The organism is Occultella aeris (assembly GCF_902703175.1).
Taxonomy (GTDB): Bacteria; Actinomycetota; Actinomycetes; order Actinomycetales; family Beutenbergiaceae; genus Occultella; species Occultella aeris.
Map to the genome: position 1 here is coordinate 1 of NZ_CACRYJ010000055.1, position 56,466 is coordinate 56,466.

49 protein-coding genes (1 of these 49 only partly in view) are annotated in these 56,466 nt (G+C 71.5%); 30 read left to right on the forward strand and 19 right to left on the reverse strand.

Going from position 1 to position 56,466, the window contains the following annotated elements:
* Positions 1-44: 44 nt before the first annotated feature.
* From HALOF300_RS18475 to HALOF300_RS18510, 8 genes are all read left to right on the forward strand, one after another.
* Positions 45-1,574 carry an ABC transporter substrate-binding protein gene (locus HALOF300_RS18475; protein WP_156742387.1) on the forward strand — a complete coding sequence of 510 codons (1,530 nt, stop codon included), beginning with the start codon at positions 45-47 and terminating at the stop codon, positions 1,572-1,574.
* Entirely contained in the window at positions 1,571-2,620 is a 1,050-nt protein-coding gene (locus HALOF300_RS18480; RefSeq protein ID WP_156742388.1) for an ABC transporter permease, read from the forward strand. Before HALOF300_RS18475 ends, HALOF300_RS18480 begins: the two co-directional genes overlap by 4 nt.
* On the forward strand, positions 2,617-3,486 hold the full coding sequence (locus HALOF300_RS18485) for an ABC transporter permease (RefSeq protein WP_156742389.1): 870 nt from the start codon (positions 2,617-2,619) through the stop codon (positions 3,484-3,486). The genes HALOF300_RS18480 and HALOF300_RS18485 overlap by 4 nt, the downstream gene beginning before the upstream one ends.
* Positions 3,476-4,336: an ABC transporter ATP-binding protein gene (locus HALOF300_RS18490; RefSeq protein WP_156742390.1), complete on the forward strand. Its 861-nt coding sequence runs from the start codon at positions 3,476-3,478 to the stop codon at positions 4,334-4,336. Before HALOF300_RS18485 ends, HALOF300_RS18490 begins: the two co-directional genes overlap by 11 nt.
* Entirely contained in the window at positions 4,329-5,225 is an 897-nt protein-coding gene (locus tag HALOF300_RS18495) for an ABC transporter ATP-binding protein (RefSeq protein ID WP_156742391.1), read from the forward strand. Before HALOF300_RS18490 ends, HALOF300_RS18495 begins: the two co-directional genes overlap by 8 nt.
* 81 nt (positions 5,226-5,306) lie before the next feature.
* A complete protein-coding gene (locus tag HALOF300_RS18500; RefSeq protein ID WP_156742392.1) occupies positions 5,307-6,446 on the forward strand; it encodes an LLM class flavin-dependent oxidoreductase in 1,140 nt (379 codons plus the stop codon).
* The gene (locus HALOF300_RS18505; RefSeq protein WP_156742393.1) at positions 6,443-7,207 is read left to right on the forward strand and encodes an alpha/beta hydrolase; all 765 of its coding nucleotides are present in this window, start codon (positions 6,443-6,445) and stop codon (positions 7,205-7,207) included. The genes HALOF300_RS18500 and HALOF300_RS18505 overlap by 4 nt, the downstream gene beginning before the upstream one ends.
* Before the next feature lie 50 nt (positions 7,208-7,257).
* On the forward strand, positions 7,258-8,340 hold the full coding sequence (locus HALOF300_RS18510) for an LLM class flavin-dependent oxidoreductase (protein WP_156742394.1): 1,083 nt from the start codon (positions 7,258-7,260) through the stop codon (positions 8,338-8,340).
* A 157-nt stretch (positions 8,341-8,497) separates the two neighbouring features.
* On the opposite strand, the gene HALOF300_RS18515 is transcribed toward HALOF300_RS18510, so the two are convergent.
* The 5 genes from HALOF300_RS18515 to HALOF300_RS18535 form a co-directional block, all read right to left on the reverse strand.
* On the reverse strand, positions 8,498-9,376 hold the full coding sequence (locus HALOF300_RS18515) for a LysR family transcriptional regulator (RefSeq protein ID WP_156742395.1): 879 nt from the start codon (positions 9,374-9,376) through the stop codon (positions 8,498-8,500).
* Between the two features lie 72 nt (positions 9,377-9,448).
* Positions 9,449-10,309, reverse strand: a complete 861-nt coding sequence (locus HALOF300_RS18520; RefSeq protein WP_156742396.1) for a hypothetical protein — start codon at positions 10,307-10,309, stop codon at positions 9,449-9,451.
* Positions 10,309-10,875 (reverse strand): RNA polymerase sigma factor, encoded by a 567-nt coding sequence (locus HALOF300_RS18525; protein WP_197522667.1) that lies wholly within the window; start codon positions 10,873-10,875, stop codon positions 10,309-10,311. Before HALOF300_RS18525 ends, HALOF300_RS18520 begins: the two co-directional genes overlap by 1 nt.
* Before the next feature lie 66 nt (positions 10,876-10,941).
* The gene (locus HALOF300_RS18530) at positions 10,942-12,123 is read right to left on the reverse strand and encodes a cystathionine gamma-synthase (protein ID WP_156742398.1); all 1,182 of its coding nucleotides are present in this window, start codon (positions 12,121-12,123) and stop codon (positions 10,942-10,944) included.
* Positions 12,124-12,138: 15 nt separating this feature from the next.
* Positions 12,139-13,503: a cystathionine beta-synthase gene (locus tag HALOF300_RS18535; RefSeq protein ID WP_156742399.1), complete on the reverse strand. Its 1,365-nt coding sequence runs from the start codon at positions 13,501-13,503 to the stop codon at positions 12,139-12,141.
* Positions 13,504-13,881: 378 nt separating this feature from the next.
* On the opposite strand from HALOF300_RS18535, the gene HALOF300_RS18540 reads away from it, so the two are divergent.
* On the forward strand, positions 13,882-15,060 hold the full coding sequence (locus HALOF300_RS18540; RefSeq protein ID WP_156742400.1) for a baeRF2 domain-containing protein: 1,179 nt from the start codon (positions 13,882-13,884) through the stop codon (positions 15,058-15,060).
* A gap of 40 nt (positions 15,061-15,100) precedes the next feature.
* Here HALOF300_RS18540 and HALOF300_RS18545 read toward each other — a convergent pair whose 3' ends face one another.
* The gene (locus tag HALOF300_RS18545; RefSeq protein WP_156742401.1) at positions 15,101-15,697 is read right to left on the reverse strand and encodes a TIGR03086 family metal-binding protein; all 597 of its coding nucleotides are present in this window, start codon (positions 15,695-15,697) and stop codon (positions 15,101-15,103) included.
* Between the two features lie 85 nt (positions 15,698-15,782).
* Between HALOF300_RS18545 and HALOF300_RS18550 the strand changes: the two genes are divergently transcribed.
* From HALOF300_RS18550 to HALOF300_RS18570, 5 genes are all read left to right on the forward strand, one after another.
* Complete coding sequence (locus HALOF300_RS18550; protein ID WP_154793427.1) at positions 15,783-16,091, forward strand: chorismate mutase; 309 nt, start codon at positions 15,783-15,785, stop codon at positions 16,089-16,091.
* Positions 16,092-16,257: 166 nt separating this feature from the next.
* Positions 16,258-17,640 carry an MFS transporter gene (locus HALOF300_RS18555; RefSeq protein WP_156742402.1) on the forward strand — a complete coding sequence of 461 codons (1,383 nt, stop codon included), beginning with the start codon at positions 16,258-16,260 and terminating at the stop codon, positions 17,638-17,640.
* Between the two features lie 7 nt (positions 17,641-17,647).
* Complete coding sequence (locus tag HALOF300_RS18560) at positions 17,648-19,822, forward strand: molybdopterin oxidoreductase family protein (protein WP_156742403.1); 2,175 nt, start codon at positions 17,648-17,650, stop codon at positions 19,820-19,822.
* The gene (locus tag HALOF300_RS18565) at positions 19,819-21,405 is read left to right on the forward strand and encodes an FAD-dependent oxidoreductase (protein ID WP_231955587.1); all 1,587 of its coding nucleotides are present in this window, start codon (positions 19,819-19,821) and stop codon (positions 21,403-21,405) included. Before HALOF300_RS18560 ends, HALOF300_RS18565 begins: the two co-directional genes overlap by 4 nt.
* A 341-nt stretch (positions 21,406-21,746) precedes the next feature.
* Positions 21,747-22,469 (forward strand): pentapeptide repeat-containing protein, encoded by a 723-nt coding sequence (locus tag HALOF300_RS18570; RefSeq protein ID WP_156742404.1) that lies wholly within the window; start codon positions 21,747-21,749, stop codon positions 22,467-22,469.
* Positions 22,470-22,738: 269 nt separating this feature from the next.
* Here the strand turns inward: HALOF300_RS18570 and HALOF300_RS18575 are convergent, their stop codons facing one another.
* Positions 22,739-23,089 (reverse strand): addiction module antidote protein, encoded by a 351-nt coding sequence (locus HALOF300_RS18575; protein ID WP_231955589.1) that lies wholly within the window; start codon positions 23,087-23,089, stop codon positions 22,739-22,741.
* A gap of 192 nt (positions 23,090-23,281) precedes the next feature.
* Between HALOF300_RS18575 and nirB the strand changes: the two genes are divergently transcribed.
* From nirB to HALOF300_RS18595, 4 genes are read left to right on the forward strand one after another with little or no spacing between them, the layout of a single operon-like run.
* A complete protein-coding gene (nirB, locus tag HALOF300_RS18580) occupies positions 23,282-25,954 on the forward strand; it encodes a nitrite reductase large subunit NirB (protein WP_156742405.1) in 2,673 nt (890 codons plus the stop codon).
* Positions 25,951-26,382, forward strand: coding sequence for a nitrite reductase small subunit NirD (nirD, locus tag HALOF300_RS18585; protein WP_156742406.1), 432 nt, complete (start codon positions 25,951-25,953; stop codon positions 26,380-26,382). Before nirB ends, nirD begins: the two co-directional genes overlap by 4 nt.
* On the forward strand, positions 26,379-27,254 hold the full coding sequence (cobA, locus tag HALOF300_RS18590; protein WP_231955590.1) for a uroporphyrinogen-III C-methyltransferase: 876 nt from the start codon (positions 26,379-26,381) through the stop codon (positions 27,252-27,254). The genes nirD and cobA (HALOF300_RS18590) overlap by 4 nt, the downstream gene beginning before the upstream one ends.
* A gap of 44 nt (positions 27,255-27,298) precedes the next feature.
* Positions 27,299-28,381 (forward strand): uroporphyrinogen-III synthase, encoded by a 1,083-nt coding sequence (locus HALOF300_RS18595; protein ID WP_156742463.1) that lies wholly within the window; start codon positions 27,299-27,301, stop codon positions 28,379-28,381.
* A 79-nt stretch (positions 28,382-28,460) separates the two neighbouring features.
* On the opposite strand, the gene HALOF300_RS18600 is transcribed toward HALOF300_RS18595, so the two are convergent.
* Positions 28,461-29,444: a zinc-binding dehydrogenase gene (locus tag HALOF300_RS18600; RefSeq protein ID WP_156742407.1), complete on the reverse strand. Its 984-nt coding sequence runs from the start codon at positions 29,442-29,444 to the stop codon at positions 28,461-28,463.
* A gap of 82 nt (positions 29,445-29,526) precedes the next feature.
* Positions 29,527-30,510 (reverse strand): uroporphyrinogen-III C-methyltransferase, encoded by a 984-nt coding sequence (cobA, locus tag HALOF300_RS18605; protein ID WP_156742408.1) that lies wholly within the window; start codon positions 30,508-30,510, stop codon positions 29,527-29,529.
* 81 nt (positions 30,511-30,591) lie between these two features.
* Here cobA (HALOF300_RS18605) and fgd point away from each other — a divergent pair, with 81 nt between their 5' ends.
* The 4 genes from fgd (at position 30,592) to HALOF300_RS18625 (ending at position 33,222) form a co-directional block, all read left to right on the forward strand.
* Entirely contained in the window at positions 30,592-31,614 is a 1,023-nt protein-coding gene (gene fgd, locus HALOF300_RS18610) for a glucose-6-phosphate dehydrogenase (coenzyme-F420) (RefSeq protein ID WP_156742409.1), read from the forward strand.
* Between the two features lie 63 nt (positions 31,615-31,677).
* On the forward strand, positions 31,678-31,905 hold the full coding sequence (locus HALOF300_RS18615; protein WP_156742410.1) for an AbrB/MazE/SpoVT family DNA-binding domain-containing protein: 228 nt from the start codon (positions 31,678-31,680) through the stop codon (positions 31,903-31,905).
* 10 nt (positions 31,906-31,915) lie between these two features.
* Positions 31,916-32,326 (forward strand): type II toxin-antitoxin system VapC family toxin, encoded by a 411-nt coding sequence (locus HALOF300_RS18620; protein WP_156742411.1) that lies wholly within the window; start codon positions 31,916-31,918, stop codon positions 32,324-32,326.
* A 125-nt stretch (positions 32,327-32,451) separates the two neighbouring features.
* Entirely contained in the window at positions 32,452-33,222 is a 771-nt protein-coding gene (locus HALOF300_RS18625) for a sirohydrochlorin chelatase (protein WP_156742412.1), read from the forward strand.
* Positions 33,223-33,234: 12 nt separating this feature from the next.
* Here the strand turns inward: HALOF300_RS18625 and HALOF300_RS18630 are convergent, their stop codons facing one another.
* Both HALOF300_RS18630 and HALOF300_RS18635 read right to left on the reverse strand, forming a co-directional pair.
* Entirely contained in the window at positions 33,235-33,666 is a 432-nt protein-coding gene (locus tag HALOF300_RS18630) for a PPOX class F420-dependent oxidoreductase (protein ID WP_156742413.1), read from the reverse strand.
* 28 nt (positions 33,667-33,694) lie between these two features.
* Positions 33,695-34,123 (reverse strand): 2'-5' RNA ligase family protein, encoded by a 429-nt coding sequence (locus HALOF300_RS18635; protein WP_156742414.1) that lies wholly within the window; start codon positions 34,121-34,123, stop codon positions 33,695-33,697.
* A 189-nt stretch (positions 34,124-34,312) separates the two neighbouring features.
* Between HALOF300_RS18635 and HALOF300_RS18640 the strand changes: the two genes are divergently transcribed.
* The 4 genes from HALOF300_RS18640 (at position 34,313) to HALOF300_RS18655 (ending at position 41,193) form a co-directional block, all read left to right on the forward strand.
* Positions 34,313-35,383, forward strand: a complete 1,071-nt coding sequence (locus tag HALOF300_RS18640; RefSeq protein WP_156742415.1) for an alpha/beta hydrolase — start codon at positions 34,313-34,315, stop codon at positions 35,381-35,383.
* Positions 35,373-36,119 (forward strand): esterase family protein, encoded by a 747-nt coding sequence (locus HALOF300_RS18645; protein WP_156742416.1) that lies wholly within the window; start codon positions 35,373-35,375, stop codon positions 36,117-36,119. The genes HALOF300_RS18640 and HALOF300_RS18645 overlap by 11 nt, the downstream gene beginning before the upstream one ends.
* 39 nt (positions 36,120-36,158) lie before the next feature.
* Positions 36,159-37,418, forward strand: coding sequence for an ATP-grasp domain-containing protein (locus HALOF300_RS18650; RefSeq protein ID WP_156742417.1), 1,260 nt, complete (start codon positions 36,159-36,161; stop codon positions 37,416-37,418).
* 208 nt (positions 37,419-37,626) lie between these two features.
* The gene (locus tag HALOF300_RS18655; protein ID WP_156742418.1) at positions 37,627-41,193 is read left to right on the forward strand and encodes a GH39 family glycosyl hydrolase; all 3,567 of its coding nucleotides are present in this window, start codon (positions 37,627-37,629) and stop codon (positions 41,191-41,193) included.
* Here HALOF300_RS18655 and HALOF300_RS18660 read toward each other — a convergent pair.
* A complete protein-coding gene (locus HALOF300_RS18660; protein ID WP_231955591.1) occupies positions 41,169-43,496 on the reverse strand; it encodes a glycoside hydrolase family 3 C-terminal domain-containing protein in 2,328 nt (775 codons plus the stop codon). The genes HALOF300_RS18655 and HALOF300_RS18660 overlap by 25 nt on opposite strands.
* 142 nt (positions 43,497-43,638) lie before the next feature.
* On the opposite strand from HALOF300_RS18660, the gene HALOF300_RS18665 reads away from it, so the two are divergent.
* The gene (locus HALOF300_RS18665) at positions 43,639-44,346 is read left to right on the forward strand and encodes a TetR/AcrR family transcriptional regulator (RefSeq protein ID WP_156742419.1); all 708 of its coding nucleotides are present in this window, start codon (positions 43,639-43,641) and stop codon (positions 44,344-44,346) included.
* A gap of 29 nt (positions 44,347-44,375) precedes the next feature.
* Here the strand turns inward: HALOF300_RS18665 and HALOF300_RS18670 are convergent, their stop codons facing one another.
* Positions 44,376-45,671 (reverse strand): alpha-L-fucosidase, encoded by a 1,296-nt coding sequence (locus HALOF300_RS18670; protein ID WP_156742420.1) that lies wholly within the window; start codon positions 45,669-45,671, stop codon positions 44,376-44,378.
* 193 nt (positions 45,672-45,864) lie between these two features.
* Here HALOF300_RS18670 and HALOF300_RS18675 point away from each other — a divergent pair, with 193 nt between their 5' ends.
* Positions 45,865-46,797: a serine hydrolase domain-containing protein gene (locus tag HALOF300_RS18675; protein WP_156742421.1), complete on the forward strand. Its 933-nt coding sequence runs from the start codon at positions 45,865-45,867 to the stop codon at positions 46,795-46,797.
* A gap of 146 nt (positions 46,798-46,943) precedes the next feature.
* On the opposite strand, the gene valS is transcribed toward HALOF300_RS18675, so the two are convergent.
* The 6 genes from valS to HALOF300_RS18705 all read right to left on the reverse strand — a co-directional run bounded on the left by valS (position 46,944) and on the right by HALOF300_RS18705 (position 54,488).
* Positions 46,944-49,643, reverse strand: coding sequence for a valine--tRNA ligase (gene valS, locus HALOF300_RS18680; protein ID WP_156742422.1), 2,700 nt, complete (start codon positions 49,641-49,643; stop codon positions 46,944-46,946).
* 68 nt (positions 49,644-49,711) lie between these two features.
* A complete protein-coding gene (locus HALOF300_RS18685) occupies positions 49,712-50,104 on the reverse strand; it encodes a VOC family protein (protein ID WP_156742423.1) in 393 nt (130 codons plus the stop codon).
* A gap of 60 nt (positions 50,105-50,164) precedes the next feature.
* Positions 50,165-50,980 carry a carbohydrate ABC transporter permease gene (locus HALOF300_RS18690; RefSeq protein ID WP_156742424.1) on the reverse strand — a complete coding sequence of 272 codons (816 nt, stop codon included), beginning with the start codon at positions 50,978-50,980 and terminating at the stop codon, positions 50,165-50,167.
* Positions 50,977-51,846, reverse strand: coding sequence for a carbohydrate ABC transporter permease (locus HALOF300_RS18695; protein WP_156742425.1), 870 nt, complete (start codon positions 51,844-51,846; stop codon positions 50,977-50,979). The genes HALOF300_RS18690 and HALOF300_RS18695 overlap by 4 nt, the downstream gene beginning before the upstream one ends.
* Before the next feature lie 47 nt (positions 51,847-51,893).
* Entirely contained in the window at positions 51,894-53,261 is a 1,368-nt protein-coding gene (locus HALOF300_RS18700; RefSeq protein ID WP_156742426.1) for an extracellular solute-binding protein, read from the reverse strand.
* Between the two features lie 27 nt (positions 53,262-53,288).
* Positions 53,289-54,488 carry a carbohydrate kinase family protein gene (locus tag HALOF300_RS18705; RefSeq protein ID WP_331716246.1) on the reverse strand — a complete coding sequence of 400 codons (1,200 nt, stop codon included), beginning with the start codon at positions 54,486-54,488 and terminating at the stop codon, positions 53,289-53,291.
* 19 nt (positions 54,489-54,507) lie between these two features.
* Here HALOF300_RS18705 and HALOF300_RS18710 point away from each other — a divergent pair, with 19 nt between their 5' ends.
* Together HALOF300_RS18710 and HALOF300_RS18715 are read left to right on the forward strand one after the other, a co-directional pair.
* Positions 54,508-55,854 carry a family 4 glycosyl hydrolase gene (locus tag HALOF300_RS18710; RefSeq protein ID WP_156742427.1) on the forward strand — a complete coding sequence of 449 codons (1,347 nt, stop codon included), beginning with the start codon at positions 54,508-54,510 and terminating at the stop codon, positions 55,852-55,854.
* 125 nt (positions 55,855-55,979) lie between these two features.
* Positions 55,980-56,466 carry the 5' portion of a hypothetical protein gene (locus tag HALOF300_RS18715; RefSeq protein WP_156742428.1) on the forward strand. Its footprint extends 431 nt past the window's final position, so only the first 487 of its 918 coding nucleotides appear in the window; it begins with the start codon at positions 55,980-55,982; its stop codon lies beyond the right edge, outside the window.

The window sequence follows — 56,466 nt, forward strand, 5'->3', positions numbered from 1 at the left end:
CCGTACCCCCGCACACCTCCCTCCGCACCACACAGGACGCCCCCATGACTTCACGCCGACGCCCCGTCCGCGCGCTCATCCCCCTGTTCCTGCTCGCCCTCCTGGCGGCCTGCTCCGGCGGCGCCGGCGGGAACAGCTCCTCCGACGGCACCCCGGACCCGGACGGCACGCTCATCTGGGGCTGGCACCTGCCGACCTCCTGGGACCCGGTCGCCTCGACCGCCGGCCAGGACGTGCACGCCCTCGCGCTCGCCTACGACGCGCTAGTCCAGCAGGAGAACGACGGCGACGCCCGGCCCGGACTCGCCGAGTCCTGGTCCTACAACGACACCGGTGACCAGATCACCTTCACCCTTCGGCCGGACCTGACGTTCAGCGACGGCACCCCGGTGGATGCCGAGGCGGTCAGGGCGAACATCGAGCGCGGGCAGACCCAGTCGAACTCCACGATCGCCGCGCAGCTCGCCGTGATCACGGGAGTCACCGTGGTCGACGAGCTGAACGTCACCTTCCAGCTGGACCAGCCCGACTACCAGATCCCGCTGCTGATGGCCGGCAAGACCGGCATGCTCGTGAGCCCGACGGCGTTCGCCGCCGACGTCGACGGTCTTGCGATCGCCCCGGTCGGCTCGGGCCCGTTCGTCCTCACCGAGTACGTGCCGGACTCGCGCGCCGTGTTCGAGCGCAACGCCGACTACTGGAACGCGGAGAACATCCTGCTCGGTGGGGTGGAGCTCAAGCCGCCGCCCGACCCGACGGTCGCCGTCGCGGGGCTCACCTCCGGTCAGTTCGACATCGCCGTGGTGCCGCCCGCGCAGGTAGCGGCCGCCGAGGCGGCGCAACTGACCGTCGAGGAGCAGCGCGTGTTCACCGTGCGAACCCTGGACGTGAACAACACGGTCGCACCCTACGACAACCCGCTGGTGCTCCAGGCGCTGAGTCACGCGATCGACCGCCAGGCCCTCGTGGACGTCGCGTACTTCGGCCACGGCGAGCCCAACTGGCAGCCGTTCCCGGAGGGCTACCTCGCCTACGACGAGTCCCTGGACGACCTGTACGCCTACGACCCCGACACGGCCGCCGACCTGCTGACCGAGGCCGGACACCCGGACGGCATCGACCTGACGCTGACCATCGGTAGCGCTGCGGACCAGGCGCTCGCCGAGCAGATCCAGGCGCAGGTCGCCGAGGCAGGCATCACGATCACCATCGAGGTGGCCACGCCCGGCGTGAGCAACTACATCTCCCGCCAGTACCCGCTCTTCCTGGACAGCTTCTCCGGCCGGGAGTCCCCGCTGCAGGCCCTAGAGGTGCTGTTCGGCCCGGAGGGCCTGATGAACCTCGGCCGCAACAGCCCGCCCGAGCTCGACGCCGCGATCGACGCGGCCCGCCAGGTCCCGCTGGACGACCCCGCCTACGCCGAGACGTTGCAGACGGCCGTGCACACGGCCGTGACCACGATGCCGAACACGTTCCTTTTCACCTGGCCTCGGCTGTACGTCCACGGCGACAACGTGCACGACTGGCAGCACCAGATCGGCACGGTCCGGTTCGAGGGCGTGTGGGTCGAATGACGGCGGTCGCGACCCCCGCGGTGCAGGCCCAGGCCGGGGAGGTGCTCGCCCCGCTCGACGAGGTCGCAGACCTCGCCCCGCACTCGCCGGCGCGCGGTGTCCTGATCGCGCTCGGCAAGGGCCTGGCCATCGCGGTCCCGGTGCTGTTCCTGACCACCCTGATCACGTTCGCGCTCGGCGCGTTCAGCGACCAGGACCCGGCGGCGGCGGTACTCGGCGAGGTCGCCACCCCAGCCGACGTCGAGCGGATGCGCCACGAGTTCGGGCTCGACCGGCCGTTCTACGAGCAGTACGGCAGCTGGGTCTGGAACGCGTTGCACGGCGATCTGGGCTCCTCGTGGTTCACGAACATCCCCGTCGCCGACTCGATCGTCGAGCGACTCCCGGTCAGCCTGTCCGTTGCCGGGCTCGCCCTGGCGATCGCGCTGGTCCTCGGCGCGAGCGGGGGCATCGTCGCGGCGCTGAACCGGGGCCGGTTCGTCGACCGTGCGATCACCGCCGTGTCCGCGGCCATCACCACGGTGCCGGCGTTCGTGGCCGGCATCGGCCTGATCATCGTGTTCGCGGTGCTCATCCCGGTGTTCCCGACCGGCGGCTATGTGCCGGTCTCCGCCGGCATCGGCCTCTGGGCGTCGTTCCTGGTGCTGCCGGCGTTCGCGCTCGGACTGGATGCCTCCGCGGATCTGGCCAGGCAGCTGCGCACCGGCCTGGTCGGCTCGCTCGACGAGAACTACGTGCTCGGCGCCCAGGTGCGCGGCCTGCCGTGGCGGCGGGTGGTGCTCGTGCACGCCCTGCGCAACGGTGCGGCCCCGGCGATCGCGGTCGTCGGCCTGCACATCCCACGGCTGGTCGGCGGCGCCGTCATCACCGAGGCCGTCTTCCAGATGCCCGGTATCGGGCAGCTCACCCGGGACGCGGCCCTGCGTGGGGACGTGCCGGTGATCCAAGGTGCGCTCCTGGTGGCTGTGCTGCTCGTGCTGGTCTCCTCGCTCGTGGTGAACGTGGTGCTGGCCCGGTTGCTGCCCGCGTCGGGACGTGCGGCATGATCCGCCGGGCACTGCGGGCACGAACCGCCCAGGTGGCCGTGGCCTTCCTCGGCCTGGTCCTCCTGCTCGTCGTCACCGGTGACCTGTTCGCCCCGCAGGACCCGCTGGCCCAGGACACCAGCGCCATCCTGCAGGGTTCCAGTGCCGCGCACTGGCTCGGCACCGACTACCTGGGTCGGGACGTGCTCTCCCGGCTCATCGCGGGCACCCGGGTCTCCGTGCTCGCCGCACTGACCGCCGTCGTGATCGGCGCCGTGCTCGGGATCGTGCCGGGCATGCTCAGCGCGTTCAGCGGCAAGGTGGCGACCTGGACGAGCCTGCGGGTCGCGGACGCGTTCATGGCACTGCCGTTCATCATCTTCGCGATCGCCGTCGCCGGCCTGTTCGGCAACGGACTGTTCCAGGCGATGGTGGCAGTCGGGGTACTCATCGCCCCGGTCTACTTCCGGATCATCCGGGCCGCGGCCCTCAGCCACGCCGGGGCGCAGTACGTCGAGGCGGCGACTCTGCTGGGCGCGCCCTGGTGGCACGTGCTGGCGGTGCACATCTGGCCCAAGGTGCTGCCCGCCGTCGTGGTCACCACGGCGAACCTCGCGGCAGGCGGCCTGCTCGTGGTCTCGTCGCTGACGTTCCTCGGCATCGGGATCCAGCCGCCGGAGCCCACCTGGGGTGGCATGCTCGCCAGCGACCTCGGCTACCTCACCCAGCGTCCGTTCGGTCCGGTGGCTCCGGCACTGGCGATCATGGGCACGGTCGCTGCCCTGAACCTGCTCGCCGACGCGATCCGCGACGCCAGCGGAGATGCCGGCCGCGCGGCCGAGGCCCTGCGTAACCCACTCAAGCGGGAGGTGGCCGATGTCCGCTGACGCCAACACCGGTTCGACCGTCCCCGCGACGGCGAACACCGACCTGGTCCAGGTCGAGGACCTGTGGATCGCCGCCCCGGACGGCCGCGACCTGGTCGCGGGGGTGTCGCTGCGCCTGGCCAGGGGCGGCTCCCTCGGGATCGTGGGGGAGTCCGGCTCCGGCAAGACCCTCACCACCCGGGCGCTGCTCGGGCTGCTGCCCCACGGGATCTCCGTGACCAGCGGCCGCGTCGGCTTCGACGGTCTCGACCTGCGCACCCTGCGACGCAAGGATTGGGAGCAGGTGCGGGGCTCGCGTATCGGCGCCGTGTTCCAGGACCCGGCCTCCTACCTGAACCCCTCGATCGCGGTCGGCAAACAGCTCACCGAGGTGCTTCGTGTACGCGGCGGGCTGTCCCGGTCCGCAGCCAGGGAGCGGGCCGCCGAGCTGCTCGAGTCCCTGGGCCTGCACCGGGTGGACCTGGTCCTGACCCAGTACCCGCACGAGCTCTCCGGCGGGATGCTGCAACGGGTCCTGCTCGCGATCGCGATCTGCCTCGGTCCCGAGCTGCTCATCGCGGACGAGGCCACCACGGCTCTCGACGTGACCGTCCAGGCGGACGTGCTCGACCTGTTCGACACGGTCCGGACCCGGGAGGGACTGGCCCTCGTGCTGGTCTCGCACGACCTCGCCGTGGTGGCCCGGAGCACGGAGAACCTGCTCGTGATGCGCAACGGCGAGGTCGTCGAGTCCGGGCCGACGACGCAGGTCCTAGCCAACCCCCAGCACCCTTACACCCAACTGTTGGTGGAGCACCACGACGCGTACTCGCTGGCCGGGTACCTGGAGAAGGAGACCGCCGATGTCTGAGTCCGTCGTGACCGAATCCCGGCCAGATACCGCGGCCGGCTCTGCGGACCGGGTCAGGCCCGGGCCGGTCCTGCTGACCGCAGCCGGGGTCAGGGTGCGCCTCGGACGCCGGGAGATCCTGCACGGTGTGGACCTGTCGGTGCGCTCCGGTGAGATCGTCGGCCTGATCGGGGAGACCGGATCCGGCAAGACCACCTTCGCCCGGGCGGCGCTCGGTCTGGTCCCGACCACGGACGGGTCGATCACGGTCGGCCGGGAGGCCACCCAGGTGACCGGCCTGCACGGCTCCCGGTTACGAGCATTCCGCCGCACCGGCGCCGTGCAGTACGTCTTCCAGGACCCGCTGCGCTCACTCGACCCGGACCTGACCGTTGGCCGCTCGGTCGCCCAGGGGCTGGTGCTGCGCGGCGGACTCGGCGCCGCGCAGATCGAGACGGGCGTGTCCGAGGCACTGCACGCCGTCGGACTCGAGCCCGATCTGACTGGCCGCACCCCGGGCCAGCTCTCCGGCGGCCAGCGCCAGCGGGTCGCGATCGCCCGCGCGCTCGCGGTCTCGCCGCAGGTGCTCATCTGCGACGAGCCGGTCAGCGCGCTCGATGCCGCGCACCGCAACCACGTGCTGCAGCTGCTGAACGGGCTGCGCCGGGATCGGGACCTCGGCCTGCTGCTCATCTCCCACGACCTCGGCTCGGTGGCCGCGGTCAGCGACCGGGTTGCCGTGCTGTACCGCGGCTCGATCGTGGAGGAGGGGCCGACGGCGCAGGTGCTGGCCCACCCGGAGCACCCGTACACGCGGATGCTGCTCGCGTCCGCGGCATCGCTGCACGCCGGTGACGCCGGGGCCGCGCAACGCCAGGCGCTGCGCCGGGAGGTGCTCGCCGGCATCTGAGCAGTGCCGGACCGCCTGCCCCACCCACCCGTCAGAACCACCCGACTTGACCCGACCTCATCGTCACCCAAGGAGTTCCCAATGAGCATCCAGATCCTCGGCATGGTCGCCACCCAGAACGGCTCAGAGTCCCTCGGCTGGGCCAACAGCAAGGTCGTCGACCCCGCCTTCCTGCGTGCGTTCGCCCGCGCCCACGACGCCGCCGGCTTCGACCGCACCCTGATCGGCTACAGCGCCGCCTCCCCGGACGGCTTCGCGATCGCCTCGGACATCCTCGCCACCACCGAGCGGCTCGGCGTGCTGATCGCGCACCGTCCGGGTTTCACCGAGCCGGTGCTCGTGGCCCGCAAGCTCGCCACCCTCGAGAACCTCTACGGTGAGGGCCGCGTCGCGATCCACCACATCTCCGGCGGCAGCGACACCGACCAGCAGCGCGAGGGCGACTTCTCCGACAAACCCGCCCGCTACCGCCGCACCGCGGAGTTCATCGACGTCCTGCGTCGCACCCTCACCAGTGCCGAGCCGTTCGACCACGAAGGCGAGTTCTACAAGTACGTTGGCGCGTTCAGCGCGGTCAAGCCCAACGGCCGGATCCCGATCTTCTTCGGCGGCCAGTCCGGCGACGCCGTCGCGATCGGCGCCGAGCACACGGACACGTTCATGCTGTTCGGCGAGCCGCTGGCGCCCACGGCCGAGCGGATCGCGCTGATCCGGGCCGAGGCTGCCAAGCATGGCCGCAACGTCGAGTTCTCCGTGTCGCTGCGCCCGATCGTCGCGGACACGGAGGACGCCGCGTGGGAGAAGGCCGCAGCCATCTACGACGCTGCCGCGGAGCGCCTCGGCAACCACCAGGCCGGGTGGCGTTTCGGCAAGCGGCAGGGTGACCAGACCTCCACCTCCGCGCAGCGCCTGCAGGACGCCGCCGCCGAGTCCGAGGTCCACGACGAGCGGCTCTGGACCGGCATCACCAAGCTGGTCGGCCCGGCCGGTAACTCGACGGCGCCCGTGGGCACCCCGGCGCAGGTGGCCGAGGCCATCCTGAAGTACTACGACCTCGGCGTCACCCGGGTGCTGATCCGCGGTTTCGACCCGCTGAACGACGTGCGCCGGTGGGGCGAGGAACTCGTCCCCCTGCTGCGCTCCGGCGCCGCCGCGCGCGACGCCGCCGCGTCCGACGTCTCCGGCGAGCCGGCCCTCGTCGGCGCAGGCGGGACGGCATGAGCACCCTGACCGAGAACGCGGTCGACGCCGTTCGCTGGGACCCGCCGGCGGCCGTCCGCGGCACGATCGTGCTCGTGCCCGGCCGCGGTGAGCGCCCCGGGCACTACGAGCGGTTCGGGCGCCGGATCAGCGCCGACGGGTACGCCGTCGAGGTCCTGCCGCACCTGGCCTCCGACGGGGACGAGCTCGCGCACGCCTGGGACGCCCTGGCCCTGGCCGGGCGGCTCGGGGACGCACCGCGTGTGCTCGTCGCCACCGATGTGTCCGCCGCGGCTGCCGTGCAGGCGCTCTCACCGGCCACCATCGACGCGAACGCGCTCGTGCTGGCCGGCACCACCCTCGAGGTGGCAGACGCGCCGACCGACGTCGAGGAGGCGCTCGCCGCCCGCACCGCCTGCCCGCTGCACCGCGGGCTGCTCGCCGCGGACGAGACCACGGTGACCGCGCTCGCGGACAGCACCCCCGCCGTCGGGCAGTGGCGCGCAGCGCTCGACGGCGCCGCCATCGAGGGCGGCGAGGCCTGGCAGGTCGCCGTACCCACGCTCGTCCTGCACGGCGAGGCGGACCAGCTCGCGCCCTGGGACCGCGTGCGCGACGCCGTCGGGCACTGGCCCGGCGTGGAACTGGTCACCGTGCGCGGCGGCGTCCACGACGTGCTCAACGACGCCAACCACCGCAGCGTCGCCGGTGTCATCGTGCAGTTCCTCGAGCAGCTGCGCGCCGGCGGCCAGATCCTCAACCACGGCGGCCGCCCGGCCTGAACCGGCCCACGCGCCCGACCACCACCCCCACACCCTGAAGGAGACCAGCGATGCGACTGGGCTATTGGACCCCGATCTACGGCGGATTCCTCCGCAACATCGACGACGAGCAGATGCCGGCCACGTTCGCCTACGTGCGCCGCGTGTCCGAGATCGCCGACCGGCTCGGCTATGACATCACGCTGATCCCGGAGCTGTACCTGAACGACCGCAAGGGTCCGTCGGCACCGAGCCTGGAGGCCTGGGAGCTCGCGGCGGCGGTCGCCGCGGTCACCGAGCAGGTCGAGATCATGGTCGCCGTGCGGCCGGGGTTCCACACGCCGCAGGTGCTCGCCAAGCGGGCCGCGACACTGGACGACATCAGCGGCGGCCGGCTCGCCCTGAACGTGGTCTCGGCGTGGTGGGCCGAGGAGGCCAAGCAGTACGGCGGGGTGTTCGGCGAGCACGACGAGCGGTACGTGCGCACCGAGGAGTGGATGGACGTGGTGTCCGGGCTCTGGCGGGAGACGCCGTTCAACTTCGCCGGCCAGTTCTACACCGCGGAGGGCACGATCCTGGAGCCCAAGCCACAGCGGATCCCGCCGATCTGGGCCGGCGGCGAGAGCGAGGGCGGCAAGGCGTCGATCGCGAGGTTCGCCGACTCCTACGTGATGCACGGCGGTACGGTCGAAGAGATCGGCACGAAGGTCACCGAGATGCGCCGGCGCCGTGAGGAGCTCGGCAAGGAGGGCTTTGGCGAGTTCGGCATGGCCGCGTACGTGATCGTGCGGGACACCGAAGCCGAGGCGCAGGCGGAGCTGGAGCGGATCACCGCCGCGCCGTCCGCGGACAGCCCGAGCTTCGCGTCCTACCAGGAGTTCATCTCGCACTCCCAGCTGGAGCAGCAGGTCAGCCTGCGCGACTACTCGGTCGGCACCCGTGGGCTGCGCCCGAACCTCGTGGGCACCCCGGAGCAGGTCGCGGAGAAGCTGCTCGCCTACGCCGACGCCGGCCTCGACCTCGTCCTGATCCAGTCCTCGCCGCTGCACGAGGAGCTGGAGCGGATCGCCGAGCAGGTGTTCCCGCTGGTGGGGCACCGGCTCGGCACGGGCGCCGGCGCGAGGTCCAGCCTCGCCGGGGTCGCCGCGACCTGAGCGGCGCGCCTGACTGAGCCAGAGGGTACTGGGTGAGCCAGCGTGGCAGGCCACGCTGGCTCACCTGGAACGCGCTCGGTCACGGCGTGAACGCGCGCGCCAGCGGGGCAGGGACGGCGTCCCGGTCAGACTCGGGGCAGCAGCGGAGGGCTTCGGGTCAGGTCGCCGCGGCGAACGTGCGGACGGAGGTGTCCGACTCCGAACGAAGGTGGTCGCGGATTGCCTGCGCGGCCACCCGGCCGAGGTCGATCGCGCCGACCCGGGCGCGGACGCGCAACGGGATCGGCTCCAGATCCGGCAGGTCCGGGCGGAGCACGAGGCCGGGGACGGCGTCCTGCAGCGGCAGCGCGGTGACGCCCAGGCCGGACCGGACCGCGACCAGGACACCGGACAGTGAGGTGCAGTCGACCGTCACCTCGCCCGGGCGGCCGTCCTCGGCGAGGCCACGCAGGGCCCGGTCCCGGATCCGGCAGGGGGCGTCGAAGGCGACCACCGGGATCGCGCCGTGCTCCGGGGCGCGCCAACCGGGCGCCGCGAACCAGCTCACCGGCAGGGGAGCGGCGGGCAGATCGCCGGGCGCCGCGTCGTCCGTGCCGAGCAGCAGGGCCACGTCCACGGTGCCGTGTTCGACCTCCTCCGCGAGCCGGGCGCCGCGGTCTACGCGGAACCGCACGGTGGCACCGGGGTTCGCGGTGCGCAGGGCGTCGGCGACGACGGGCAGCAGATCCTCGGCGCCGTGCTCGGTCGAGCCGACCACGATCGTGGTCGGCAGGGCCTGCAGTCGGCCGAGCGCACCGTCATGGGCGCTCAGGATCAGGCGGGCCTCGTCGAGCAGCTGGGTGCCGGCCTCGGTGAACACGCTGACCCGGCCGCGCTTGGTGACCAGGTCCCGGCCGACGGCCTTCTCGAGCTTGCGGATGTGCTGACTCACCGCGGGCTGGGTCAGGTGCAGCGCCTCGGCAGCCCGTGCGAAGCCGCCGTGGTCGGCGACCGCGACCAGGCTGCGCAGCGGGGTGATGTCGAGGGTGGCCTGCATGCCGCGAGTCTAGGAATCCGCCGGTGCGTCCATCGGGTGCACCCGATTCGTCTCACCAGATGGGAACGAGGCTCACGGGCCGTCGAGCTGGAACTCCCCGATCTGTGTGGTCCCGTCCGACTCGTAGACGGGTAGCACGATGATGGTGCCGGCGTTCTCCTCCTGCCAGGCGAGCACCTCCTCCGGGTTGGCGACGTGGGCGCCCGAGGCTTCGTCGAGCGACTCCTGGGACACGTAGCCGGTCCGTCCGTTGGTCGCGATCACGGCGATCAGGTCGGGTTCACCCTGCGGCCCTCCGGACGTGCCGAACGTCTGCCCGCTGGAGTTGACGCCCAGCCGCGTGGGGACGTGCGTGACGAACTGCACGGTGACGGTCCCGGCGAAGCCGGACGGCGCCAGGTAGAGCGCCTCGACCGAGGTGTCGAGTGGGAAGTCGTAGGACGCCGCGGGAGCGAGGTTCCGGCCGATCTCCGACGGCGACCAGGCGGCGGACGGGTTGTTGCCACCGGGGTCGGTGCCGAAGGACAGCGACCCGGCGCCGGTCGGGGACACGATGACCCGCGCGTGCGTTGCCTCGTCGGGCCGCTCGGTCAGCGGCACCACGGTGTCGCCGGCGACGATGACCGCCACGGGATCGGCGATTGCGGAGACCAGCGGCGTGCCGGGTGTCACTCCGGCCGGGGCCACGAAGGCGTCCGGCAGATCGGGCGTGGGCTCACCGTCCGGTGCGTCCGTGGCCTCGGTGACGGCGGGCGGCATCGTGTCGGTGGCAGCGAAGGCACTGGCGGTGGCGCCCGCCCCGACGAGGGCACCGGTTACCAGGAGCGCGATCGTTCGGGACGCGTGGCGCCCTCGGCCGGGATGACGCGACACGTGCTCGATGAGTGCCTGCTCGATCGCCTCGGAGCGCTCGGGTGTGAAGTCAGCAGCCATCATGACCGTCCTTCGGTGAGTGGTTGGTCGCCGATCACGGCCCGGAGCGAACTGCGTAGGCGAGACAGGCGCATCTTGGCCGCGGACTCCGAGAGCCCGAGCGCCGCGGCCGCCTCCCGGACGGTGAAGCCCTCCACTGCGGTCATCGCGAGCAGCCGTGCGTCGGTGGGACGCGCGGCAGCCATTGCCTCACGAACCGCGGCGTGCCGTTCGTCGTGTTCGTCGACCACCTCGTCGGCATGATCGCGGATCTGGGCAGGTGGCGGCAGGGTCGCCAGGAAGCGGTGATAGCGGCGACGGGCGCGCGCGGCGTTGCGGGACACGTTGTGCGCCGTGACGATCAGCCATGGCAGCAGCGAGCCATCCACGAAGCGCACCGCGTCGCGGCGCCGCCACAACTCCAGGAAGGTCGCGGCGGTCAGGTCCTCCGCGTCCGACGCCGGGGTGCCACAGGTCAGGTGATGACGGAAGACGCGATCCCGGTGGCGGCGCCAGATCGTGCCGTAGGCCGAGGCGTCGCCGGAGCGCACTCGCTGCCACACGGACTCATCGGAATCGTCGGTCACACCCAGTAGTGTCCGCGCGGCACCGGGTGGTCACAATCGTGGTGACGCTCGGGACCGTGCGACGCGTCAGCCGAGCCCGTCCAGGGCGTCGTCGAGATCTGCGATCAGGTCGGCCACGTCCTCGATGCCCACGGACAGGCGCACCACATTCTCCGGCACCGCCAGCTCGGTGCCCCGCACCGAGGCGTGCGTCATCTCCGGCGGGTACCCGATCAGCGACTCGACACCACCGAGCGACTCGGCCAGCTGGAACAGGTGCGTGCTCTCCGCGAGGGTACGGGCCGCCGTCGGGCCCGCCGCCAGGGCGAGCGAGACCATGCCCCCGAACCGGGACATCTGGGTCGAGGCGATGTCGTGCCCGGGATGGTCCGGCAGGCCCGGGTAGTAGACCCGCTCGATGGCCGGGTGGCCGGCGAGGTGCTCGGCGATCGCCTGGGCGTTCTCGCTGTGCCGCTGCATCCGTACCGAGAGGGTCTTGATGCCGCGGGTGGTGAGCCAGGCGTCCAGCGGGGCAGAGACCGCGCCGGCCGCGAACTGGATGAAACCGACCTTCTCGGCCAGTTCGTCGTCGCGCAGCAGTACGGCGCCACCGAGGACGTCGGAGTGGCCGCCGAGATACTTCGTCGTCGAGTGCACCACCACGTCCGCGCCCAGGGCGAGCGGGGTCTGCAGCGCCGGGGTGGCGAACGTGTTGTCCACGACCACGAGCAGACCCCGGTCGTGACCGAGCTGTGCCAGGCTGGCGATGTTCGTGATCTTCATCAGCGGGTTGGACGGCGTCTCCACCCAGAGGACCTTCGTGCTGGGCCGGATCGCGGCGCCGACCGCGTCGAGGTCGCCCATCTCCACGGTGGTGATCTCGATGCCCCACTCGCCGAGAATCTTCGAGATCAGTCGGTGGGTGCCGCCGTAGACGTCGTTGCCGAGCACGATGTGGTCGCCGGGGCGCATCGCGGCACGCAGCAGGGCGTCCTCGGCGGCGAGTCCGGACGCGAACGAGAACCCGTGCGCCGCGCCCTCGAGCGAGGCGAGCTGGGCCTGCAGCGCACTCCGGGTCGGGTTGGCGCTCCGGTTGTACTCGTAGCCGCCGCGCAGGCCACCGATGCCGTCCTGCACGAACGTGGAGGTCTGGTAGATCGGGGGGATGACGGCGCCAGTGGTCGGGTCGAACGCCTGACCGGCGTGGATGGCCCGAGTATCGAAGGCACCGGAGGCACCGTCGGCGCCGTCCGTGTTGCTCGCGTTCATGGTGGGTTCCTCTCCTCAGACGCCCGCGTAGGCGAGCAGGTCGTGCCGGGTCAGGACACCGACGGGCTTGCCCGCGTCGGTGACCAACAGGGCGTCCGCGTCGGCCAGGGCGGAACGGGCGGCCCGGACGGACTCGGTGGCACCGATCAGCGGCAGCGGCGGGCCGATCGCCTTCGAGACCGGGTCGGTCAGCTCGACCTCACGCGAGAACACGAGGTCGACGAGCGTGCGCTCGCTGATCGAGCCGGCCACCTCGCCCATCACCACCGGGGGCTCCGCGGACAGGATCGGCACCTGCGAGACGCCGTACTCGTTGAGGATGTCGATGGCTTCGCGCACGGTGTCGGCCGGGTGCACGTGCACGAGGTCCGGCAGGTGCCCGGTCTTGGCGCTGATCACGTCGGCGACGGTGCGCTCCTCGGAGTCGGGTGCGAAGCCGTACGAGCGCATCCAGCCGTCGTTGAAGATCTTGCCGAGGTAGCCGCGGCCGCCGTCGGGCAGGAGAACGACCATGACGGCGTCCGGCCCGAGATCCTTCGCTGCCCGCAGCGCGGCAACCACAGCCATGCCGCTGGAGCCACCCACGAGGATGCCTTCCTCCTGCGCGAGCCGCCGGGTCATCTCGAACGAGTCCGCGTCGGACACCGCGATGATCTCGTCCACCACGGACGGGTCGTAGGCGCCCGGCCAGAAGTCCTCGCCGACGCCCTCCACCAGGTACGGGCGGCCGGTCCCACCGGAGTAGACCGAACCCTCCGGGTCGGCACCGATGACGGCGACGGCGCCCTCGGAGACCTCCTTGAGGTAGCGGCCGGTGCCGCTGATCGTGCCGCCGGTGCCGACCCCGGCCACGAAGTGTGTGATGCGGGAGTCGGTGTCCCGCCAGATCTCCGGCCCGGTGCTCTCGTAGTGGGAGAGGGGGCCGTTCTGGTTCTCGTACTGGTTCGGCTTGAACGCCCCGGGGATCTCCGCGGTGAGCCGGTCGGAGACGGAGTAGTAGGACTCCGGGCTGTCCGGCGCCACGGACGTGGGCGTGACGACCACCTCGGCCCCGTAGGCGCGCAACACGGCACGCTTGTCCTCCCCGACCTTGTCCGGCACCACGAACACGCATCGGTACCCTCGCTGCTGGGCCACCAGGGCCAGCCCGACGCCGGTGTTGCCGGAGGTCGGCTCCACGATCGTGCCGCCTGGGCCGAGCTTCCCCTCGGCCTCGGCGGCCTCGATGATCTTGGTCGCGATCCGGTCCTTGCTCGACCCGCCCGGATTGAAGTACTCGACCTTGACCAGCACGGTGGCGGCGACGCCGGAGGTGACGTGGTTGAGCTTGACCAGCGGGGTGTTCCCGACGAGGTCGACGATGGTTTCTGCGTACTTCATCTCAGTGTCCTTGCGTGGGGCTAGGAGAGGTGGTGGGCCGGGAACGGTTCGTGAGCGCCGAGCGCTTGATCGGCTGAGGCGGGCCCGTCGTCGGGCCATGAGGTCGTGCGGGGTGCAGCGGCGGTCAGGGTACGAACGCGCCGCGCGGCGTGGGTCGGAGCTCGGCTCAACAACAACACAGGCGGGTGCACAGGACCATGGCTTGACTGTAGCCGACGCCGCGCCCCGCGTCGGCCCCGCCCGCTGCCGACGCCGACGTCACCGGAGCTGACCCGGTTCGGTCCGGGCCGGCGTAAGCAGTGGCGCTCACAGTGCCGTTGATGCAAGGTTGGGGGACAGTCTCACCAGCGGGATCCGAGCAACGTTGCGGAGGAGCAAATGCGCCTGAATGTCCCCGAACTGCCGGCCGGTGAGCCGGTGGTGACCGTGATCCTGGACGCCACGCGAACCAGTGAGAGCGGCGACCAGACGGTGCTCGGCCGGTGGGCCGATCTTCGCCGTCAGCTGCACAAGCAGGGCATCGACGGCGCGCTGCTCGCGGCCATCGACGACACGGTGTCCCGGCCCACCTGGCTCAGTGGCCCGCACGGAAGGGTGGTGGTCGCCGCGGGGAGTCGGGTGTACCTGGACCGGTCCCTGGCCGCGCCACCCGGTGTCGACAGGGCCGTCGTCGGGGACGCCCCGCATGCCTTCGCGCTCGCTCGCGTGGCGGACTGCGGGGTGCGCTACCTGATGGTCACGGTGGACCGGGCGGGGGCGGACCTGAGCCTGCATGACACCACCGACCTGCAGGCCACCCGCGAGCAGCACAGCGTCGAGGGCGATCACGACGAGCTCGCCAAGCCGCAGCTCGGGCCGCTCGCGCACAAGCGCATCGAGAACCGCGCCGAGGACTCCTGGGAGCGTAACGCCGAGGTGGTGGCCACCGAGATCGACCGCGTCGTGGCCGAGCGGCGTCCTGAGCTGCTGCTGCTCACCGGGGATCTGCGCGCAGTCTCCCTGGTGCGGGCGGACCTGGGTCAGTCCGCGCGGGAGATCCTCTCGGAGGTGGAGGGTGGCGCCCGGACCGAGGGTGTCAACAACCGTGCGCTCGATGCCGCCGTCGGCGCGGCTCTCGACGAGTTCCGGGACCGACGGCGCGAGGCCGCCCTCGATCACCTCCGCCAGGAGCAGGGGCGGGACGGTGCTGCCGTGTCCGGGGTCGAGGACGTGGTGGAGGTGCTGCGCCGAGGACAGGTCGCCGAACTCGTGATCACCGAGGAGGTGGCCGGGCCGCCGTCGGCGATCGCGCAGCGGCTGCTCTGGGTGGGGCCCGGCGCGCTCGAACTTGCCCTGACCCGCTCCGACCTCACCGACCTGGGGGTCACCGAGCCGACCGAGTTGCGCGCGGACCTCGCGATCGGGCGGGCGGCACTGGAACAGGGCGCGGGCATCACGGTCGCGGACGCCGAATCGGTCACTCTCGTCGACGGTGTGGGTGCGATCCTGCGCTGGAACGACGCGTCCACACCTGGGGAGACCGCGTACACACGCAGCACGGACCGCAGCCGCGCCTGAGGCCGTTCGCTCGGCTCGGCGTTTGACGCGCCCGGCCGGGTCAGGCGCGCCAGGCGGGGTCGCGGCCGAGCAGCAGCAGGAACGTGGCCAGTAGGTCCGAGTCCGGGTCCGCGATCGGGAGCCGCGGCGCGAACGCGGCGCCCGGGACGAGCCGAGCGGGACCGTCGGGCACCTGCTCGGCGATCCGCACGGCCGTCATGAGCACCTCGTCGTCGAACTCCACCTCCGTCCCGAGTGCACGGGCCACGTCCCAGCCGTGGGCCACGTAGTCGATCAGGTGGAAGCCGAGCCCGCTCTGCCCGGGGAAGTCCTGGCGCGGTGAGAACTCCGCCAGGTGCCACGTCCGCTCGGTCGCGCCCTCGGCGGCGACGGCGGCCAGCACCCGGTCCACCGAACTCGAGTAGTTGCCCGCCGGGTCCGCGGCCACGTCCCGCGGCAGGAAGTCCTCGGTGGTGGTGCTCGGTCCGTCCGCCGCGGCGGCGAACCCGTGGTTCTGGCCGGTCATGTGCGCGAGCAGCGCACCCAGGTCCCAGTCCGCGCACGGTGTGGGTGCCCCGAGCGCCTCCGGCTCCACCCGGCTCACCAGGTCACGGCCAACGGTCAGGGTCCGGTGGTGCAGCTCCAGCAGCGTCGCCATGTGAGCAAACCTAGCGCGCGGCGGCGCCGTTCGGTCCGTGGGACTGCACTCCCATGGCGCGGACGTCTGCCTAGGATGGGCGTCCATGAGCGAGGGAACAGACGTGGACCTTCCGGCCGAGCTGGTCCGGATCCGCGGCAGTATCGACAACATCGACGCCGCGCTCGTGCACATGCTGGCGGAGCGGTTCAAGTACACCCAGACGGTGGGCCGGCTGAAGGCACGCACCGGACTGCCGCCGTCGGACCCGGCACGCGAGGAACGGCAGATCAAGCGCCTGCGCGCGCTCGCGGAGGAAGCCGGGCTGGACCCGGTGTTCGCGGAGAAGTTCCTCAACTTCATCGTCGCCGAGGTGATCCGGCACCACGAGGACATCGCCGGCGCGCAGGGCTGATCGCCCGCCAGTTGACCGCTGGAGCAAGCCCGGGAGCGTTCCTCTCACAACCACCCCGGCCGGCCTGTGCGGAAATGATTACGGGCGGGTAACCGCCCGCGCGGGCCGGTGAAACACGCGCTTCCTACCGTCCTCGGTACTGACACCGAGCGCGTGAGGAGCCGCCATGTCTGCGCCTGCGACACCGTCGAGCACCACCGAGGAGACCACGGATCGAGGCGCCGCGCCCGCGGCGGCGACCACCGCCGTCGGGCACGTCACCCACCGCAGTGGGCGGTGGATCGACCGCTGGGATCCCGAGGACCCGACGTTCTGGCGTGACGGCGGCGCGAAGGTCGCCGCCCGGAACCTGCGGATCTCGATCTTCGCCGAGTTCCTCGGCTTCTCCGTGTGGGCGCTGTGGTCGATCGTGGTGCCGCAGCTGGGTGCGGCCGGGTTCGCGCTCACCGTGGACCAGCAGTTCTGGCTGATCGCGGTGCCGTCGCTGGTGGGGGCGACGCTTCGGATCCCCTACACGTTCGCGGTGCCGATCTTCGGCGGCCGGAACTGGACCGTGGTGAGCGCGCTGCTGCTCCTGCTGCCCACGACCGCCCTGGCCATCGCGGTGCAGAACCCGCAGATCCCGTTCGGGGCGCTGCTGGCGATCGCAGCGCTCGCGGGAGTCGGCGGCGGCAACTTCGCCTCCTCGATGGCGAACATCTCGTTCTTCTTCCCTGAGCGGGAGAAGGGCCGGGCCCTCGGGCTGAACGCCGCCGGCGGGAACCTCGGCACCGCGGCCGTGCAGTTCGCGGTGCCGCTCGTGATCGTCACCGGCGCGGGCATCGCCTTGGAGCGGGCCGGGCTGATGCTGATCCCGTTCATCCTGCTGGCCGGGTTCCTCGCCTGGCGCCGGATGGACAACCTGTCCACCGCGAAGGCGGACCTGCGTTCGTTCGCGGCCGCGACCCGCAACCGGCACACCTGGATCATCTCGTTCCTGTACATCGGCACGTTCGGGTCCTTCATCGGCTACTCCGGGGTGTTCCCCACCCTGCTGCGCGGGGAGTTCCCGACCGTGACGCTGTCCATCGCGTTCCTCGGGGCGCTCGTCGGCTCCGTGTCGCGGCCGCTCGGCGGCATCATCGCCGACCGGGTCGGCGGCGCGCGGGTCACCATCGCCTCGTTCGTGGTGATGGGACTCGGCGCGGCCGGTGCGATCGCGGCCCTGGACCGGGGCAGCTTCGGCCTCTTCTTCGCCTCGTTCCTCGTCCTGTTCGTGGCGACCGGTGTCGGCAACGGGTCGACGTACCGGATGATCCCGGCCGTGTTCCGGGTCGGTGGCGGTGGGCCGGCTGCGGTGAAGGCGGCCGCCGGTTGCATCGGCATCGCGGGTGCGATCGGCGCGTTCGGCGGGTTCCTCATCCCGCGCGGGTTCGCCGCGTCGAGCTCGATCGCGGGCTCGCTCGCGCCGGCGCTGTGGATCTTCATCGGGGTCTATGCGGTGATGGCCGTGGTGACCTGGGCCGTCTACGCGCGGCGCGGCTCCGCCATGGCTGCGGCCGGGATCTGAGCAGCGCATGGGCGTCGGCACGCAGTCCCACTGCCCGTACTGCGCGCTCCAGTGCGCGATGACCCTGACCCCTCCCGAGGCCGGGACCGGGCCGACGCCGGTCACGATCACGCCCCGGCAGTTCCCGACCAACCTCGGCGGCCTGTGCCAGAAGGGCTGGACGAGCGCCGAGGTGCTGACCGCCACGGACCGGATCACCACCCCGCTGCTGCGCGGCGCGGACGGAGCGCTGCACCCGGCCGGCTGGGACGAGGCGCTCACGGTGATCGCGACCCGGGTCCGCGCCATCCAGGCCGAGCACGGCCCGGAGGCGATCGCGGTGTTCGGCGGCGGCGGGCTCACGAACGAGAAGGCGTACGCGCTCGGCAAGTTCGCCCGGACCGTCCTGCGCACCCCGAACATCGACTACAACGGCCGGTTCTGCATGGCCAGCGCCGCGGCCGGGGCGAACCGAAGCCTCGGCGCGGACCGCGGGCTGCCGTTCCCGCTCGCCGACCTCGCCGGGGCCGGCGCGGTCATGCTGCTCGGGTCGAACCTCGCCGAGACGATGCCGCCGTCCGTGCAGCATCTGGCCGATGTGCGTGACCGCGGCGGTCTCGTGGTGGTGGACCCGCGTCGGAGTACGACGGCGGCCCTCACCGGTGCCGACGGCGAGAGTGGGGTGCATCTGCAGCCGGTGCCCGGCACGGACCTCGTGGTCCTGCTCGCGCTCACGCACGTGGTGCTCACCGAAGGGCTCGCCGACCAGGCCTACCTCGCCGACCGCACCACCGGCGCGACCGAGGTCCAGCGCTCCGTGGCGGCGTGGTGGCCCGAACGGGCGGAGGGCGTGTGCGGGGTGCCGGCGGCGCAGTTGCGGGCCACGGCCCGGCTCCTCGCGGCCGCCGCACCGGTGCACGGGGGACCCGGCGCCTACATCCTTACCGGCCGCGGCGTGGAGCAGTCCACCCAGGGCACCGCCACGGTCACCGCCGCCATCAACCTCGCCCTGACGCTCGGGCTGCCCGGCCGGGTCGGGTCCGGCTACGGCGCCATCACCGGGCAGGGCAACGGGCAGGGTGGACGCGAGCACGGCCAGAAGTCCGACCAGCTGCCCGGCTACCGCAAGATCGACGATCCGGCCGCCCGCGCCCACGTCGCACGGGTCTGGGGCGTGGACCCGCCCACGATCCCCGGCCCCGGCAAGCCCGCCGTGCAGCTGCTGACCTCGCTGGGCACCCCCGGCGGTCCTCGGGCGCTGTTCGTGCACGGCTCGAACGTGCTCGTCAGCGCCCCGAACGCCGACCGGGTCGCGGACCGGCTGCGTGCCCTGGACCTGCTCGTGGTGTGCGACTTCGTCCCCTCGGAGACCGCGCTGCGCGCGGACGTGGTGCTGCCCGTCACCCAGTGGGCGGAGGAGGAGGGCACCATGACGTCCCTCGAGGGTCGCGTGATCCGGCGCCGCCGCGCCCTGGCGCCCCCCGGGCAGGCCCGCTCGGAGCTGTGGATCTTCGCCGAACTGGCCCGCAGGCTCGGCTCCGGCGTCCACTTCGGGACCGACCCGGCCGCCGTCTTCGACGAGCTCGCCGCGGCCTCCGGCGGCGGGATCGCCGACTACGCGGGCCTGAGCCACGCCCGCCTCGACGCCGACGAGGCCGACGGCGGCCCCGGCCTGTTCTGGCCGGTCCCCGGCCCGGACCACCCGGGCACGCCGCGGCTGTTCCTGGACGACTTCCCCACCCCGGACGGGCGGGCCCGGATGATCGCGGTCGACCACGTCGGCCCCAGCGACGACGTCCGGCCCGACGCGCCGATCTACCTCGTCACCGGCCGGGTCCTGCAGCATTACCAGTCCGGCGCGCAGACGCACCGGGTGCCCGAACTCGAGCGCCTCAGCAGCGAACCGTTCGTGGAGCTGCATCCCATCCTCGGCTTCCGGCTCGGCATCGCCGACGGCGATCTGGTCCGGCTCACCTCCGTACGCGGCAGCATCCAGGCGCCCGCCCGCTGGACCGACCGGATCCGCCCGGACACCGTCTTCATGCCGTTCCACTGGAGCGGCGCGGGCAGCGTCAACCGGATCACCACCGACGCGACCGACCCGATCTCGCACATGCCCGAGTTCAAGGTCTGCGCCGTCTCGGTGACCCCGCTGATCCCGGCCGCCGCCGAGCCGCTGGCCGCGCAGGGAGTCGCCTCGTGACCGCACGCACGCGCATCGTCGTGGTCGGTAACGGCATGGTCGGCTCCCGGTTCGTCGCCGACCTGACCGCCGCCGACGCCGACGCGGAGTTCGACGTGACCCTGCTCGGTGAGGAGGAGTACCACTCCTACAACCGGGTGCTGCTCTCGGAGGTAGTGGCTGGAAAGGTGGACCTCTCCGCCCTGGCACTGCCCGAGCCCGACGGCGACCGGGTGCGCGTCGAGCGCGGCGCCCCGGTCATCGCGATCGACCGCGCCTCGCGGACCGTGCTCACCAGCTCCGGGTCGCACCACTACGACCGGGTGGTGCTCGCCACCGGCTCGGTCGCCCGGATCCCGGACCTTCCCGGCCTTGAGGGTGACCTGCCCGCCGGCGTGCACGCGCTGCGTACCCTCGACGATGCCCGCGAGATCGTCGCGGCGACCGCGAACGCGCGCCGCGCCGTCGTCATCGGCGCCGGGGTGCTCGGCCTGGAAGCCGCGTGCGGGCTGGCCCGACGCGGGCTCGAGGTGGCCGTGATCCACGCCGCCGACACGGTCATGGATCGCCAGCTCGACGCCGACGCCGGCCGGGTGGCGCAAGCGTCCCTTGCTGGTCTCGGCATCGCCACCTGGACCCGGGCCGCGACCCGGCGGGTGGTAGTCGAGGACGGCCGGGTCACCGGGATCGAGGTCGACGCGGGGGAGGACCCGGTCACCCTGGCCGCCGACCTGGTGGTCCTCGCCTGCGGCACCACCCCGGAGGTCGCGCTGGCCCGCTCCGCAGGCCTCGCCGTCGACCGCGGGGTACTCGTCGGCGCGGACCTGGCCAGCCCCGACGACCCCAGGATCTTCGCGATCGGGGACTGCGCCCAGCCGCGCGAGGGTGGGGCCGGCCTGATCGCCCAGGGGTGGGACCAGGCCCGCCGGCTCGCCGGCCTGCTCACCCGCCCGGGACAGGGGCCGCCCACGGCGGCACGGCCGGAACGGCCGAGCATGGCGCTGCGACTCAGCCTGATCACCGGGGTGGTGTCCCGCCCGGCCAGACCCGCGGCCGCGCCGGCCCTCGCCGCCGGGACCGACGTGGTCCGGCTCAAGGCGGCCGGCCTCGAGGTGGTCACCATGGGCGTCAGTGGCGCCCGCCGCGGTCGGGACTCCGCCCACCGCTCGGTGCGGCTGTCCGATCCGGCCGCGGGACGGCACGTCGAGGTGGTCGTCGCCGACGGGCTGCTCGTCGGCGCCACCTGCGTGGGAGCGCCCGAGGTGGCCGCGGACCTGAGCGCCGCGTACACGCGCCGCACCCCGGTCCCCGCCGACCCGGCGCAGTTGCTGATCCGGCCCCTCACGACCGCCGCGGCCCCCGCGGCCACCCCGGAGCGGATGCCGGACTCGGCCACCGTGTGCCTGTGCAACGGGGTCACCAAGGGGGACATCGTGACGGCCTGTCGCGCCGGCGCCCACACTGCCGCGGACATCGCGCGCGCCACCCGCGCCACCACCGGGTGCGGCGGCTGCAAGGAGACCGTCTGCGGACTGCTGGACTGGCTCGGCGCGGTGGGGCCACGAATCCCGGACCCTGAGCAGGCTGGTGCACGTCTGGTGTAGCCCCAACCCGTCGATGAGCTTGGTGTCGGCTGCTGGAACGGGCCCGACGTGATAACAGCGTCTGTGGGGCGCGGAGGCTGGATGTATCCGACGTTCTTTGTGCTTGTGGACCCCCCACCAAGCCGGTTACGGTCCCGTGGTCCGCGGGGCGACTCGTCGATCGATCCAAACCGCCGATCCCGGCCTGTTCCGGTACCTCACGGTGGGCCCGGACATCACGGACCTGCCGACCGGCCAGCGCTACGGGCTCACCACTCTTGGAAGTCTCCTGGCGTGCGACCGCAGTCGGGGTTACTCTGGCGTCGGTCGATCTATCTACACGGTGCCGGGGTGCTAAGAAGATGACAACTGGCGGTCTTTCGCCTGGGATAAGTGACGACAGTCTGTATGTCGAACACCAACAGCTCGATCGTCTCGACTTGAGTGCTCGTAACTTTAAGCATTTCGTTGTGGTTGACTCCCGGTTCGAGCATTGCAATTTTGATCGAACGGTTATTTCGCACGCGAACCTCGGGGCCGGGGACCCCATCTCCGAATACATCGACTGTACGTTCGACGGAGTCCGAATGCTCCACGTTTGGGTGGGTAATGCCCGCTTTGTGAGGTGCACCTTCACGAATGCTTCTATCGTTGATCTCGACGCCTCCGCGATGGAGTTTATCGACTGCATCTTCACGGGTCGAATCCAAAAGGCACTCTTCTGGGGTGTGCCGCCCAAAGAGTTCCGCACGTACCAACGGAGCAGTAACGAGTTCCACGGAAACGATTTTTCAGGCTCGCGCTTGAGAGACGTCTCGTTCCGCGGAGGGATCGATCTGCGCTCTCAGACGATGCCGTCTGGGCCTGAGTACGTCTACGTGCAGGACGCTGCTGCGGGCGTAGCCCGTGCACGCGAGATGCTCCAATCTTGGAGTGATACGCATGTGATCGAAATCGCAGAGCGGACGCTGCTCCGATTGCAGGCCCAGATCGATCTCGGTCAACAACAGTTCTTTTTCAGTATCGCGGGGTACTCGGGGGCTGAGCGTCTTGCGAAATTGTTCGACTCTTCCGACCCTACTTGAGTCTCTCGCGGGACACGCCGGACAGAGTGCGTAACGGATGATGCGGAAAGCGCCGTTCGCCTGGGGTTTCTGTACCTCCGCCCCTGAGACTCTGAGATGTCGGGCTTCTGACGTGTTTGAGCTGGGCCACCGATGAGCTCCGTGCTGCGGTGGCGGTACGTGAGGATGTCTCTCTTGCCCAGGAAGAAGTGATCTATCGAAAGTCCGTCTCGCATCGTTGGATCGATGCTGAGCGGTCCGGTGGCATGGGTCGGGATCGTGAGCGCTTCTCAGGCGATTGATTCGAAGTGGACCCGAAGGCCGAGAGCGCGCGACACCTTGACCACCGTTGCGAAGCTGGGATTGCCCTTGGCCGACAGCGCTTTGTACAGGCCTTCTCGGCTCATGCCTGCACGACGTGCGATCTCACTGAGGTTGCGGGAGCGCGCGATCGTGCCGAGCACCCCGGTGATCACCACGGGGTCGCCCTCGGCATCCTCGATCACTGCTTCCAGGTAGGCCACGACGTCGTCAAACGTGTTGAGGTAGTCCGCGGGGTCGAACGCAGAGAATGCATCGGTGGCACTCCTCCGGGTGCTCCCTCCGGTCGTACTCCCGATAGCCCGATTCGGGTCGGCCACATGTGAACTGTAGTTCACACTGCGATGGCATGAACGACCCGACCTCTCACTCGACCCTGACCACGAGTGAGAACAACGTTACGACCGGGCAACGGGCGGGGCACTGACGTGAAACCGCCGCCACATATCGTCGGCGACATCGCCCCACCACTGCCGATCGGCAGCCGGTCGACGATCACCGGAGGAGTCCTGATGAGCCAGACCGAGAACCAGCCCAAGCACCTGGTCGTCGTCGGCGGCGGCATGGTGGCCCAGCGCCTGGTCGAGGCCCTGCGCGCCCGGGACGGCGCCGGCGCCTGGCGGCTCAGCGTGTTCGCCGAGGAGGCCGCGAAGCCCTACGACCGGGTCGCCCTCACGTCCTACTTCTCCGCCCGTGACCCCGAGGAACTCACGCTCGGCGACCCGGCGTTGTGGGAGGACCCGCTCGTCACGCTGCACCGGGACTGCGCGATCACCACGATCGACCGGGACGTCCACCAGGTCACCGACCGGCTCGGGCGCACCCACCACTACGACGAGCTCGTGCTCGCGACCGGTTCCAGCGCGGCGATGCCGCCGATCCCCGGCAACGACCTGCCCGGCGTGTTCGTCTACCGCACCATCGACGACGTCGCTGCCCTGCGCGGCTGGGTCGAGGACAAGCGCGCCGCCGCCGGCAAGGGGAGGTCCACCGACTTCGAGCGCCCCGTCCGCGGCGCCGTCATCGGTGGTGGTCTGCTCGGCCTCGAGGCCGCCGGCGCGCTCAGGGCGCTCGGCGCGCAGGCCACCGTGATCCAGTTCGGCACGCACATGATGGACGCCCAGATCGACCTCGGCGGCGGGCAGGCCCTCAAGCGCCTCATCAATGACATGGGCATCGCCGTGCGCACGGACACCGCCACCGCGCAGATGCGCCCGTCCCGCCGCACCGGGCACGTCGGGCGGCTGGACTTCGTCGACGGCGGCCGGCTGGACGTCGACGTCGTGGTCGTCGCCACCGGCGTCCGTCCCCGCGACGAGCTGGCCCGCGCTGCCGGGCTGGACATCGGGGACCGCGGCGGCGCGGTGGTGGATCTCGGCTGCCGCACCCAGGACCCGCACGTCTGGGCGGTCGGTGAGGTCGCGTGCATCGAGGGCCGCTGCATCGGGCTCGTCGCCCCCGGGTACGCGATGGCCGAGGTGGTCGCGGACCGCCTCCTCGGTGGCGAGGCCACGTTCCCCGGCGCGGACACCGCCACCAAACTGAAGCTGCAGGGCGTGGACGTGGCCAGCTTCGGGGACGCGTTCGCCCGCACCGAGGGCGCCATGGAACTCGTCTGGGCGGACCCGGTGGCCGGGGTCTACAAGAAGCTGGTGCTCTCCGACGACGCCCGTACCCTGCTCGGCGGCGTGTTCGTCGGTGACGCCACCCCGTACGCGTCGCTGCGTCCCATGGTCGGCAGCGAGCTACCGGGGGATCCCGGTGCGTTCCTGCTCCCGGAGTCCACCAGTGGCGGCGCGGCGAGCCTGGAACTGCCCGACGCCGCCACCGTGTGCTCCTGCAACAATGTGACGGCCGGGACGATCCGCGCCGCGGTCACCGAGCACGAGTGCACCGACGTCGCCGGCGTGAAGGCCTGCACCAAGGCCGGCACCTCCTGCGGGTCCTGCCTGCCGCTGGTGAAGAAACTCACCACCACCGAGCTCGAACGGGCCGGTGTGGAGGTCTCCAACGCCCTCTGCGAGCACTTCGACCTGTCCCGGGCGCAACTCTTCGACGCCGTCCGGGTCGCGGACCTGCACACGTTCAGCGAGATCATCGGCCGGTTCGGCAGCGCGACGGCCGTTTCCGCGGAAGCGCCCGACGGCGTGGGGCCGGGTCGCGGCTGCGACATCTGCAAGCCGGTGGTCGCCTCGATCCTGGCCTCCCTCGGCAACGGCCACATCCTCGACGGGGAGCAGGCCACCCTGCAGGACACGAACGACCACGTGATGGCGAACCTGCAGAAGGACGGTACCTACTCGGTGGTGCCGCGGATCCCCGGCGGCGAGATCACGCCGGACGGGCTGCTTGTGATCGGGCAGGTGGCCAAGGACTTCGGTCTCTACACGAAGATCACCGGCGGGCAGCGGATCGACATGTTCGGCGCCCGGATCGAGCAGCTGCCGCAGATCTGGCGCCGGCTCGTGGAGCACGGGTTCGAGTCCGGGCACGCCTACGGCAAGTCGCTGCGGACCGTGAAGTCCTGCGTCGGCTCCACCTGGTGCCGGTACGGCGTGCAGGACTCGGTCGGCATGGCCGTCGAACTCGAGCTGCGCTACCGGGGCCTGCGCTCCCCGCACAAGCTCAAGCTCGGGGTCTCCGGGTGCGCCCGCGAGTGCGCCGAGGCCCGCGGCAAGGACGTCGGCGTGATCGCCACGGACAAGGGCTGGAACGTCTACGTCGGCGGCAACGGCGGGTTCACCCCGCGGCACGCGCAGCTGCTCGCCGAGGACCTCGACTCCGAGGAGCTGATCCGCACCATCGACCGGTTCCTCATGTACTACATCCGCACCGCGGATCGGTTGCAGCGCACCGCGCCCTGGATCGAGGACGTCGAGGGCGGTCTCGACGGCGTCCGCGAGGTCATCATGAACGACTCCCTCGGCATCGCCGCTGACCTCGACGCCGCAATGGCTGCTCACGTCGGCAACTACGAGGACGAGTGGCGAGCGGTGCTGGAGGACCCGGAGAAGCTGCGCCGGTTCGGCTCCTTCGTCAACGCCCCGGCCACCCCCGACCCCGACCTGGCGTACGTGCCCGAGCGGGGTCAGATCCGCCCGGCCACCGAGGCCGAACGCGAGGCGGCCGCCGAGACCGGCGCCCCGGTCCTGATCGCCGGCGCCACCCTGGCGGTCCGCTCATGAGCGCCGCAACCACCGCCACAACGGCCACGGCAGCGGACGAGGCGAGCGCCGCCGTCGGGCGTTGGGTGCGCGTCTGCCTCCTGCACGACCTCGCCGTCGAGCGCGGGGCCGCCGCCCTCGTGGATGGCACCCAGGTCGCCCTGTTCCGGCTTCCGGACGACTCCGTCCTGGCCGTGCAGCAGCGCGACCCCTACAGCGGCGCGAACGTCATGTCCCGTGGCATCGTCGGAACCCGGCAGGGCCGGCCCACGGTCGCGGCGCCGATGTACAAGCAGGTGTTCAGCCTCGAGACCGGCGCGTGTCTCGACCCGGTCGGCTACACCCCGCTGGATCCGGCGCACGCGCACCTGGTCACCTACTCCGTGCGGGTCACCGACGGCGTGGTGCTGGTGGGACTGCCCGACGGCGCAGCGGAGTCGGCCGCGTGAGCGCGCTCCGCGCCCGTGGCGCCGCGGATGTCGGCACCGCCTCCGGCCGGGTGATCCTCGTCGGCGGCGGCCCGGGCGCGCTGGACCTGCTCACGCTGCGGGCGTGGCGGGCGCTGCAGACGGCGGACGTGGTGGTGGTGGACCGGTTGGCCCCGACCGAGGTGCTCGACGACCTACCGCCTCATGTGGAGGTCATCGACGTCGGCAAGGTGCCCGGCCACCACCGGGTGCCGCAGGAGGAGATCAACGAGATCCTCCTCGAGCAGGCCCGGCTGGGCCGCGTGGTGGTGCGCCTCAAGGGTGGCGACCCGTTCGTGTTCGGTCGCGGTGGCGAGGAGGCGATCGCGTGCCGGGAGGGGGGCATCGTCGTCGAGATCATCCCCGGGGTGAGCAGCGCCCTGTCCGTGCCCGCGCTCGCGGACATTCCCCTCACGCATCGCGGCACCGTGGCCGCGTTCCACGTGCTCAGCGGCCATGACGGGCTCGACGAGGCGGCCGTCACCTGCCTGAAACACCGCAGCGCTACCGTCGTCATCCTGATGGGTGTCGCGATGCTGGAGCGGATCGTGGACCAGGCGCTGGCCGCCGGGTCCGACCCCGCGCTGCCCGCGGCCATCGTGGAGAACGGGTCCACGCCGGCCCAGCGGGTCACCCGCGCGCCGCTGGGGGAGCTGGTCGCCCGCGCCGAGCAGGTCGGGGTGCGCAATCCTGCCGTGATCGTGCTCGGCGACGTCGCCGCGCCGGGCCTGCTCACGCCGGCCTCCGTCGGGGACCAGGCGGTGGCGGGTCGCCCGACGCGGGTGCGTGCCGGCTTCGTCCCCGAGCATGCGGGTCACGACGTGGCGTCCGGCGCCCGGGTGCTCCTCGCGTGAACCGCGAGGACCTGCCGTCGGGCAGGCCCGCCCTCGGTCAGGTGATGGCCGGGTGCACCGTGCTGATCACCGCGGACCGCCGCTCCGCCGAGCTCGCCGCGGCACTGACCCGGCGTGGCGCGCAGGTGCGGCACGCGCCCGCGCTGAGCATCCTGTCCAACGTCGACGACGAGCAGCTGATCGCGGACACCCGGGAACTGGTCGAACACGCCCCGGACGTCGTGGTCGTCACCACCGGGATCGGGTTCCGCGGCTGGATCGAGGCCGCGGACGCGCACGGCATCGCCGATGACCTGCTGGCCGTGCTCGCCGGTTCACGGATCGTGGCCCGTGGCCCGAAGGCCCGCGGCGCCATCCAAGCGGCCGGGCTGCAGGCCGACTGGGTCGCCGAGTCCGAGACCTCCGGGGAGATCGCCGACGTGCTCCTCGGCGAGGGTGTGGCCGGGCTCCGGGTGGCCGTGCAGCACCACGGCGCCGGCGCCGACGGGCTGGACGCCGTGTTCGCGGAGGCCGGCGCGGACGTGCAGAGCCTGATCGTCTACCGCTGGGGTCCCGCCCCGGATCCCGACGCGGTCCGAGCCTCCGCCCGTGCCGCAGCGGCCGGGGAGATCGATGCGGTCGTGTTCACCTCCGCCCCCGGCGCCGAGGCCTGGCTGTCCGCCGCCGAGGCGGACGGGGTCGGCCCGCAGATCGTGACGCGGTTCGTCTCGGGGTCGATGATCGCGGCGGCCGTCGGGCCGATCACGGCCAAGCCGCTGGAGCACCGCGGGGTCACCACCTTGCAGCCCGAACGCGGCCGCCTCGGCGCGCTCGTGCGGGCCCTGGTGAGCCACTACGAGCAGGCCGAGACCCTCGCGCTGTGCACCGCCGTCGGGATGCTGCAGATCCGCTCCCGGGTCGCCGTGCTCGACGGCCAGGTGCTGCCGCTCTCACCGAGCGGGGTGGAGGTGCTGCGCCTGCTCGCAGGCGGTGGTGTGGTGTCCCGCGAGGCGGTGCTGGCCGTGCTGCCGGGCGATTCGACGGACCCGCACGCCGCCGAGGTGGCCATCGCCCGCCTGCGGGAGGCGGCCGGGCGGGGTCTGATCAAGACGGTGGTCAAGCGGGGATACCGGCTCGAACTCGCCTGACCGTCGTTCCGACAGCACCGAGGGTGCCGTTGTGCGGCTGATGGCGCCGTTGCGCCGCATGAGCGCACGTTCGGTGACGTCAGACCAGGACCACCTTGCCGGTGGTGGCGCGGGACTCGAGGTCGCGGTGGGCGCGGGCGACCTCGGCGAACGGGACCTCGTGGATCAGCGGACGCCACGTTCCGGCGGCCGCGAGGGCCAGGGCGCGCTGCTGGCGCTCGTAGATGTCCGTGATCGGCTTGGCGCCGGGTCCGACGATCGGCACCACGGTGTAGGGGGCGTCGGCCGGGATGGCGGTCGCGGCGCCGGAAGCCCAGCCGTAGCTGACCAGGCGGCCACCGGAGCCGAGCAGGGACGCCGCCGCGGTGCCCGATCCGCCGCCGACGCCGTCGAGCGCCACGGTCGCGCCGCCGTCGCCGAGCGCCGTGCAGGCCCGCTCCAGCCAGCCTTCGGCACGGTAGTCGATGATGGTGAGGGCGGCCGCGTCAGTGCCGGGGAGCAGCCCGGCCAGTCGGTCCGCCTTCGCCCGGCCACCGACGAGGGCGACCACCCGGGCGCCGGCCCGGAGCGCGGCCTGCACGAACAGGTTGCCCAACCCACCCGCCGCCGCGGTGATGACCACCCTGTCCCCGGGCCCGACCTGGGCGGCGTCGAGCACGATCGTGGCCATCCGGCCGGTGCCGATCATGGCGACGGCCGCTGCCTCCGTGAGCCCGTCGGGGATCGGGTGCAGCACCTCGAGTGGTGCCACGACGAGCCTGGCGTAGCCACCGCCGTCGGGCACCGCCCCCAGGTGCGCAGCGACCCGGCGACCGATCCAGGCGGGGTCCACCCCAGGCCCGACGGCGGCGACGGAGCCGGCGACCTCACGGCCCGGGATCGTCGGCAGGGCCGGCAGCGGCAGCGGGCCGGGCTCGCCGCGGCGCAGCGTCGTGTCGAGCAGGTGCACGCCGTGCGCCCGCCCGGCGATCAACACCTGGCCCAGGCCCGGCTCGGGGTCGGGGACCTCGTCCAGGACGAGGTTCTCGGGTGGCCCGAAGGCGTGCAGGCGGATGGCGTCCATCGATGGTCTCCCTGTGGTCGGTGGGTCAGGACTCCACCCAACGACATCAACAATGGTTGAGGTCAAGACCTGGGAGGTCGGCTCAGCCGCCGATCCGGACCACGTTCCCGAGCACGATGACGGCGGGTGAGGAGATCCCGGCGAGGGTCGCCTGGGCGACGGCGTCCCCGACGCTGCTCACGGTGCTCGCCTGGTCCGGGGTGTACCCGCGCTCGATCGCCGCGACCGGGGTCTCGGGGCCGAGGCCGGCCCGGAGCAGCCCGGCGAGCAGGTGCGGCAGGGTGCCGACGCCCATCAGGACCACGACGGTCCCGCCGAGGGTGAGCGCTCGGGTCAGGTGGGTGTGCTCGTCGTCGGAGAGGGGGTGGTGGCCGGAGATCACGGTGAAGTGGTGCGAGAGGTCACGGTAGGTCACCGGGATCCCCGCCGCGGCCGGCACGGCGATCGCCGCGCTGATCCCGGGGACCAGCCGCGCCGCGACCCCGGCGGCCCGCGCCGCCGCGAGCTCCTCGGCGCCGCGGCCGAACACGAACGGGTCCCCGCCCTTGAGCCGGACCACCCGCTGCCCGGCGGCGGCTCGGGCCAGCATCAGCTCCTCGATCTCGGCCTGCCCCAATGGGTGATGGCCGGGCCGCTTGCCGACGTCGATCAGCTCCGCGCCGGGAGCGAGGTCGGTCAGGTGATCGGTGGGGGCGAGCCGGTCGTAGAGGATCACATCCGCAGCCGCCAGGGCGCGCACGGCAGCGAGGGTGAGCAGGTCGTCGGCACCCGGACCGCCTCCGACGAGGGTCACCTGCCCGGCCGGGGGACCGGGCTCGCGGCTGATCAGGTGCGTGCGGGCGATCACGCCGAGCGCCTGCCCCCAGTCCGACGAGAGCTCGGCCTCCTCAAGGCCGACCACCACGAGAGCGACACCGTCGAGCGCGGCGGGCGTGACGCCGTCGGGCATCGACGCGGTGCGCACCAGCGCGCCCGCAGCGGCGTAGCGGCGCTCGAGACGCGCGGCCTGCTCGCCCGCGCCCAGCACGAGCACGGGCAGGCCGTCGACCTGGGTCTCGATCAGCATCCGGCGTGCTCCCTCATCGCTTGGTGGACAACATTGTCGACTACGTTTGGAGAACCGCATCGCACCACGGAGGAACGTCTCATGCTGCCCCTGAAGCTCGGTTACAAGGCCTCGGCCGAACAGTTCGCCCCGCGGGAGCTGGTCGAACTCGCGGTCGCCGCGGAGGCGCACGGGATGGAGAGCGTCGCAGTCAGCGACCACTTCCAGCCGTGGCGCCACGACGGTGGGCATGCCCCGTTCTCGCTTGCGTGGATGGCGGCCGTCGGTGAGCGGACCTCCACCGTGCAGATCGGCACGTCCGTGCTCACCCCGACGTTCCGGTACAACCCCGCCGTGATCGCCCAGGCGTTCGCGACCTTGGGCGTGCTCTACCCGGGCCGGATCATGCTCGGCGTCGGCTCCGGTGAGGCGCTGAACGAGATCGCCACAGGCTTCCGCGGCGCCGGCGACCAGGACTGGCCCGAGTTCAAGGAGCGGTTCGCCCGGCTGCGCGAGGCGGTCCGCCTGATGCGCGAGCTGTGGACCTCCGACCGGGTCGACTTCGAGGGCGAGTACTACTCCACGCACGGGGCGAGCATCTACGACCGGCCGGACGGCGGCATCCCCGTCTACATCGCGGCGGGCGGCCCGATGGTGGCCCGGTACGCCGGGCGCGCCGGGGACGGGTTCATCTGCACCTCCGGAAAAGGCTGGGACCTGTACACCGAGAAACTCATCCCGGCGGTCGCCGAGGGCGCGGCGAAGGCCGAGCGGGACCCGGAGACGATCGACCGGATGATCGAGATCAAGATCTCCTACGACACCGACCCCGAGGCGGCGCTGGAGAACACCCGGTTCTGGTCCCCGCTGTCGCTGAGCGCGGAGCAGAAGCACTCGATCCACGACCCCATCGAGATGGAGCGGGCCGCGGACGCCCTGCCGATCGAGACCATCGCCGGCCGGTGGATCGTCGCCTCCGACCCGGACGAGGCCGCCGAGAAGGTGCTCGAGTACCGCCGGGCCGGGTTCAACCACCTCGTCTTCCACGCGCCCGGCCACGACCAGCGCCGGTTCCTGGACCTGTTCGAACGGGACCTCGCGCCGCGGCTGCGCGCGCACGGCTGACCGGGGTGTCTGGGCGGACACGGCGTATCATGTAACACATCAGCAACGTGTCAGGAGGGCGCAGTGAAGCTCAACAGCAAGGGCCAAGTGACCATCCCGGCCGAGTTGCGTCACCGGCACGGCTTCGACGAGGGCGACGAGGTGGACGTTGTCGAAGACGGCAACACGCTACGCATCGTGCACCGCACGCCCGGTCAGACCAGGGGTGAGCGGGTCGTCAGCAGGATGCGCAGCCAGGCGACCACGACTCAGACAACCGACGAGCTGATGACGTTGCTGCGTGGCGAGTGACAGGGAGCCGATGATCACGCTGGTCGACTCCAACGTGCTCCTCGACATCGTCACCGATGATCCAGCGTGGTCAGGGTGGTCGAGCCAAGCCCTCGCACATGTTCTCGATGAGGGCGAAGCGGTCCTGAATCCTCTTGTCTATGCCGAGGTGTCCGTCGGCTTCGACCGGATCGAGGATCTTGACGCAGTGCTACCGACGACCGCGTTCCGGCGCGAACCACTCCCGTATCCGTCAGGTTTCCTCGCCGGGAAGGCCTTCCTGCGATACCGCCGACACGGCGGCACGAGGACACCACCGCTGCCGGACTTCTACATTGGGGCACACGCGGCAGTCGTCGGCTACCGGCTGCTCACCCGCGACGCGCGCCGATACCGGACGTACTTCCCGGGCGTTGCTCTGCTGTGCCCGCCGGAGGATTAGGTAGGCACCGCGCGCGCCATCTCGGGCAAGAGCCACTGGCCCGACCGCGTGGCGTGCCGAAGTCTTAACCGTCCCGAAACGTACCGGCGCGGCTGGGCGTAACAGCGCCCTCCTAGCGTCGGGGCATGACAGCGATCCTCGCCGGTGCCCCTCACACCCGCCACGGCCGAGCACCGCTGGCGCCCGCCACCCGGACGATGCCGGCCCTGCTCGCGTGCTCGCACGGCACCTCCTCGCCCGCCGGCCAGCGGGCCGTCGCCGGGCTCGTGCAGGCGGTCGCGGACCGTCGCCCGGACGTGGCCGTGGCCGGCTCGTTCGTGGACGTGCAGCAGCCCGACGTGCCGACGTCCCTGACCGGGCTCGGCCACGGCGCCGTGCGGATCGTGCCGCTCCTGCTCTCGGCCGGCTACCACGTGCACGTGGACCTCACCGAGGCCGCAGCCACGAACCCCGACACTCGCGTGATGCGCGCGCTCGGTCCGGATCCACGGCTCGTCCGCCAGCTCCAGCGCCGGCTCACCGAGGCTGGTCTGGCGCCCGGCGATGCGGTGGTCCTGGCGGCCGCCGGCTCCTCGGACGCGAACGCCGTCGCCCACTGCGAACAGACCGGCGAGATGCTCGCCGCGGCGTTGCGCCGCGACGTCATCACCGGCTTCATCTCCGCGGCCGGGCCGCGCCTGGGGGACGCCGTGGCGACCGCGCGGGCCGGCCTGCGGTCCCGGGGCGACGGCGCAGGTCGCGTCGTCGTCGCGACGTACCTGCTCGCTCCGGGCTACTTCGCCGACCTCGCCGCGGGCTGCGGCGCCGACGTGGTCACCGCGCCGCTGCTCGTCGACGGCGAGCAGCCACCGGCCGAACTGGTGGATCTGGTACTGGACCGGTACCTGGCCTGCTGACGGGCCACCGCGTCAGCGGATCTTGGCCCCGTAGACCCGCTCAACGGTCATCGTCATCAGCACCCGGCGGTCGGAGACCATGACCGCGCGGTACTCCGCCCAGTCCGGGTGCTCGCCGGCGGCGCGCCGGTAGTAGTCCACGAGCGCCTCGACCTCGGGACCGTTCTGGTCGGTACCGGGTCCGGTCAGGGTCACCGGGCCCTCGGCGGTCGCCCACTCCCAGCCGTTCTCACTGGTCACCTCGAGCGCGGCCCGGGGATCGCGGCGCAGGTTCACCGTCTTGGCGCGGCCCTCGGTCATCGAGACGAGCAACTGCTCGGTGTCGCGATCGTAGAACGGGGTCACCGGCGAGAGCTGGGGCAGGCCGTTCGACTTGATCGTGGCGAGGACGCCGATCTTGGCGGTGGCGAGTACGGTGCGGGGATCGAACGTGGTGTCGGTCATGCTGCGTCGAACCCGGTCTCGGGCGCGGCTATTCCGGCCGGGCCGCTCCGAAGGCGAAACGGTCGCGCTCGACCCAGCGGACGCCGTCGAACTCGTGCAGGGCGAGGGCGGTGGCCGAGAACGTGACCGGCAGCGCTGCCGCTACCTCAGCGGCCACGGAGGCGAGCACCTCCTCCGGCTGCTCGTGGGCGACCGTCAGGTGGGGGACCACCGTCTCGAACGCGCCACCGTAGGGCTGCGCCTGCGGCCACCGGAGCGCGACCGCCTCGGTCAGCGCCCGGAACGGATCCGCCGGTCTCGGGTCCAGCCAGAGCGTGCGTGGGAACCGCGCCGTGCCGGCCAGTACCGCCTCGAACGGGGAGCTCGAGCGCGCGAGCGAGCGGACGCCGTCGAGGTCGTCAGGTCCGAGCTCCTCGCGCGGCAGCCACGGGTAGAGCACCGTCACGTGCGCGGGCATCCCGAACTGCGCCGCGATGTCGTACTAGGAGCGTGGACCCGCGACTAGCGGTTCCGCCTCCGGAACCAGGACGGTCAGGCCCGTCGCGCCGAGGGGGAAGGGAGCCACCAGCGGAGCATACGGACACCCCGCCCACCGAGCCAGGATGTACCGGAGGAACCAGGGGCGGCGGGCGGATAGTCTCGCCCTGTGCGCGACGACTCCATCACCGAGGCCGTCGGGGACGAGTTGTGCTTCCGCCTCGCCGACCCCGACGCCCGCTACCGGCGCGTCCGGGTGGACGCCGACCTCGGCACCACCGACGCACCCCGGGACCTGACCCGGATCGACGGCGTCTGGGAGCTGCGCATCCCGCGCCCACCGCTCGGCCGGGTGGAGTACCAGTTCGAGGTCACCACCACGCTCCTGGACCCGACCAACCCGCGCACCGCGCCGGGCGGCTTCGGCGACCGGTCCGTGCTCGAACTGCCCGGCTACGTCGAGCCCGACTGGCTCGCCGCCGAACCCATCGCGAGCCGGCTCGCGGACGTCTCCTTCACCGACACCCCCGTCGGAGACATCGACGCCACCCTCTGGGTTCCGGAGCGGCTCGACCCGGACGAGCCCGCGCCGCTGCTGATCGCCCACGACGGGCCCGACTACAACGCGATGGGGCACCTGACCGATTTCATCGGGGCCCAGATCGGCGCCGGACGCCTCGCGCCACTGCGGGTGCTGCTGCTCGGCGCACCCGACCGGATGTCCTGGTACGTCGCGAACGACGACTACGCCGACGCCCTCGTGCTGCACGTCCTGGACGCTGCGCGCGACCAGTGGCCCTCGACCGCCGCCATCGCCGCCGGGGTCAGCCTCGGCGCGCTCGCCGCGCTGCACGCCCAGTGGCGCCACCCCGGCACGTTCGACGGTCTGTTCCTGCAGTCCGGTTCGTTCTTCACGCCCGGCACCGACGCGCAGGAGTCGTGGTTCAGCGGGTTCGGCGACATCACCTCGTTCGTGGCCGAGGTCGCCGGCGCACCGACGGCACAGACGGCACAGTCCATACCCTCCGTGACGCTCACCTGCGGCGCGACGGAGGAGAACGTCGTGAACAACCGGCTGATGGCCGCCCACCTGAGCCGGCTCGGCTGGGACGTGCGCTACGCGGAGACGGCCGACCTGCACAACTTCGTCTCCTGGCGCGACGCCCTGGAACCGCACCTGGAACGGCTGCTGATCTCCGCCGTCGGGCACCCCGTGGCCGGAGGCCACGATGCGACGTGACCAGTTGGAGCTGGACGCACCTGGCCTGGACCGGCCCGGCACGCTGATCCGGTACGGGCACTGGGGCCGCCCGGTCGTGGTGTTCCCCACGGAACTGGGACGGGCCTGGGAGTACGAGGAGAACGGCATGGTCGGCGCGCTCGCGTCGCTGATCGACGACGGTCGGATCAAGCTCTACTGCGTGGACTCCTTCGACCATATGACCTGGTCGGACACCTCGGTCTCCCACGAGGAGCGGGCCCGGCGGTACCGGGACTACGAGCGTTGGGTGACCGACGCCGTCGTGCCGGTGATCCGCGACGACACGCCGGGCGCGGGTGATCTGATCACCACCGGCGCGAGCCTCGGCGCCTACCACGCCCTGCACCTGATGCTCGCGCGGGCGGACCTGTTCACGGTGGCGATCTGCCAGTCCGGCAACTACGACCCGTCGTTCTGGCGCACGTGGGGCGAGCGCGGTGACGACGCGTACTTCACGAACCCGATGGACTACCTGCGTGGTGCGGACGGAGACCATCTCGACTGGCTGCGTTCGCGGGTGTACCCGGTGTTGGTGGTGGGACAGGGCGAGTTCGAGGTGGACCCGACCGGAGCACTGCCCGCCACCCTCGCGATGGACCGGCTGCTCACGGAGAAGGGCATCGGCCATGAGTTGGACGTGTGGGGCCACGATGTGTCCCATCAGTGGCCATGGTGGCGCGAGCAGATCGCCCATCATCTGCCGCGGTTCTGCTGAGCCGATACGTTTGCCGCGAACGCGATCCTCGGAGGGCACATGAGCGACATCTCCCGGTACCTGATCGGCCTGCTGCTCGGACAGGAGGAGGACTGGCCGCGTGCGTTCGAGGCGATCGTGTCCCGGCTCGGGCCGGTCACCGATAGTGCCGGCCGCACCCACGAGATCACCACGAAGAGGCTCACCGTGGCCCCGTTCGAACTCACCGACCCGGTGGCCTCCGACCTCGTCATCGACCGGCTCGCGTACTGGTACTACGTCCCCCGGGAGTGGCTGAAGAAGGCGGCCCTGATGGATGACACGTACCTGCTGAACTCGCCGTTCACGTTCCAGTCGATGGAGAAGCACAGCGCCTACTGCGCGATGCTGCGGCTCGGGCTGAACATCCCGCGCACCGTGCTGGTGCCGTACAAGAACCCGGTGGACAACGCTCGATGGGCCTACACGTCCGCGAAGTACAACGAGGCCTTCGACCTCGAGGCGATCGCCGCGGGCCTGGGCTACCCGCTGTACATGAAGCCGTTCGACGGCGGTGGCTGGCGGGGCGTGTCCCGCATCGACAACCCCGAGGACCTGCGCAGCGCGTACGACTCCTCCGGGCAGATGCTCATGCACCTGCAGGCGACCGTCGACTACGAGCACTTCGCCCGCGCCCTGTCGATCGGGCCGGAGACCATGGTTATGGACTTCCGCCCGGATCAGCCCATGCACAACCGGTACGCCGTCACGCACGACTTCCTGTCGCCGTCGGCGGGGGACCAGGCGGTGACCATCTCCCGGCTCGTGAACGCGTTCTTCCGGTGGGAGTTCAACTCCGCGGAGATGCTTGTGACCGGGGACGAGGTGTACCCGATCGACTATGCGAACGCGTGCCCGGACGTGGCCGTGACGTCGCTGCACTACTACTTCCCGTGGGCGATCACAGCGCTGGTGCGCTGGAGCACGTACGCCCTGGTGACCGGACGCCGGGTCTCGGTGGATACCGACACCGCGGCCTACTACGCGATCGCCGACGACCCCGAGCTGGACTACACGGGCAGGCTCGCCGCCTACCGCCGGCTCGCGGACGACCACTTCGAGACCGACCGCTACTGGGACTGGTGCGCGAAGCACCTGGCGGACCTGCCCGCGCGGGTCCTGGACTGGGTCACCTCACCCGACTTCGACCGCATGCTGGTCGACACCGTGCGCGCCACGTACCCGCCGCACGAGCACGAGCAGTTCCTTGCGCACTTCAGAGGGCTGATCGGGCTGTGGACCTCAGACGAGCAGGCCAGGCTGGCGGTAGGTCGCCCCTGATCGCAGCCGGGGGCGCCGCTCCACGATGTCGGGACATTCGGTCGGTGCTGCCCTGGTCGGGTCGCTGCGGCGAAAGCGCAAGCGCACCCAACGTCGGTTAGATCTGCAGGGATCCTAGACGTTCGGGTCCACGTGTGCGAAACTGCTTTCGCACCGACGACAGCGACACCGGTCGCCCGACGCTCACCGACGAGATCGAGGCCAGGCAATGATGCGACACCGAGCGACGGCAGTCACCGCCATCCTCGCCCTGGCGGCCAGCGCCGTCACCGCCCTCGGCGCCACCGCGGCGCCGCTGCCCACCGAACCCGTGCCCGCGGCGACCGGACAGGTCGTCATCGGCGACTTCGAACCGGGCTCGCCGGACTGGGACGTGTACACGACCGGGGAGGCCAGTGGCGCGATCACCCTCGCCACCGAGGCCCCGGCGAGCGGAGCCGGGCATGGCCGGATCGAGGCCTCGGTGCCCACCGGCACCTTCGAGCTCGCCCGCTGGCCAGGTCAGATCGAGGCCACCGCGCTCCAGCTGCAGGTGCGCACCGCGGACGTCGACCTCGTCACCCTCCGGCTGCAGGACTCGACCGGCCAGGCACACCAGCAGCGCGTCGCGGTCGATCCGGACGTCGAGGGCTGGCAGACCCTGCGCCTGGAGGACTTCACCTCGGGTGAGAGCTACCTCCACTTCGGTGGCGCCGACGACGGCGTCTGGCATGGCCCGCTTCGAGCGTTCTCAGTCATCCTGGACACCTGGTCGTTCCGCGAGGGCAGCACGGCGGGCACTCTCGACATCGATGCGGTCGTCGCCGAGGTCGACGTCGCGACCGCGCCGCTGACCCTGCAGACGATCGCGCGCGGAAACGTCTTCCACACCGGCGACGACGTCGCCGTCGCCTTCACGGGCGAGGACGTCGTCGAGCTGTCCTGGACCGTCCGCGACGCCCATGGCACCGTCGTCGACCAGGGCACGGCACCCGCCGCCGATCTCGCGGGAACGCTCCCCATCGATGCCGACGGCCCCGGCTGGTACACCGCAGACGTCATCGGTACGACGGCGGACGGCACCCGGTACGTCGTCGGCACCGACCTCGCCGTGCTCGACCCGCTGCCTTCGGACTTCGTGCGGGACCCGCGCTTCGGCGTCGCCACCCACTATGGCCAGTCCTGGCCCTTGGAGACCGCCGCCCTCGTCGCCGATGCGGGATTCGGGCTCGCCCGGGACGAGGCCTACTGGGCCGGCCAGGAGACGACTCCCGGTCAGATCGTCTGGCAGGACAAGGTCGTGGCCTACCAGGACGAGTTCGAGGATCTCGGCCTCGGCCACTTCCGCGTGCTCAGCTACGGGAACCCGCTGTACTTCCCGGACGAGGCACCGACGACGCCCGAGGGTCGGGAGGCGTTCGCACGGTACGCCGTCGCCACCGTGGCCGAGCTCGGCGTCGAGGGCAACTACTTCGAGGTCTGGAACGAGTGGAACTGGCGCGACCTCGACGGGCCGGCAGCCGGCAGCGCCGCACAATACGTCGCCCTCCTGCAGGTGGTGCATGACGCGGTCAAGGCCGAGTACCCGGACGCGGTGCTCGTCGGTCCCGCGCTCGCGCCTATGGACGACTGGCAGGCCTGGTTCGCAGAGTTCGTCGACCTCGGCGGTCTCGACCTGGTCGACGCGGTCTCGACCCACCCCTACACACACCCGAACGCGCCCGAGGGATCCTCCCGGTTCCAGGGCCAGTACGGTGCTCTGCGCACGATCATGGATGAGAACGGACACGGCGATATGCCGCTCCTGCTCTCGGAGGTCGGCTGGCCGACGGCCGAGACCGCGGTCGGCGTCGACGAGGCGACCCAGGCGCGCCTGATGGTGCGCGGGCAGCTCACCGCCTTCGCAGACGGCGCGCAGAACTTCACCATCTACGACTTCATGGACGACGGCACCGACGCCGGCGAGGTCGAGCACCGGTTCGGGATCGTGCGCAACACCGACGACCCCCGCGGTGCCTGGGTGCCCAAGCCCGCGTACGTGACCAGCGCCGTCATGAACCGGATGCTCGCCGGCCTGCCGTATGAGAGCTCCGGCGACCTCGGTGACGATGCGTGGGATGTCGTGTTCTCGGACGGAAACCGCACGGTCCACGCAGCGTGGGCCACCGACCCGACGACGGCAGCGTTCGCTGCGACAGGTCCGGTCACCGTCACCGACGCCTACGGCGGCGCAGTCGAGCTCGCCCCGGACAGCGACGGGCTGGTGCACGTGAGCCTCGACGAGGAGCCCATCTACGTCGAGGGTGCCGTCACCGACGTCTCGGTCTCGGATGCGTATCGGTTCGACATCGAGCCTGAGGTCGCGGGAACGCCCGCGGCCGGCCACGTCGTCGTCGACCGGACCGGTCGGTCGGGCATCGAGCTCGAGCTCGAGCCGGTCGGAGGCGAATCGGCGAGCGTGAGCGTCGGTGCCGGCCAGAGCGCGTCGGTCGACGTCGCCTACCTGCCCCAGAGCTCCGGTGCCGAGCGCACCTACTCGGTGCTCGCGCGGGTCGACGGCGTCGCGGTCACGCTGCTGCGCACCACGGGATCGCCCACGCCGGCACTGTCGATCACCGGTGTGCACGGCGTCGACGCCGACGGTCAGGTCCTGCGGCTGCAGGTGACGAACGCGACACCGACGGCGATGACGCTCGATGGCGTCGACGTGGCCGTCGGGGACGAGCGCACGCGGGTGGGTGAGGGCGATTCGGTGCCGGCGTCGGGCACGCTCGTGCTGAGCGTCCCGATCGCGCCGACCGAGCCGACCGGGTGGACCGCGACGGTCCTGACCACCACCGGCACTCCCGCCACGGCGTCGGGCACGCTGACGCCGTTGGGCGAACCGGTAGCGGTGCCCGCAGTCGGGGTCGACGTCGACGGCGTCGCCGACCCGGCGGTGCTGGAGCTGGCCGCGCAGGACGTCGGCGTCGAGGAGGCTCCCGCGCTCCCCGGCTGGGAGGGCCCGGCGGACTCCTCGGCGTCGATCTGGCTGACCCACGACGATGAGAACCTCTACCTGACGCTTCGTGCCCAGGATGACGTCCATGCCCAGCCCAGCACCGGCGGTGACATCTGGCAGGGCGACAGCGTTCAGATCGGACTCGTCGCCGGAGCGCCCGGCGAGGACCCCGTCCCGCAGGAGATCGGAGTCGCCCTCACCGATGCCGGCGAGGTGGTCGTGCACAGGTGGGCGCCCGCCGACGTCGCCGGCACGCCCGCGGGGGTGAGCGCCGCCGTCATCCGCGACGAGGGCGCCGCGACCACGACCTACGAGGTCGCGATCAGCTGGGCGGAGATCGGCATCGACCCGGCCGGGCGACTGCTGGCGAGCACGGTGGTCCTGAATGAGAACGACGGCTCCGGGCGGGAGGGCTGGCTGAGTTGGGGACTCGGGCTCGCCGAGACCAAGAACGTCTCGTTGTTCAACGCCCTCGTCCTCGCAGTGACCGATGAACCGCTGCCACCGGTCACGCTGCGCATCTCCGTCCGGGCGCAGTGCTGGGGAGCCGAAGCGGTCATCGCCGTCCACGTCGTCAACACCTCGGAGGTCCCGCTCGACATCCGCATGACGACGGACTACGGCAGCCACAAGCTGACCGCCACCGCGCCCGGCGCGTCGGGCTACCACGGCTTCACGAGCGGAGCCGGGGCGGTCGACGCCGGATCGGTGACCGTCGCCGCGTACGCCTGGAACGACGGTCAGCCCGTGTACGAGCGCTTCACGGTGCCCTACGAGGCGGTGACCTGCGGCTGAGCGAGGGCCCCGAACCGCTCAAGCAGGGCGTCGAGGTCGTCGACCGTGAAGGTGCCGCCCATCCCCATCAGCGGCACCTTCACCAGCGGCATCGCGGTCAGGAACGCGGCGGTCGCCGGTTCCGGGCTGTCCGCGCCGAACATCGCTCCGAACTCGCCGAACGCCTCCAGGAGAGCAGGCCCGGCTACCGGGTCGGCAACCCATTCGCCGATCGTCGAGTACCCGGTCAGAGGTACTCGGGGGGCGGGCGCTTCGAGCGGCACGCTCGTGCTCAGCGGCAGGTCCCGCGAGGAAGCGCCGACGCTGACCTCGACGGTGCCGGGCTCCACGGACCAGCCCCCGGTCACGGTGTCCCAGTGGCTGAGGTCGCGCCGGGTCAGGGCGAACTCCACCGTCCGGGACGCACCGGGCGCGAGTTCGATCCGCGTGAAGCCGCGCAGTTCCCGGGGTGCCCGCGCGAGCTGCGAGTCCGGCCGGCCGACGTAGAGCTGCGGCACGGCCACCCCGGCCCGCCCACCGGTGTTCGTGACGACCGCAGTGACTGCGACCACGCCGTCGCCCGCGCTGGTGTGCTCCGTGACCGGGGTGGCGTCGACGGTCAGGTCGGAGTAGGCGAACGTGGTGTAGGTCAGGCCGTGCCCGAACGGGTAGGACACGGGCGCGGCCGTGGCGTCCAGGCCGCGGTAGCCGATGAAGATGCCCTCGCCGTAGCGCACGACGCCGTTCTCACCGGGGAAGTTGAGTTGTGCGGGCACGTCCGCCAGCTGCTCCGGGATCGACTCGGCCAGGCGGCCCGACGGCGCGGCATCGCCGATGAGGAGGTCGACGGCGGCGCTCCCGCCCGCCTGACCGCCGAGCCAGAGCTCGAGGATCGCGTCGGCCTGCTCCTGCCAGTCGACGACCGTCACGGCCGACCCGTTCGCCAGCAGCACGACCGTCCGCGCGGCCACGGCCGCCACCTCTGCCAGCAGGGTCGTGTGGCTGGTGGGCAGGTCCAGGTGCTCGCGGTCGTAGCCCTCGGACTCGTCGATCGCGGGCAGGCCGAGGAACAGCACCGCGGTCCTACCGGTGGCCAGCTCGACCGCCTCGCGGCGCAGCTCGCTCTCGCTTCGCTCCTGCCCGACGGCGCCCGCGGCCTCCGCGAGCGGGTAACCCGGGGCGAAGGGCACCGCGAGACCCTGCTCACTCAGGGCGTCGAGCATGCTCACCAGCCGGGTCGGGTTCACCTGCGAGGAGCCCGCGCCCTGGTAGCGCGGCGTGCGGGCCATCTCACCGATCACGACCACGGTCGAAGCGAGGGTCTCGCGCTCGAGCGGCAGCACGCCGCCGTCGTTCTTCAGGAGCACCGCGGCCCGGGTCGCGGCCTCGCGGGCGAGCGCGTGGTTGGCCTCGAGGTCCGTGGCGCCCGGCTCGGCGAGGGCGGCCTGGGACCGTGCGATCAGCGCGAGCACCCGCGTGACGGCGCGGTCGAGGTCTGCTTCGGCGAGTGCTCCGGAGCGCACCGCCTCGACCACCCGGGCGTCGTTGATCCCGTCGGAGGCGGGCATCTCCAGGTCCAGGCCCGCGGCCACCCCGGCGACCCGGTCGTCGACGGCGCCCCAGTCGGAGACGACGAGGCCGTCGAAGCCCCACTCGGTGCGCAGCACGTCGGTGAGCAGCCACGGGTCCTGCGAGGCGTAGCTGCCGTTGATCCTGTTGTAGGAGCACATCACGGTCCAGGGCGCGGCCCGGGTGACGACCGTCTCGAACGCGGTCAGGTAGATCTCCCGCAGCGTGCGCTCGTCGACCTCCGCCGAGACCCGCATCCGGTCGGTCTCCTGGTTGTTCACGGCGAAGTGCTTCAGCGAGGTGCCAACCCCCTTGGACTGGATGCCCTGCACCAGCGGCGTCGCGAGCTCGCCGGCGAGGTGGGGGTCCTCGGCGAAGTACTCGAAGTTGCGCCCACACAGCGGGCTGCGCTTCATGTTGATGCCGGGACCGAGGAGCACGGCCACCCCGTTCGCGCGGGTCTCCTCACCGAGCGCCTCCCCGACCCGCCGGAGCAGGTCGGGGTCCCAGGAGGAGCCGAGCCCCGCGGCGGATGGGAAGCACGTGGCCGGCACCGAGTCGTTCAGCCCGAGATGGTCCGTCGCCCCCGCCTGCTTGCGCAGCCCGTGCGGACCGTCCGTGAGCATCACGGCCGGGACGTTCAGCCGCTCGACGGCCTGGGTGTGCCAGAAGTCCGAGCCGGACAACAGCGAGGCCTTCTCCTCGAGGGTGAGCTCGGCGAGGAGCCGGGGAATGTCGGAGGTGGTGATGGCCACGTCAGCAGACCTTTCTGGTGGCGCCGAGGTCGTCGCCGCGTAGTCGGGGTCGGGCGGGTGGAGGAGACCTCGGTGTTCCTCCAGGCCCGATGATGCCAGATTAATCTACCGCGCGGTAGATTGATGGTCGTAGGATGTGCTTGTGCCACTGCAAAGCTCCGGTCGCGCCGGGCGCCCTCGACTCGGCAGCGAGGACAAGCGCGCCCGGATCCTGCGGGAGGCCTTCGACCTCTTCGCTCGGCGCGGCTACTCGGCGACCTCGCTGACCGAGATCGCGCGCGCGGCCGAGATATCCAAGCCCGGGCTGCTGCACCACTTCGGTTCCAAGGAGGCCCTGTTCTCAGCGGTGCTCGAGCAGCGCGATGCCGGGGACAGGGCGCATCTGGAGGACGCAGCCGACGACGTCTGGTCGCTCCTGGATCGGTGGGTGCGCCTGATGACGGGCAACGCTGCCCGGCCCGGCCTGGTGGGGCTCTACACCGCGATGTCTGCCGGCAGTGTCGACGCTGCCCACCCCGCTCACCCCTGGCTGCACCGGCACCTGGTGGACGGTGTGGAAGCGCTGTCCGAACGGTTCGACCGCGGGAAGGCAGCGGGCGTGGTGGCCGATGACGCACCGTCGATCGAGCTTGCCCGCACGGTCCTCGCGCTCTCCGACGGGATCCAGGTCCAGTGGCTGTGCGCCCGTTCGGACTCCGGGACCGAGCACCCCACCGAGGACGCGACGACACCCACGCACGGAGTTGGACCGGTCGACATGACCGCTCAGATGCGTCTGCTCGTGGACATGATTCGGGCGCGATGGGCGACCGGAGTCGCCGCGGCATCGCCCCCGGCGGCGACCACCTGAGCAGTCGCCGCCGCGAAACGCACTCAGCCCTACGCCGTCGGGCCCAGGAAGAGTTCCACGACAGGAACCGCCACGTCAGGCCGCCGGACCGGCAGCGTGAGCGTCAGGGTGCCGGGCGCCGGCCCGTCCGGGGTGGTGTTCCAGCCGGCCTGGTCCGGGTCGATCTCGGAGTAGGCGACCTCGGAGGCGTCGTGCAGGAACTGGGCGTAGGTCACCTTCCCGGCAAGCCCGGGCAGCTGCACGTGCCCGAACGGCCACGTGAACAGGTGGAGATAGAGCCGGTCCCCGGCGCGGGTGTAGCGGGCGTCCGGCGGAGGCGTGAGGTCGGTGGCCCCGGCCCCGCGGATCGAACGGGCGTGGGTGTCCATCCAGGCGCCGATCCCGGCGAGCGACTCGATGGCGCGCGGGTCCAGGTCGCCGCGGCCGGTCGGCCCGACGTTCAGGAGCAGGTTGCCGTCCTTGGCGACGCCGTCGATGAGCATCCGGACGAGCAGATCCGGCGACTTGTAGTCGTCGTTGTCACGGTCGTACCCCCAGGAGCCGTTCAGGGTCTGGCACGCCTCCCAGACCACGGGTACGCCGTCGCGTTCCATCGGGCCGTCCGGCTGGTACTGCTCGGGGGTGATGAGGTCACCGGGGATGCCGAGCCGGTCGTTGACGATGATGCCGGGCTGCAGCTCACGCACCATGGCGAGCAGGTTCGCGGAGTCCCAGTCCGCGGCGCCCTTGCCGGCGAGGTCTGCGTGGTGGTCGCGACCGTCGGGGTAGGAGAAGTCGAAGAACAGGTAGTCGATCTGACCGTAGCCGGTGAGCAGTTCACGGACCTGGCCGTGCAGGTACTCGCGGTAGCGCGCCATGTCCCGGCCGGCGTTCTGCTCGACGAGGTCCGCGTCGTCGCGGCGGGGGTGCAGGGCGTCGATGGTGAAGTCCGGGTGGTGCCAGTCGATCAGGGAGTGGTAGAAACCGACCCGCAGCCCTTCGGCCCGGACCGCCTCGACGAACTCGGCGACGGCGTCCCGCCCGAACGGCGTGTTCGTCGCCTTGTAGTCCGTGAGGGCGGAGTCCCACAGGCAGAAGCCCTCGTGGTGCTTCGTGGTGAGCACGACGTACTCCATGCCCGCCGCCTTCGCCGCCTTCGCCCAGGCGCGCGGGTCGTAGCGGTCCGCCTCGAAGTGGGTCGCGTACCGCTCGTAGTCGGCAAGAGGGGTGAACTCGCGGCTCATCACCCACTCGTGCCGGGCGGCCAGGGAGTACAGGCCCCAGTGGACGAACATGCCGAGACGGGCGTGGGTCAGCCACGCGTGCGCAGGATTCACGGGCGCCATTCAACCCGATCCCGCGCACTCGGCGCTACGAAGGCGCGGTCTTGCGGCGTAAGACCTGGTTGCGCCGCATGATGACCCTCTCGCGAAGGTGGCGGTTGTCCGGCCCGGGTTGGCCCGGGGCGAGGGTGGTCGTGCGGCGCACCGGTCCGATCGACCGCAGGATCACCCGCTCGAGGTCCTGGGAGGATGGGGCATGGACATCGAGGGGGTCGTCGACCGGATGGACCACGTGCTGTCTGCCGGGCGAACACAGGCGCTGGCGGTCGGCGTCGTCGCAGCTGACGCGAGGCAGGTCACCTGCCGAGGCAGCGTCGACGGCCGGGCCGTCACGGTGCGCACCTCCTTCTACGCTGCCTCGGTGACGAAGCAGGTCATCGGTCTGCTACTCGCGCGGCTGACCGTGGCAGGGGCCGCCGGCGTCGACGATCCCGTGCGCCGCTGGCTACCGGAGCTGCCCGACTGGGTCGAGCCGGTCCGGCTACGTCATCTCGTCCATCACACGTCGGACCTCCCGGACGTCACCGACCCGACCCGTTCGGTGCCGGCCGACAATGCCGAGGTCATCGAGCGCCTCCAGCGGTGGACGCCGGTGCAGCCGCTCGAACCCGGCGCCCGCTACGCCTACAACAACGCCGGATACGTCCTCCTCGCCGAGGCGGTGGGCCGGATGTCGGGCCGGCCGGTCGACGAACTGGCGGCGGCCGAGCTGTTCCGGCCACTCGCGCTGCGGGAGAGCAGGCTCGGCGGCCCCGCCGTCCGGATCGCCGGCGTGCCGGACCCACCGGGCACGATCGGAGACGGCGGCCTGTGGACCTCGGTCACGGATCTGACCAATTGGCTGGATGCCTGCAACCGGGACTGCTTCGGGGATCGAGCCCAGCGCGTGGCCGAGACGCCGGGTGGGCTCGACGCCGCGAGCCCCTCCGGGTACGCCTGGGGTGTTCGCGTGAGCGCTCGACCGTACGGCCCCATCGTGACCCACGGCGGTTCCTGGGGTGCGTGGCTGGCGAAGACCGTCCGGGTCCCGGCGCGACGGATCGCCGTTGCCGTTCTCAGCGTGGGTGGCACCGACCAGGCGATCAGCGATCTCGGCACCGACCTCGCGGAGGCCCTCGCGACCCGGTAGCCAACTGCCGCGAGGGTGCGATCGTGCGGCGCAACGGCCCGATGGGCCGCAGGATGACACTCTCGCTGCGGCCGGCGCCCGCCGAGGGCGCGATCGTGCGGCGCAACGGCCCGATGGGCCGCAGGATGGCACCCTCGCGAGCTGGATTACTGCTTCGGCTCGGCGGGCAAGAGCTCGCCGGCGACCGTGACGCCGGCCGTGCCCTCGCCGGCGGCCGCGAGGGTGAGGTCCCCGGCCACGCCGCCCGCGGCGCGCAGGTCCGCCAGCACGGCGAGCACCCGGTCGTGGTTCGCCGGGTCAAGGGTCAGCTCGGCCGATGCGAACTTCGTCCGCTGCGAGACCTTGGCCTCGGACTTCACCTTGCGCAGCGCAGCCAGGGCGGTGCCGGCCACCGCGACCAACTCGGGGTCGCCGTCACCCGCCGCCTTGCGCAGCACATCGGAGGTGGGCCAGGCGGCGCGGTGCACCGATCCCTCCCGCCACCAGGACCAGACCTCCTCGGTGGCGTACGGCAGCACCGGGGCGAACAGGCGCAGGATCGTGTCGAGGGCGAGCGAGAGCGCGGCCCGGGCCGAGGCAACCGCCGTCGGGTCGAGTCCGGCGTCCTCACGACCGTAGGCGCGGTCCTTGACGAGCTCGAGGTAGTCGTCGCAGAACGTCCAGAAGAACGTCTCCGCCACTTCGAGCGCCTGGGTGTGGTCGTAGGCGTCCAGAGCCGCAGTGGCAGTGTCCACGACGTCTGCGAGGCCGCGCAGGATGGCTCGGTCGATCGGTTCGGTCACGGCGTCCGGATCGAGCCGGACGGGGGCGTCCCCGGCGAACGACAGCGCGAACTTCGAGGCGTTCAGCACCTTGATGGCGAGCCGGCGCCCGATCTTGATCTGAGTCGGCCGCTGCGGGTCGAACGAGGCGTCCGTGCCAAGGCGGGCGGAGGCCGCCCAGTACCGGACCGCGTCCGAACCGTGCTCCTCGAGCATTGCGAGCGGGGTCACCACGTTGCCCTTGGACTTGGACATCTTCTTGCGGTCCGGGTCCAGGATCCACCCGGAGATCGCGGCGTGCGCCCACGGCAGGGCGCCGTGCTCCAGGTGTGAGCGCACGATCGTGGAGAACAGCCAGGTGCGGATGATGTCCTGCCCCTGCGCGCGCAGATCCATCGGGAACACCCGGGCGAACAGATCAGGGTCCACCAGCCAGCCGCCGGCGATCTGCGGGGTCAGCGAGGACGTCGCCCAGGTGTCCATGATGTCCGGGTCGGCCACGAATCCGCCCGGGACGCCGCGCTGGTCCTCGGTGAACCCGTGGGGGACGTGCGAGGACGGGTCGATCGGCAGGCTGGTCTCGTCCGGGACGATCGGGTGGGCGTGGTCGATCTCGCCGTCCGCCGTCACCGGGTACCAGAGCGGGATCGCCACGCCGAAGAACCGCTGACGGGAGATCAACCAGTCGCCGTTCAGCCCGCCGACCCAGTTCGCGTACCGGACGGCCATGAACTCGGGGTGGAAGTCGAGCTCGGCGCCGCGGGCGAGCAGCTCGGCGCGCAGGTCGCGGCCCGGGGTCTGGCGGCCGCCGTTGCGGATGTACCACTGCCGGGACGTGACGATCTCGAGGGGCTTGTCACCCTTCTCGTAGAAGTTCGCCTTGCGCTGGGTGGCCACCGGCTCGCCGAGCAGGTCGCCGCTCTCGCGCAACGCGTCGACGACGGCGGTGCGGGCCGAGAACGTCGTCTTGCCGGCGATCTCGGCGTACGTCGTGCGCCCGGATTCGGTGGTCAGCCACTCCGGGGTCTCCCGCAGCAGCCGCCCGTCCCGGGCGATCACCGAACGGGTGGGCAGCTGGAGCTCGCGCCACCAGGTGACGTCGGTGAGGTCTCCGAACGTGCAGCACATCGCGATGCCGGCGCCCTTGTCCGGCTCCGCCAGCGGGTGCGCGAGCACCGGCAGTTCCACCCCGAACAGCGGGGACGTGACTGTGGTGCCGAACAAGTGGGCGTACCGCTCGTCGTCCGGGTGCGCGATCAGCGCCACACAGGCCGGGAGCAGTTCCGGGCGGGTGGTCTCGATGACCACAGTGTCTTTACCGTCTCCGCCGGTGAGGTGGAAGGTGATCTTGTGGAAGTGGCCGGGATAGTCACGGGCCTCGAGCTCGGCCTGCGCGACAGCCGTCTGGAACGTCACGTCCCACAGCCCGGGGGCCTCGGCCTGATAGGCCTCGCCGCGGGCCAGGTTGCGCAGGAACGCGGTCTGCGCCACCTGCTGGGCGCGGTCGCCGATGGTCTGGTAGTGCTGGGACCAGTCCACGCTGAGGCCGAGGTAGCGCCACAGGTGCTCGAACTGTTGTTCGTCCTCGGCGGTGAGGCGCTGGCACAGTTCCACGAAGTTGCGCCGGGAGATCGGCTGCTGGTCCGCAGCCTTCACGGACTTTCCGTCACCGCCGTCATGCGGGGGAGTGAAGTCCTCGACGTACGGCAGCGACGGGTCGCAGCGCACGCCGTAGTAGTTCTGCACCCGGCGCTCGGTGGGCAGGCCGTTGTCGTCCCAGCCCATCGGATAGAACACCTCGCGCCCGCGCATCCGCTGGAACCGGGCCACCACGTCCGTGTGCGTGTAGGAGAACACGTGCCCGACGTGCAGCGAGCCGGACACCGTGGGCGGCGGGGTGTCGATGGAGTACACCTGCTCGCGGGTGGCGCTGCGGTCGAAGGCGTAGGTCCGATCCTGCGCCCAGGTCGCGCCCCAGCGCTCCTCCAGACCCTCCAGGGAGGGCTTGTCCGGTACCTGCGCGACCGGGCGGATGGCCTCGGTCGGAGCGGGTGCGGGACGGGTGGAGGATGCGCTGGAAGTCATGGTTCCAGATCATCCCAGATCGCCGGCGTGTGGCCGAACCGATATGCGCGGTGTCAGCCCCCGCCGGCCTACCCGGCCGGCCTGGCGCTCTGGTACAACCCGATCAGGTTGCCTTCGGAGTCGGTCACGTAGGCGGTGAAGCCCATGCCCTCGCCGATCTCGTTCTTGCCGACCACGACGGCACCGCCCGCAGCAGTCACCTTCGCCAGCGTGGCGTCGATGTCCGCGGTGTCGATCGTGATCACCGGTTTGTCGATCGGGGCCTGGCGCTGCATCATGCCGCCGCCGATGTAGCCGGGCTCCGTGGGGCCCTGCTCGGGCGCGCTCGGGCCGGTGCTGACGAACGAGTAGTCGAAGCCTGGCATCGAGTCGATCTGCCAGCCGAAGATGTCACGGTAGAAACTGCGGGCCCGGTCGCCGTCGTCGAACGGGACCTCGAAGTGCACCACTCGTCCGGTCATGATGATCGCCTCCACGTCGAGGCCGCGCCGCTCGCGGCCGCGAGTCCCAGGCTACGTCCGCTACTCCCGCACGGCACCCTCGAGCATGCCCCGGATGAAGGACCGCTGCGCGAACAGGTACAGGATCACCACCGGCAGGGCCACCAGCACCGCGGCGGCGGCCAGCAGCGCGGTCGCCTGGACGTGCTGCCCCTTGAAGATCGCCAACGCCAGCGGGGCCGTGCGGAACTCCCCGTTCGGACTCATCACCAGCGGGATCAGGAACTCGTTCCAGGTCCACATGAACGCCAGCACGGTCAGCGTCATGACCGCGGGCCGGCCGATCGGCACGAGGATCGACCACAGCACGCGACGTGGGCTCGCGCCGTCGAGGGTGGCCGCCTCGATCAGCGACGGCGGACTCGTCCGGAAGTACGCGCGCATCCAGTAGGTGCCGAACGCGATGGACTGGGCGATCTGCGGGAGCGCCACGGCCCACAGCGTGTTCGTCAGGCCGACCTCGCGCAGGTCGTAGAACAGTGGCACCACGATCGCCTCCGTCGGCACCATGATGCCCAGCAGGAACAGGTAGAACAGTGCCCGCGAGCCGGCGAACCTCATCGTGCCGAACGCGAACCCGGACAGGATGGATGCGATCACGGCCACCGACACCACGGTCACCGACACCAGCAGCGACGTGCGCAGGTACCGCGAGAACTCGCCCTCGGTCCACGCGTCGACGAAGTTCTCCGGGTGCAGTCCGAGGATCCCGGGTGAGGTGGCGGACTGCGGCGAGAGCGCCGCGGCCAGCACGGTGACGATCGGGGCGAGCGCGAACGCCGCGAACACGATCAGGATCACGTAGTTCAGGGCGCGTTCGGTGCCGGAGGTGATCATGCCTGGCGCCCCTCGGCGATCCGGTTCACGATCACGTTCAGCACGAAGATGATCGCGGTCAGGGCGACGGCGATCGCGGCCGCCGAGCCCACCGCGCCCTCCCGGAAGGCTCGTTGGAAGACCTCGTACGCGGGCACCGTGGTGGAGTTGCCGGGGCCGCCGCCGGTGGTCACGTAGACGAGGTCGAACGTCTTCAGCGCGGCCACGATCGTCAGGGTCAGGGCCACCGCGATCTCCCCGCGCACGCTCGGCAGCGTGATCGCGAAGAACTCCCGGATCGCCCCGGCACCGTCGAGGCGGGCCGCCTCGAACAGTTCCCGCGGCACCCGCCCCATCCCGGCCAGCAGCAGTACGGTCACGAGCCCGGTCTGCACCCAGGTGCCGACGATCCCCACCGCCGGCAGGGTCCACGTGTAGTCACCCAGCCAGGTCCGGGTCAGCGCATCGAGCCCGACGGCGCGCAACGCGGTGTTCAGGCCGCCGTCGGGGGCGTAGATCTGCCGCCACGCGACCGCCACGACCACCATGGCCAGGACCTGCGGCAGGAACACCACCGTCCGGAACAGGCCGAGACCACGCACCTGCGCCCGGTTCAGGATCGCCGCGACCACCAGACCGAGAACCAGCGGCAACACGCTGAAGAAGAAGATCAGCACGAGGGCGTGCCCGAACGCGGCCCGGAGCACCTCGTCGGTGAACAGTTCCACGTAGTTGTCGAACCCGACGAACTCCGACGCGCCTAGCCCGTCCCATTCGAACAGCGAGAACTGGACGGACCGGATCAGCGGGTAGATCAAGAACCCGCCGAACAGCATCAGGGCTGGAGCCAGGTACAGGTACGGCAGGTACCGGCGCTGGTGCCTCATCGTGCGCCCGCGGTCGATGCCCGGCCCGTCGCGTCGTGCACCCTCGCTCAGCCTTCGGCGACGAATGCGCTGTAGTCGTCCTCCAGGACCTGCGTGAACTGTGCCGGATCCGTCTGGGTGGCGATCAGGTCCTGCAGTGCCGCGCCGATCGTGTCACCCATGGTCGGGGTCGCCCAGTCCAGGTACGGCAGCAGATGCCCGTTCTCGCTGACGTCCCCGAACGCCGCGAAGATGTCCGCGTTCACCCCGGACTCCGGGGCGAGCTCGGCGGTCCGGTTCACGGGCATGTTGCCGGTCTCGGCGAGGACCGCCATGGCGTCGTCGCTGGTGATGAAGTCGATGTACCCGGCCGCGGCGTCCGCGTTCGGGCTCTGCGCCGTGACGGCGAACGGGAGCCCCGTCGCACCGGTGGTGGCGCGCGCCCCGCCGGCCTCCGCGGGCGGCGGTGCCATGAAGCCGACGTCCTCGCCCATGGCCGCCTCGAGGTCCGCGGCGAGCCAGGAACCACCGATCAGGAACGTGCCGGTGCCCTCGCCGAAGGAGGCCCAGGCGGCGTCGTAGTCGGTGCCGTTCGGACCCTCGTTGAAGTACCCGGACTCCACCCAGCCCTGCAGCTCGGCGGCCGCCGCCTCATTCTCGGGGGTGAGCCAGGAGGCGCCCGCGTTGCCCTGCCCGAGCGCGGCGATCTGATCCGCGGGCACGTGCTGACCCTGGATCGGGCCGAACACGTGCACGGCCGGCCAGCCGTCCAGGTTGCCGAGCTGGATCGGCACCTGACCGGCGGCCTGCGCGCTCGCCAGCGCGGCGGTGAAGTCCGCCCAGGTGCCGCCCGTCAGCGCCGCCTCGTCGATGCCCGCGGCGCTCAGCGCGGCCCGGGAGTAGAAGATACCGACGATCTCGCCGACCTGCGGCAGCCCGTAGATGTTGCCCTCGCCGAACGTCACGCCGTCCGCGGAGTAGGTCGAGGCCGCCAGCACGGACTCCGAGTACCGGTCGGTCCAGCCGTACGCGTCCGCGTACGGGGTCAGGTCCAGCAGCAGGTCGGCGCCGACGAACGCCCCCATGGTTCCGCGGGAGTTGTTGGCCTGCACCACGTCCGGGGCGTCGTCCCCGGTGAGGGCGCCGCGCAGAGTCGTCTCGAGGTCGTCGAAGGACTGCGAGAGCCGGTCGATGGTGATGTTCGGGTAGGCGTCCATGAACGCCTCGTTCAACTGCGTCATCTGCTCGTCCTGGCCGCCACGGGTCTCCTGGTCCCATACGGTCAGCGTGATGTCCCCGAGGGCGGCGAGATCCGTCGAGATCTCCCGGTCCTCGGACGTCGGGGGATCCTCCGAGCCCGAGCCGGGGGCGCAGGCGGCGAGCAGCACGCCGGCGGCGAGCACCGCCGTCGAGATCTTCAGAGCATTGCGGTTCATGATCGTCCTTGCGTTTCGGGGGATGGGTCAGGGGGTCGACGGCGGCACGTCGGGTCGCGGGGGCGGCGGCGGATAGCGCAGCGCAGGCTGGGCGACGGGCTCGTCGGTGGCGACGTCCGCGTCCGACAACCGGGCGATCGTGGCCTCGGCCCGGCGTACCCGGCGGGTGTCCACACCCTTCAGGCACTCCTCCATGAAGCCGTAGTGGGTCACGGTCTCACGGGCGTCGGCCCTTCCTTCGGCCGCGTGCTCCTTCGTCACGCGCCACCAGTCGGCGAGGTCGCCCCACCCGGGCGCGGCCAGCGAGCCGCCGAACTGCTGCACGGCCAGCGCCGAGCAGAGCACGCCGAACCGGAGCCGCTTCTGCAGCGGCCAGCCGCGCAGGGTGCCCAGCACCAGCGCTGCGGCGAACACGTCGCCTGCACCGGTCGGGTCTATCGCGTCGACCCGCAGCGACGGCGCCGCCGCCCGCTCCCCGGTGGAGGAGTCGATCGCGATGACGCCCTTGTGCCCGCGGGTGACCACCGCGAGCGGCACGTGTTCGGCGAGCGCCACCAGGGCCGCCTCGGGACTTGTGGTGCGGGTATAACCCATCGCCTCGTCGGCGTTCGGGGTGAACGCGTGGCAGTCCTCGAGGTCGGTCAGGATCCGCCGGTCCCACTGCTGCTCGGGGTCCCAGCCGGCGTCGGCGAACACGAGCGCGCCGTCGCGGGCGGCCTCGCGCCACCAGGAGGCCTCCCGCACCTCGGGGTCGCCCAGGTCCGCGAGCACCGCGCGGGTGCGCGGCGGTGGCGAGAGCAGGTCGGTGATCGGCTCGGGCGCGGGATGCCCGTGCGTCACCATCGACCGGTCGTCGTCCAGCGCCAGCGAGACCGTGACCGGGGTGTGCCAGTCGTGGAAGCGCCGGGACCTGCTCAGGTCCACGTGCTCCTGGTCGCGCAGCACCGACCACATCCAGTCGCCGTAGAGATCATCACCGAAGCCGGCCGCGAGGCCCGTGCGCAGGCCGAGGCGGGCGGTCGCCACGGCAAGGTTCGCGATGCCGCCGGGGCAGGAGCCCATGCCCTCGGTCCAGACCTCCGTGCCCGGTGCCGGCGGAACCGGGAACCCGGTGAAGACCAGGTCGAAGAAGACGGTACCGGCCAGCAGCACGTCGAGCGTCGGTGGGGCAGGAGCGGCGGCGGGCGGCCTGGCGGGGTAGATCATGGTGAGTAGGGAGTCTGCCATGGTGGGCTACGTTGCGGACATGAGAATTGCCATCCTCGGCGGCGGGGGGTTCCGGGTGCCGCTGGTCTACTCGGCGCTGGCCCGCGCCCACGACCGCGTGGGCACCACTGAGGTCGTGCTGCAGGACACCGACCCGGCCCGGCTGCGGACCATGGCGGCCGTCCTCGACGGCATGGCCGCCGACCTGCCGCACCCCCCCTCGGTGACCGTCGCCGCCGATCTGGACTCCGCCGTCGCCGGCATCGACGTCGTGTTCAGCGCGATCAGGGTGGGCGGCACGCACGGGCGCACCGTCGACGAACGGGTGGCCCTTGGCCTCGGCCTGCTCGGTCAGGAGACGATCGGCGCGGGCGGCCTGGCTTACGCGCTGCGCACGGTGCCCGTCATGGACCACGTCGCCGCCCGCATCGCGGCGCTCGCACCGCAGGCCTGGACCATCAACTTCACCAACCCCGCCGGCATCATCACCGAGGTGATGCGGACCCACCTGGGGGACCGGGTGGTCGGCATCTGCGACACCCCGATCGGGCTGGTCCGGCGGGTCGCTCGGACCCTCGGCGTGGACCACGCCGACGCCGTCGTCGACTACGTCGGGCTGAACCACCTCGGCTGGCTGCACGCGTTGACGGTCGACGGCGTCGATCGCCTTCCCGAGCTGCTCGCCGACGATGGGCTGCTCGGCTCGATCGAGGAGGCCCGCACCCTGGGGCTGGACTGGGTCCGGGCGCTGGGGGCCATCCCGAACGAGTACCTCTACTACTACTACTACGCCCGTGAGGCAGCGGCCCGGATCACCGGTGCCGAGCAGACCCGTGGTGAGTTCCTCGACGCCCAGCAGTCGGCGTTCTACGCGCGCGCGGGCACCGGCACCGAAGCCGTGGCGGCCCGCACCGCCTGGGACGAGACGCTGCACGAGCGGGAGGCCACCTACATGGCCGAGGCACGCGAGGGCGAGCGGGAACAGGCCGATGTCGAGGGGGGCGGCTACCACGAGGTGGCCGTCGACCTGATGGCGGCACTGCTCGCGGGCGAGCGCGCGTCGATGATCCTGGACATCGCGAACAACGGCATCATCCCGACGCTGCCGGACGACGCGGTCATCGAGGTGCCCTGCCGGGTGGACTCCTCGGGAGTGGCACCACTGGTGCCGCCGTCGCCGTTGGGCCTGGACGAACTGGGTCTGGTCACCGCGGTCAAGGCCGCGGACCGGCTGCTCATCGAGGCCGCCCGGACCGGTTCGCGTGAGCTCGCCTGGCGTGCGTTCGCGGTGCACCCGCTGGTGGACTCGGTGGACCTGGCCCGGCGCCTCGTGGACGGCTACGTCGCCGCCAGCCCTCAGATCGCGGCGGTCCTGCACACCGAGTGAGTCATCCCACAGACGGGTGCCATTCGCGATCCGGCGTGGCACACTCATTTCGCCGGGGGGCGGCGCCGCGGGGCGCAAGGGGAGGATCCGAGAACGAGGGGAAGTCTATGGCGGGAGTGTTGCGGATGCGCCGTGCCATCGTCGGGCTGACCCTTGCGAGCGCCGTGGCGCTCGCGGGCTGTGCCGCCGAACAGACCCTCCCACCGGAGGAACCGATCACGCCCGCAGCACCCCAGCAGACCGAACCCACGCCCGAGGAGGGCCAGGGTGGAAGACCGGGCGACCTGCCGTCGTCCACCGCGCCCGGCGGCAGCGACACCCCGGCGCCGGGACCGACCTCCACCGACCCGGACACGGCGGACCCGAGCGACCCGGCCACGACGACCACGCCGGACCCGACCACCTCGGAGCCGGGCGCCGAGACGCCCACGTCGGGCCCGACCACGTCCGATCCGACGACGTCGCCCTCGCCGGAGCCGACCGACCCACCCACCGACCCGGGAGCCACACCGGTGCCGACACCGCCCACGCTGCTGCGGCCGCCGCCGGGTTACGCCCGTGGCGACGGCGCCGTGACCGCGGACGGCTGGACCGAGGTCCTCGTCGGCCGGT

Excerpts from the sequence above, each read along its gene's own strand:
- HALOF300_RS18480 (WP_156742388.1), top strand. The coding sequence starts at position 1,571 with ATGACGGCGGTCGCGACCCCCGCGGTGCAGGCCCAGGCCGGGGAGGTG.
- HALOF300_RS18655 (WP_156742418.1), top strand. The coding sequence starts at position 37,627 with ATGATGCGACACCGAGCGACGGCAGTCACCGCCATCCTCGCCCTGGCG.
- HALOF300_RS18570 (WP_156742404.1), top strand. The coding sequence starts at position 21,747 with ATGACAACTGGCGGTCTTTCGCCTGGGATAAGTGACGACAGTCTGTAT.
- HALOF300_RS18630 (WP_156742413.1), bottom strand. The coding sequence starts at position 33,666 with ATGACCGACACCACGTTCGATCCCCGCACCGTACTCGCCACCGCCAAG.
- fgd (WP_156742409.1), top strand. The coding sequence starts at position 30,592 with ATGCTGCCCCTGAAGCTCGGTTACAAGGCCTCGGCCGAACAGTTCGCC.
- HALOF300_RS18530 (WP_156742398.1), bottom strand. The coding sequence starts at position 12,123 with ATGAACGCGAGCAACACGGACGGCGCCGACGGTGCCTCCGGTGCCTTC.
- HALOF300_RS18495 (WP_156742391.1), top strand. The coding sequence starts at position 4,329 with ATGTCTGAGTCCGTCGTGACCGAATCCCGGCCAGATACCGCGGCCGGC.
- HALOF300_RS18550 (WP_154793427.1), top strand. The coding sequence starts at position 15,783 with ATGAGCGAGGGAACAGACGTGGACCTTCCGGCCGAGCTGGTCCGGATC.
- HALOF300_RS18540 (WP_156742400.1), top strand. The coding sequence starts at position 13,882 with ATGCGCCTGAATGTCCCCGAACTGCCGGCCGGTGAGCCGGTGGTGACC.
- HALOF300_RS18490 (WP_156742390.1), top strand. The coding sequence starts at position 3,476 with ATGTCCGCTGACGCCAACACCGGTTCGACCGTCCCCGCGACGGCGAAC.
- HALOF300_RS18635 (WP_156742414.1), bottom strand. The coding sequence starts at position 34,123 with ATGCCCGCGCACGTGACGGTGCTCTACCCGTGGCTGCCGCGCGAGGAG.
- HALOF300_RS18595 (WP_156742463.1), top strand. The coding sequence starts at position 27,299 with ATGGCCGGGTGCACCGTGCTGATCACCGCGGACCGCCGCTCCGCCGAG.
- HALOF300_RS18500 (WP_156742392.1), top strand. The coding sequence starts at position 5,307 with ATGAGCATCCAGATCCTCGGCATGGTCGCCACCCAGAACGGCTCAGAG.
- HALOF300_RS18620 (WP_156742411.1), top strand. The coding sequence starts at position 31,916 with ATGATCACGCTGGTCGACTCCAACGTGCTCCTCGACATCGTCACCGAT.
- HALOF300_RS18690 (WP_156742424.1), bottom strand. The coding sequence starts at position 50,980 with ATGATCACCTCCGGCACCGAACGCGCCCTGAACTACGTGATCCTGATC.
- HALOF300_RS18700 (WP_156742426.1), bottom strand. The coding sequence starts at position 53,261 with ATGAACCGCAATGCTCTGAAGATCTCGACGGCGGTGCTCGCCGCCGGC.
- HALOF300_RS18475 (WP_156742387.1), top strand. The coding sequence starts at position 45 with ATGACTTCACGCCGACGCCCCGTCCGCGCGCTCATCCCCCTGTTCCTG.
- HALOF300_RS18710 (WP_156742427.1), top strand. The coding sequence starts at position 54,508 with ATGAGAATTGCCATCCTCGGCGGCGGGGGGTTCCGGGTGCCGCTGGTC.
- HALOF300_RS18645 (WP_156742416.1), top strand. The coding sequence starts at position 35,373 with ATGCGACGTGACCAGTTGGAGCTGGACGCACCTGGCCTGGACCGGCCC.
- valS (WP_156742422.1), bottom strand. The coding sequence starts at position 49,643 with ATGACTTCCAGCGCATCCTCCACCCGTCCCGCACCCGCTCCGACCGAG.
- nirB (WP_156742405.1), top strand. The coding sequence starts at position 23,282 with ATGAGCCAGACCGAGAACCAGCCCAAGCACCTGGTCGTCGTCGGCGGC.
- HALOF300_RS18520 (WP_156742396.1), bottom strand. The coding sequence starts at position 10,309 with ATGGCTGCTGACTTCACACCCGAGCGCTCCGAGGCGATCGAGCAGGCA.
- HALOF300_RS18535 (WP_156742399.1), bottom strand. The coding sequence starts at position 13,503 with ATGAAGTACGCAGAAACCATCGTCGACCTCGTCGGGAACACCCCGCTG.
- HALOF300_RS18505 (WP_156742393.1), top strand. The coding sequence starts at position 6,443 with ATGAGCACCCTGACCGAGAACGCGGTCGACGCCGTTCGCTGGGACCCG.
- HALOF300_RS18600 (WP_156742407.1), bottom strand. The coding sequence starts at position 29,444 with ATGGACGCCATCCGCCTGCACGCCTTCGGGCCACCCGAGAACCTCGTC.
- HALOF300_RS18685 (WP_156742423.1), bottom strand. The coding sequence starts at position 50,104 with ATGACCGGACGAGTGGTGCACTTCGAGGTCCCGTTCGACGACGGCGAC.
- HALOF300_RS18625 (WP_156742412.1), top strand. The coding sequence starts at position 32,452 with ATGACAGCGATCCTCGCCGGTGCCCCTCACACCCGCCACGGCCGAGCA.
- HALOF300_RS18555 (WP_156742402.1), top strand. The coding sequence starts at position 16,258 with ATGTCTGCGCCTGCGACACCGTCGAGCACCACCGAGGAGACCACGGAT.
- HALOF300_RS18675 (WP_156742421.1), top strand. The coding sequence starts at position 45,865 with ATGGACATCGAGGGGGTCGTCGACCGGATGGACCACGTGCTGTCTGCC.
- HALOF300_RS18545 (WP_156742401.1), bottom strand. The coding sequence starts at position 15,697 with ATGGCGACGCTGCTGGAGCTGCACCACCGGACCCTGACCGTTGGCCGT.
- HALOF300_RS18695 (WP_156742425.1), bottom strand. The coding sequence starts at position 51,846 with ATGAGGCACCAGCGCCGGTACCTGCCGTACCTGTACCTGGCTCCAGCC.
- HALOF300_RS18670 (WP_156742420.1), bottom strand. The coding sequence starts at position 45,671 with ATGGCGCCCGTGAATCCTGCGCACGCGTGGCTGACCCACGCCCGTCTC.
- cobA (WP_156742408.1), bottom strand. The coding sequence starts at position 30,510 with ATGCTGATCGAGACCCAGGTCGACGGCCTGCCCGTGCTCGTGCTGGGC.
- HALOF300_RS18560 (WP_156742403.1), top strand. The coding sequence starts at position 17,648 with ATGGGCGTCGGCACGCAGTCCCACTGCCCGTACTGCGCGCTCCAGTGC.
- HALOF300_RS18485 (WP_156742389.1), top strand. The coding sequence starts at position 2,617 with ATGATCCGCCGGGCACTGCGGGCACGAACCGCCCAGGTGGCCGTGGCC.
- HALOF300_RS18650 (WP_156742417.1), top strand. The coding sequence starts at position 36,159 with ATGAGCGACATCTCCCGGTACCTGATCGGCCTGCTGCTCGGACAGGAG.
- nirD (WP_156742406.1), top strand. The coding sequence starts at position 25,951 with ATGAGCGCCGCAACCACCGCCACAACGGCCACGGCAGCGGACGAGGCG.
- HALOF300_RS18515 (WP_156742395.1), bottom strand. The coding sequence starts at position 9,376 with ATGCAGGCCACCCTCGACATCACCCCGCTGCGCAGCCTGGTCGCGGTC.
- HALOF300_RS18705 (WP_331716246.1), bottom strand. The coding sequence starts at position 54,488 with ATGGCAGACTCCCTACTCACCATGATCTACCCCGCCAGGCCGCCCGCC.
- HALOF300_RS18510 (WP_156742394.1), top strand. The coding sequence starts at position 7,258 with ATGCGACTGGGCTATTGGACCCCGATCTACGGCGGATTCCTCCGCAAC.